The organism is Bradyrhizobium sp. WSM3983 (genome assembly GCF_000473045.1).
Lineage (GTDB): Bacteria > Pseudomonadota > Alphaproteobacteria > Rhizobiales > Xanthobacteraceae > Bradyrhizobium.
In genome coordinates this window covers 57672-115342 of sequence record NZ_AXAY01000017.1, presented here as the reverse complement: position 1 = coordinate 115342, position 57671 = coordinate 57672, and the positions used below count along the sequence as shown (strand labels likewise).

Here is a 57671-nt window from a genome sequence, read left to right as displayed (position 1 = left end):
TGCAGGCGCAGCAGTTCGTCGAGGTCGATCGGCTTGCGCCCGGCTTCGCCAATGGCTCTGCCCCAGCGTTGAATGCGCTCCTGCGGCGGATGCTCGCCTTCGATCTCAAAGCTTGAGCGCGAGTCCTTTAACAGCAGGAAGGCGGCCGTGCGCGCCAGCACGTCGGCGGGCAAGTCGGCAATAACCTCACGTGCGCGCGCCGGCAGGTTGCGTTTGGTGAATTCACGTAAGGTCTCTGTCCGGAAGATCATCGGGCAGAAGGACGGCGTCCCAGGCAAATTATTTTTGACGCGGTGACGCGTGGAGGTAACCGCGGCTGCTGTCCATTGCAGATCGGGATCAACAACCTCCGCGTAAGTGCCTTTCTCCGCAGCCGGCAGATTGAGGGTTTTGCCGAGCAGCCACTCGTACAGAAACCAGCTCCGTCGGGCATAGGTGCCGGTCGGCGTGCCCCTGACCATGGCCTCGATCGGCTCTGGTCCAGTTGCCTGAAACAGCGCTTTGAGGACCAGCAGGTCCAGCCCTTCGTATTTGAGGGCGAAGGTCAGATGTCCTTCAAGGCTGGCTGACGGCGCGTGGCGTGGCGTATAAATGTGCCAACCGTCTTGCTCGTATGCCTTATGGCGAGGGCCGACGGCGGATAGCATGCGCGGTATCGGAACTTTCAAGCCGTGGGCGTCGATCAGCGCCGCGTATCCCACCGGTGTGGCGCGTTCGGGCAGTCTTGAGCCGTGAAAAGTCGTTACAGGTTCTGAAAAACGATATTTACGGATATTTTCCATGAAAATTCGATCTAAGTCGTGACAGCGAACTGTGAGGACAGGCTGACATGAAAACTCGAAATTTTCCATGAAAATCCATAACTTTTGCGCCGTTTGCGTGAAATCCAGAGTCTCCGAGGTGACAAAAGGGGATGGTGCGGAATGGGCATTTCCTTGCTGACCTGATGGATAGAGCATGGTCGTTTTGGCAGGAGATGCGCCGATGCAAACGGCGTGGCATTCATGATGGCCATCAGTCATCCGCACTTCTTCGGGCCAGCAGCGGTGTCAGGATCAGATCATTCAGAGGCGGTGCATTTGCGCTCAGTTGGATCGCCTTGATTTCAAGCTGGGGTTTGAAGGCGAGCGGGCGACCGCGGGCCTTCCTCGCGTTGGGACGGCGGGCGCAAACGACTTTTCCAGGTCGACGGCGTTCTGACTATCTGCACAATTCAGCACCGTCAGAAAGCGTTCGCCCTGTTCGCGGGCGACGCGCCGGCGCTGACGGCGTACGCGCCGACCGTGGTGCGTCAACGCTGCAAGCTGCGACGGGCAAAAGTCTGGAGCACTCAGGTTGAGCTTTTTCGGCCGCCGGCGTTGAATCACTACGACGAGCTTCCATATTCTCCGACACGGCGCGTCCATTTTCGGTTATGCAGCACCCGCGGTTCGTGCGTTAGATGAGGGCTTTTGAAAAAATGTCAGGGTTGGGCATGTGCGAAGCCGGTCGTCTGGTGCGTTCGGCCCAATCCTGGCCGCTGGTCGACAGGACCGTCATGGCACGCGTGAGGCCCGCCATCGCGGCGAACCCGTTCGGATAACTCACCAGCAATCCCAAGCACTGTGACCTCGAGGTCACCGCCTCTGGCGATTATCGCCACGTCGTCGGCGCACGCGAGAGAGCTTCGTGGCCAACCTGCCGCAGACCTGTCGCGTGACGTTTCACCCTTGGTGGCGGCTTCTAGAATTTTGGAGGCCAAATGGGTGCGGGCGCCGGTCTCGTGACGGGACACGCCCTCGCAGACCTCTTCGAGGACCGCGCGCAAGAGCGCGGTGGTAGCTGTATCCAACATTGGGAAGCCCCCAGCGGAAAGTCTCCTCCTAGCAGGTTTCTTCCTCCCGCAGATTCAACAGTGCTAAGCTGATCGAAAACTTTCACGAGCCTCAGCATCTGCACGCGCATGGGTCGAGCTTCCTCTTATGGCTTCTACCGGCGCGCGCTTTTGCTCGCCATCTTCATGCGAGTTCAGCGTGCTCGGCGGTCACGTGCTCTCGTGCTCAAATTCGGCCTTGCTCTTTTCCAATCGGAGGGGAGCTATCCTCAGCCCAAACTCCTTCGAGCCATGACCATTGGTTGCGGACGCAACCTCACGAGAGGACCGTCAGTTTGTGGGCAATGATTGAATCGAACTGAACGCAGTCTCCAGGATAGGTCGCGCCAATCGCGATGGCCACGCTGCCGACAACGGACTGCAGAGCTCGATTGAAGGACGTCAACAGACGAGCGGACATGAACGGTGGAAGAGCAACCACTGACGCGTCCATGCGACGCGTGGGCATTCCCCTCCATCATCACCCGCAGAAGCGATGAAACGATCTTAGCGGCGCACGAGGACGCGCCTCCTTAATTCTCCGCGGAAACGGCAGCTGCGCGCGCAAGACGCCTACATTCACATGATTCTTAACGTGTGCCGCCTAAAGCCGCTCGCGCTCGCATAACTCTCTCGTTCGTCAGCTGGCGGTCAGCTACGCTGACTATGACCCGTCACCGGCTTCATCAGCCTTGGGCGCAACGCATCACTGAGAGGAACCCGACTCACCATGAACCGCCGACCCGGCCGCTACTTCCACTTCAGATGGCGCGCGAGCGATGCAGCCGAGCTTGTTCGTTGGGGATTCCGACGAACGGAACCGGATCGGACCAAGGTAGAGTGTCTAAAACGCCATGCCGAGCTGTGAGAGGTTTCGAAGCAGTCGAAGTGATCCTCCATGGATCTGGCAATGCGCCCGCAGGCTGCCCAGCGAGGAACATCATCTCGGTCGACCGCGGAGTTCAGCCAGGACGAACCCGCTCTGTGATGCTCCAGTCTCTCGACATGAGCCGAGCTGACTTCCAGCCTGGTGCTGCAAAAGCCTGATCGTCTGGCTGCGCGCAACACCGGCCGCTGAGGAGCGGGAACGAGCCGACGAAGACACTTATCGCGGCACTCTCCGGCAACAATCGAGCCCGAAAACCAGGCGCGGCGCCGCATGAGACTTCTCAGTGGACATGTGACGTCTGATGATCGCATCGGAGCTTGTCAACACCCGGATCGTGACCGGTCGCGGCTCGCGCTTGTTCTGGCCGACGAGTTCGGGCCATCAACCGACAATTGAAGCACACAAATAGGAGATGAATGATGCACTGGCGCACACCAAGACTACACCTGAGTGAGGGCGACGGCTATTTATCTCCTGATGCCTCCCAGCCCCTGAGGACCTCGAATCGATGGCCGCTCGCGGCACTTAGCCTCAGCTTGATGCTTTGGGGCGCTCTCTTGCTCTTCGCCACGTTCTCGTGAGCGCCATGCCACCCGCCGGCTCTCGGCCGGCGCTCCCGGCTGGCCTGCACGGGCAAGCATGCTCGATGGATCGAGATATCAGCCACGTTTCGAGTTCAACGACACGCCCCCTTCAGCGCCACAAAGCGCATGTGCGTTTCACAAGCACATCTTTGGATCCAGGACTGGCTCGTGCTTCGCGCAATGCAGTTGCCGACACAATTCGCAGCTAGACGCGATCGTGATCTGTAAGATGGGCGATGGCGTTTTGCGCGAGAACAAGGCGGCCGCGGTTCAGGTGTCGTAGTTTGGATTGGTCCCGGGTGCCACACCCTGAGCTGCGCTATTCTGGTTGCGAGGTCACGCACAGCCTGGCCGTTTTCCTGTTCACCCGGGCCCAGCAGCATGGGGCAGATATGCGCACCATCACTTTCCTCTGCCCGGTCGCAGGAGTTATGGTTCAGCACCGGCTAATTGACGACGAGGCGGCCGAAAACGAGTTTGAAGGCGTGTTTTGCCTCGCCTGTTCCCAGCTGCACTTCGTAGATCGCAAGACCGAAAGACTGCTAGGCAGGAAGACGAGTGACAGCGCGTCCTCACAATGCGGCTGAAGTTCGGCGCCGCCGAAAACAAATCCGCTGGCGATACGCGAGCATATGCCTCCGCATTCTAACAGTCTTGGTTCAAGATCGGGAGAGAGTTCAACGGCGTTTTTTTGCATGGCCACCACGAGACCGGCGTGCTCGGCACATTTCGCCTCCTAAATGCGTTGCAAGAATCGCTTCTGGACCTCTAGGCTCGCAATTTTGAGCTACAAGAAATCAGCCGGATGCCGTAGCGGCAAGTCTCTACAGTGAGATTGGGTGAACGCGGCAGCTACGGTGTGAAGTTGGGTGCGCCGGCGTAGGCTGCGGGGGCGGACGCACCGGCGGCACCAAGCACGTCATTGCGAGTGAAGCTAAGCAATCCAGAGTCTCTCCCGCGGTAACTGTCTGGATTGCTTTGTCGCTTCGCTCCTCGACAAGGCCTATCCCGGGTTCTGGATCAACCTGCGCGAAGCCATGGCGCGAGTGCAGCCGGAGAGCGGCATGCATATCTGCTTGCGAGCAAAAACAACGGACGAGGTCGACGCATTCATGCGGCCGCGCTTGTGGCCGGCGGCGCATCCGATGGCGCGCCGGGCGTCCGACCGCACGATCGCGTGCGCTACTATGCGGCCTTCGTCGTCGATCCCGACGGCAACCGGATCGAGGAGGTGACGTTTCCGCAGGAGTGATTACAGCTTACGCGCGATGTCCGGGGCGAGTTGCTTTTCCGCCTCGGCGATCTGGGCAGCCGCCGATTTCAGCTTCGGCAGAATATCCTCGACGCGATCGGCCTTGAGGATATCGACCGAAAGCCCGGTGCGGATGAACTCGATCTGGCGCATGTGCGACAGCAGCGAGAACAGTGGCTCCCAGAAATTGTCGATGTTGGCGAGCAGGACGGGCTTGGCGTGACGGCCGAGCTGCTTCCAGGTCAATTGCTCGACCAGTTCCTCCAGCGTGCCGACGCCGCCCGGCAGCGCCACGAAGGCGTCGGAGCGTTCGAACATCAGCCGCTTGCGCTCGTGCATGTCGGGGGTGACGATCATCTCCTGCACACGGGTCAGCGCGTTCTCGCGCAGCCGCAGGAAGTCGGGGATGATACCGGTGACGGTGCCGCCGTGATCGAGCACGGAGGTTGCGACCGCGCCCATCAGGCCGAGCGAGCCGCCGCCATAGACCAGGCGGATGTTGTTCTCGGCGAGCCCCTTGCCGAACGCCTTGGCGCCTTCGGTGAAACGGGGATTGGTTCCGGGGCCGGAGCCGCAATAGACGCAGACGGTTTTGATCGTGCTCATTGGTGCCATGGCATTGCAGCGAAGTCTTTCGTTGGACCAAGGTGTTGCGATGAATGACGGGAGCCAACCCGCAAGCTTTGCGGAGACGGGCTCCTGATCGCAAACGGCGCTCTTCGGCAACGCGACCGCAAGAGCAAGTGCAAATGTGTTGCACCTTCGTCCCGCGCAACAGATATCCTGACCAGATTTTCGACCAGAATTCCTTGACATGTCCCCTTGCAGTTTCCATCGCCGGTCGCAGGTCGCGGACAGAGAGAGACAAGCTTGTGTCGTACACTTATTGGTTCATGTCCAGTCAATCAGAGGTGTTGGCCGCCATTGATCGGCACTTCGACGCCGGTGATATAACTGGCGTCATCCGAGCACAGGAAGAAGATGAGTTTAGCTACCTCTTCAGGGGTCCCCACCCGGCGCAGTGGAATGTTCGGTACGACCCGTGCCTCCGTATCCGGTGACAAAATGTCCGTCTTGATCTCGCCCGGGGCGATCGCATTCACACGAATTCCATGCGGCGCATAGTCGTGAGCCATCTCGCGTGTGAGACACGCAAGAGCGGCTTTCGAAGTCGCGTATGCGCTGCCGGCGAAGGGGTGCACCCGCGAGCCTGCAATTGAGGTCACGTTGACGATCGATCCAGACGCAGCTTTCAATTCGGCAAAGAGCCCTTGCGCGAGCAGAATTGGAGCCACCAAATTGAGATGGAATACATCCATCCAGGTGTCGATCGAGGTCGCCAACGATGTCAGTCGCGCGCCGCTCGACGTCTTTGGTGACATCGCTGCATTGTTGATCAGGGCGTGCAACGGCGCGCCCGCGAGGCGCTCTTTGACGTCGGCGACGGCGCGCGGCAGCAAGCGATGGTCGCTGAGGTCAAGCTGGATATGATTATTGGATGCGGCCTCCCAAGGGCATCGCCGGGCCTCGATCGGTTGGCGCGCACAAGAAATGATACGCCAGCCGGCTTCCGAAAACAGCTTTCCGGTGGCGTAACCTATCCCACGCGATGCTCCGGTCAGGAGCAGCGTCTTTCGTTCTCTCCGCCGGGCGCGTGCCTTCTCGGATTTGAATGAACTGGCCTCATTGTCAACCGACATTGGCCTGGCGACCGCATCCTTGTTCGGCAGATCGGCCCTCAAACACGCCTCCTATCAGATTACGCTCAACCTACTTGCTGCACGAATTGGGCCATCTCTATCGACAGAGTGATTCACGCCGGTTTCGAAGCTAAGCCCTGTGGTTTACGACCTGCTTGGCGCGTCCCAGACATCAATTCCGTTGGCTTTCCGACAACGGCAACGCGAGGACCGCGCCACAGGACCTTCGCTCTCTTCGCACACAGCTGCGCAAAGCTTCGTTCAGTAGATCTGGGCTGAAAGCGTGAGGGAAGGTGCTGCCGATATTGAATGCCGCCGCACGCGGTTCGTCCCGACCCTCAAGGAGTCATCAGCAGCAGGAGGGATGATGGCGCCGATCCGACGAATGGTGCATGCCAATTCAAGACGCCCGCACGCTGGCAACTCGAGCGTTCCATACCGCTCTTGCAGCAGCTTCCGAGCGCGGGCGTCGCGGTATAGCAAGCCATTCTCAGGCGTCAGCAGACTCAAAGTACCTTGCGTAAGGCTCCTCTTTGAATTGGCGACGCAAGTCGTCACAATTCTCTACGGCTTAGTACTTCCTGGCGCTGACGTTTGGCGCGACCGGAAACAGGCCTCACATGAAGCCCGAGGAACTCCCAAACCAATTCCAAGCACAGGTGCGGCTCGCGAAGACGCCTCTCATACTTCGGCTCAAGGATGTTGGTCGAAGCGAACGACTGCCTGACGCTTTCGTGGAACTCAGCGGTGGTCTCGAAGTAGGCTTCGCATGTGTTGAGGCTTGGGCTGACGAGCGGCGTTGGCTTGCCGGCGCTATCAGAGCCGTATTTCAGCCATTCACCGGTTTGCCTCGCCTGCATAAGTGAGCGGAGCGATTCCAGCGGATTTCTACGGCACACGACGACCCTAAGGCGCGGCCAATGGGCCAGCTCAGCCATCATCCCCGGGCGGTCATAAAACTGCGGTTCGTTGATCTTGCACCCAACATGAGTTACGCCGTTTTTGTCGCTCCGCGTTGGATAGCGCAAGTAGGCACACTCCAGAAGCTCACGATCGGTACGTAGAAGCCGCGCCTTGTCGGGTCAATTTGGATCATACTCGCTGAGCAATTCCCCGTCGCTCACCACGTTTGGATGTTCACTGAGTAGTTCTTCCAGAAAGTGGGTGCCGCTCCTCAGCATCGCGAGGATGATGAATGGCTCAGGCAATCGTTCCGACTTCAACATTGTGACAGCTCCTGATCGAGTCGGTCGAGACAGTCCGGCCTCTAACCAGTAAGACTAGGTTAGCCCACACGTGAGACTATCGTTCCACCAGGCGGATATATCGGCGAGATACAGCATCCTTGCCGCTGGCTTCCACACCAGCCACTTTCGGCAGAACTGATTCACACTATGTCGGGCATGGTTTGTTCAACGCATCAGCCGGCGGCGAAGCAGCAAAGCCGATACGACGAACGCAACAATAGTGTATATGCAAAGTACGCCAACATGCAGGCCGACGCTGCTGGCATCCCGGTCCAGCATTGCCGGCCGAATGAGGTCAATCGAATGTGCTAGCGGCAACGCCTCTGCTACGCGCTGCAGCGCGATGGGCAGTTGGGTTACGGGAAAGATCGCGCCGCACAGGTACATCATGGGTGTGAGAAAGAGAGTCTGATAAAACACGAAGTAGTCGTAACTGGGCGCGAGCGCTATCACGACCATGGCGAGGCTGGCGAAGGCAACACCAGTGAGTGCGATAGCTGGCAGCGCGTAAGGGATGGACGGCCAAGCCGCATAGCCCAGCGCAGCGGCTACAATCGTAATTCCTGTCCCTGCCAGAACGGCCTTTGTCGCTGCCCACGCCAATTCACCGAGAACGACGTCGCCAAGTGTGAGCTCCGTGCAAAGGATCGCATCCCAGGTGCGCTGGGCGTGCATCCGAGCGAAGGCCCCATACACGGTTTCAAAGGTCGCGGAAATCATCGCGCTTGTCGCGATCATCCCCGCTGCCAGAAAGGCGATGTATGAAATGCCATCGACTTGGCCGATCATCAGTCCCAGGCCGAATCCGAGACCGAACAAGGCGCTCATGGGCTCGGCGAGGTTGCCAAGCAGCGATGCCAGCGCCGCTTTGCGCCAAGCCATATAATTGCGTCGCCATACGGCGCTCCAGTTCCACGCATTGGCGGGCAGAGCCGCCGCATACTGCTCCCACATCGTTCAGTCCCTCATCTCCCGTCCGGTCAGCCGCAAGAAGACATCCTCAAGGTTCGGTGGCCGCTGAAGCACACGAAGACCGGTCCGCCCACGCAGCCGTGCGAGCACCTGCTCTGGATCCGGCGCATAGCAAAAGAGCGTCTCGCCGCTGATTTCGGTGCGTTGAGCGAGCGGCTTGACGAGTGCGCAGAGCTCGTTCGGGTCACCACCGTAGACCTCAATGACTGGGCAACCGATCTGTTCGTCGATCAATGCGTGTGGCGGCCCTTCGGCGATCTTGCGTCCTGCCTCGAGGACGCACAGGCGATCGCACAATCGCTCCGCCTCCTCCATGAAGTGCGTCGTCAAAAGGATGGTCTTGCCGCGCGACAGCAGCGCGCGCAGCCGCTCCCAAATCAAATGCCGCGCATGCGGATCGAGGCCCGTGGTCGGCTCATCCAAGATAAGGATCTCTGGATCGTTGATGAGCGCTCGCGCCAGCGTAAGACGCCGCTTCATGCCACCTGACAGTTCGGTCACCCGCGCGTCTGCCTTGCTCTCAAGGCGAGCAAACTCAAGAAGCGACGGCGTGATCTTCTCGACATCCTTTGCTGTCATCCCGAAATAGCGCCCGAACACCAGCAGGTTTTCGCGTACGGTGAACTCGAGATCAAGATTGTCAGCTTGTGGAACGACGCCGATGCGCTTGCGCGCCAGTCGAGCGCGTGCCGGCACCTTCTCGCCGAGCACGGTTATCTTGCCAGCCGAGGGCGAGGACATCCCGAGAATCATACGCGCAATCGTGCTCTTGCCCGCGCCGTTCGGTCCCAACAGGCCGAAGCACTCTCCCGATGCCACCGTGAACGACAGCTGGTCGACGACCACCTTCTGGCCATAGGACTTTTTCACGGCCGTGAAATCGATCGCCACGTTCGACACGTCCTCGCCCCCCCTGTCAGTCGGCGTGACCGGCGCGGGCTTCATCGCAATTGTTCGCCTTGAGATTGGCGCTGCTTCGACGCCGCCGAGCATTTTTTCTATTCCTTCTGCTACAATCTGTCGGCGGGACCAGCTCGCTGATCTTGCCCTCAACAATCGCAATGCGATCCGTCTGCGATACGACCACTCTGACATAGTGATATGTCAGCCTGCAAAAACGGATTTCTTATGTAGCCGGCCTCCGAAAGCTGGCGATCAAGCAATCTTCGTTATCCGACTCACCTTGGCATTGGACATGTTCGACCTCGACCAGCGCTTCATTCAACATGGCAATGACGGTCTCTGCACCGGCCACGTGACCCCAGCGTCGGCAGATGTGGTCGCGCGCCGATCCGAACACCACAAGCCCGTCTGGCGCGAGCATTCCTACCAGGTTGTCGACTGCTGTGCGCATCTCCAGCGTGTCGCTGAGGTAATAGAGGACTTCTGCTACAACAATAAGGTCGAACCGCTCTGGTGGTGAAAAGTGTTGGAGGTCGGCGACTTTCCAGCCGATGTGTGACCATCTCTCCGTCCGGGAACGTGCGCGGCTGATGGCCTCCGGCACGACGTCGACGACCGTGAGCCGTTTGCAGTGAGGCGCGAGCATCTCGGTGAATGCGCCGGCGGCGCACCCGACTTCCAACGCGCTTGTGATGCTTTGGCGGGAGAGCGACATCCGAAGCATTTGTGTGTATCGCTCCCGCTCGAACGGATTCGCGTCCAGACGCCACGGATCAGCGGCGACCAATTCTCGCTCCAGCAACTGATAGTTCTTGTCTAGGCTCACGAGCTTCTCACCTCTTTGACGCGCACAGTCAGATGTCGCCTACAGGCCTGTCAGGTTCCGTCGACGTCAAACGCATGTGCACGTGTCGCCGTTTCGCCCATCGACGGTGCAATACCCGAATGGCCTGTCTGCCTCAGCGTGCTGGCTTGGCCTTCACCTGAATCCGGCATATTGGCGACCTTGCGCGACAACCAGTCGCTGTTGCTCAATGTACACAACGCATATGCCTTCACAGGAAGTAACAGGAACATGCTGATCGGCTTGTGCAGAGCGAAAGCGAGAAAGCGAAGCTGTCGGGTACGAAATGCTGCCAGGCTGCAGCGAACCATGGTCATCGACGCGATGATCAGGACTGTCGGCCACGGAAACTCGCTCGTCAGTGCGATTTGCGCAAGCGCGGTCAGTATTGAAGCGCCGAGCAGAAGCGGAAGGAGGTTTTGCCCGACAATGTCCAGCGTGATGTAGAAGTCGAGGCTTGCCAGCAGGGGTAGCGCAAGCGCCGTGTCCCGGAAGGTACTCCGTGCCCACCGCAATTGCTGACGCAGATATGGCACCAGCCTATCCGGAACGACGGTTGCTGCGATCGCGTCAGGAACGTATTCCGTTCGAAATCCGGCCGCGAGCATCAGGATCGTGAGATGGCGATCCTCGCCGAAGTCGCTTGGCTTACCTCGAAAATACTGCGTCTCGTACTCATGGAGGACCAAATCGAGCGCCGATCGGCGATACATGGCGCACGGGCCACAGCAACACAAGACGGCTCCGAAGCGAGCTTCCGCCAAACGCTCTTCATTGCAGGCCAGCCAGTACTCCATATCTATCAGCCTGGTCAGCCAAGTGCCGGTTCGATTGCTGGCTGTGAGCTGCCCCATAACAGCGCCAACGGCTGGATTTTGCATCTTCCGTACAAGCCTGGTCAGTACGTCGACGGCGATAATCGTATCAGAATCGACGTTGAGAACCAAATCGCCGGACGAGCGGTGCAGCGCTGCAATTTGCGCTTTGCGCTTGCCAACGTTCTTTCCCAGCCACATGAAATTGAACCGTGGATCATCTGTGTAGGCGTCCTGTACAGGCCACAGGTATTTACGATTTTCGGAGCCGTCATCTACCACGTACACCCGCACTTGCCCTTCGTAGTCTTGGCTTGCGATCGACTCCAGGCACGCCGACAGCGTGCGCGGGTCCTCGTTAAAGCAGGGAACGATCACATCGACGCTCGGCAGCGGGCCGGCCTCTGAAGCGTAGTCAGTCGGGGACGGCACCTCTGTTCGGAGCGCGTTGAGGGTCTGCACGCTCCTGTAGATGGCGGACAGCAGGGCATAGGACGACACGGCGAGAACGCTTGTTGTGGCAAGCAGATTCATGTGGGCGGCTCTTTTTCAATGAGATTGAGGAAGCGAGCAGATGGCGAATCCTTGCTCGCCCAATGCTGGAATAAGCCGCGAAAGCGCCTCGAGGGTCTGATCGCGATCGCAATCGATGGCTTGTTCGCGCTCGACGGGAGGACATCCGTCGTGCAAGAGCACAACAGCACCGGGCCGGACCGACGCCAGCACAGCGTCAACAATCGCCCCAACCCCGGGACGAGACCAGTCTCTCGGGTCTACTGACCAGTGCAAGGGAGTCAATCCGGCTTTGGTTGACATCGCGAGTACCTGGTCAGTCCAGATGCCATACGGAGCACGTATGTGCCGCAGTGACGCCTCGGGACAAACCGTCCTGATGACGTCGCTCGCCGACTGAATCTCATGTTGCACCTCCGCTGGTTCGCATCTGGAGAGATCGGGATGGGTCATCGTGTGGTTTCCGACTTCATGCCCTTCCGCGATGATTCGTTGGATCAGCTTGGGGTGCGCTTCCGCGCACGCCCCGATGGCGAAGAACGTCGCCGGCACGCCGTGCTCCGCGAGAACCTCAAGGATAGAAGCCGTCCAGCGTGGATCCGGACCGTCGTCAAAGGTCAGGTAAACGTTACGATCTCCGGTGGCGATGACGTGCTCGCTTCGCGCTTCCGACAAGCCGCCGAGACAGGTCACAACTCTGGCCCGTTCCGATCGATCATGGTCCCGGCCGGCCATTCGCTTATCGGACGTCCGATTGGGAAGACCAGAACCACTAAGTCGTCGTCGGTACGGGTCGGCGGCAAGTCCAGATAAATATCCGGCCGAGTTGAACGCACGCTCACTCCCGGCAAAATCGTTGCGAGACCCTGACGGCCGACCAGCTTGGTCACATGCTTCTGTAACGCCTGCCGTACTGCACCAAAGCCAAACGGGACCGCGAGCTGCTGCAGCACCGGATACATCACCCGCATTGAGTGCGTGATCCCCAGCCCTTCCAGATCCGGACGTACGCCGTACAATCCGAGCTCAGCCACGAGCAGATCGACGTCTCCGACTTTGATGAAGCGGCGCAGTGCGCCGATATGAGCTGCTATGCCCTGCGCATCGTAGCCAATGACACGAATCTCAGGTCTCGCGCCGGCCCAGCTTCGTCCGCCTTCGAACGGTTTTGCATTGAATTCACCGGTCGGCCCGTACGTCTTGCGAAAGAACTCGGACAGCTCGATGTGTTCAGCAAGTTGCAGCTCGTTTTCCCAGCACACCCTCCACCGCACTTTGGAATGCGTGGAGAACACTCCTGTATCGTTGGATATGGCAATGTTCATGGTGGTCCCCGTTGCGACGTTCGATATCTGATGTGGCGTTTTATGCAGGCGATTCACTCATTCTCGCCGGGCGTATTCATGAGCCGGCGGGACACGTCGGCGCGCGTTGCCTGGATCCAGCGCTCACTGTTTGGAGGAGCCGCGTTCACGATGGAGATGACATGGAGATGACATTGAAGAGCGACGCCATCTGCATGAGATCGGGCAGATATTTCGGCGGCATTTTGGGCAGATCCCCTTCGAGCCGCGATCCATTTGGACGCGTCACCGAGGCGGGTGGCATCTACGTTCGGCACCTTCCGATTGCTCCTACACTTGCGGCACGAGAGCCGTATGGCGGCAGCTGTATGAGGGTCAGTGGCCGATTGAGGAAGGTTTGGAAAAGCTATACGAAGGTTTATCGGCACGAGGCGCCTACGCGAGGCTGGGCGCACTTGCCGCCTTGTGCCGGCGCAATGCGGCTTACGGGGCTCGGGGAACGGCGTCGTCGCGGTCGACATGCGCCGCGGTGGATGCTTAGAGGACGTGAGAAACTCCCTCACGGGGCTGGGGCAACGATCAACAATCATTGTGGTACGCCTCACTCTGATCCGACGTTTCTGGTATCCCGCACCGCACCAAATTGGTAAAATCGATTGTTTCTATGGTAGACATCCACGAATTGGATACTTCCGACCATGCGTTTCAAAGGGCTTGATCTGAACCTTCTCGTGGCGCTCGACGCTCTGATGACGGAGCGCAACCTCACGGCGGCTGCGCGCAGAATCAACTTGAGCCAGCCGGCCATGAGCGCGGCGGTTGGCCGCTTGCGATCCTACTTTCGAGACGATCTATTTGCGATGAGGGGCCGAGAACTCGTCCCGACGCCACGCGCGGAAGGACTCGCCGGCCCAATTCGCGAAGCCCTGCTGCACATCCAGCTCTCAATTATTTCGCGGGATGCGTTCAATCCAGCTCAATCCGATCGCCGGTTCAGGATCGGCGTTTCTGATTTCGTCATGGTCGTGTTTTTTCAGGCCATCGTGGAGAGGGTCGCACGGGAGGCTCCAGGCGTGGCGTTCGAATTTCTGCCGCTCGCGGACGACCCGGATGAGCTTCTCCGGCGCGGTGAGATTGACTTCCTTATCTTGCCGGAAATGTACATGTCGCGCTCGCATCCAAGAGCGACGCTGTTCGAGGAGACACTCGTATGCGTGGGGTGCCGGACCAACAAGCAGCTCTCACGCAACCTGACATTCGAGAAATACATGTCGATGGGACACGTAGCAGCCAAATTCGGGCGTACGCGAAGGCCTTCGATCGAGGAATGGTTCTTGATTGAGCACGGTCTCAAGCGGCGCCTTGAGGTGGTCGTGCAGAGCTTCAGCATGATTCCACCTATGCTCTTGGGCACTGATCGCATAGGCACGATGCCCTCATTGCTGGCCAGACATTTCGGAAAGACGACCCCTCTGCGAATCGTCGCACTTCCGCTGCCAATTCCGTCTTTCAGCGAGGCTGTCCAATGGCCGGCCCTTCACAATACCGATCCGGCAAGCATCTGGATGCGAAAAATATTGTTGGAGCAGGCCTCGCGCATGCCTTCTGCGCGCGCGACCGCGGGAAATCGCAAGGCTTTGGCAGACTATTCGCCCTCCAAGTGAATGGAAGATTATTTCGCAGTTCAGATCTAAGCTGAAAGCGACCTGCTGGTGAACAGCTGCATAAGGAGCCGAACTTTCTTCTATGGCTCCTTCGCGTTCGACAATTTGGATCCGCGATCACGGCTGTGCGTGATGCCGGAAAAAGAGCGAATGGATGAACAAATGCGACGACACTCGGTTGCTGACGGTGCCAAGTGTGCTGCCTCGAAGTCACTCTCCTCGCCCCGAAAGTTTGACGACGCCTCACTTTGATGGTAGCGGCGCACTCCTGCCGGTTTCATCGCCATGCAACGTGTCGTCCGCGAGCGCTTCGAGCAAAGAGCCAAGATGCTGGTCTCTCGCAGTGCTGATCGATGCCGATGATGGCCTGCTAGCGGATCAATTGGCGCGATCGGCAAGGCGCAATGTGCGGCCGATTCAGATGTCGAATACATCGAGGGGGATGCACGGATGTGCGAGTCAAGCTTGTTACAGACCTCTTATGCGAAAACGGTCTCGCGCCTGCGGCAGCCGGAGTCATCCTTTAACTCACCACCGCACGGACGTCAGCAGGCAGCTTGGCCCAAGTATCCGCATGGGCACTGGATAATCGCTCGGAGCCATTGGCCCCTCGCGCAAAAGAGCGCCGGGTCTCCCTCAGTGACGTACCGCAAGCGAGCTGCTCTCAAGCGTCGTTCCCGCTTGCCATGGCCGGGCCATCTATAATCCTGTCGTATCTCCAGCGGTTTCGCGGTCATCGTTCACGCGCCGTGGTGCTCTGACCCGAACAGCTCGTCGTCAGCTTCGCGCGCCAGGTCAGCCGTCGATTCCGCAGAGCAATCGATTGCCCAGATTCGCTTGGCATCGGCTGCCTCGATTTCGGGCAAGGTAAAGTCGATCGCTGTTGCACAACCGCGTCACTTGAGTGCGTATCGCGCCTTCCTCGCTGAGCTCCGCCGGTCTGTCGTCTTTTCGCCCAACGGCGCAGTCAAGCGCCTCGGCCACCTAACCCGATCACAAACACGGAGCCGAATGTTGCTGCAGTATAGTGGTGTCTACGATCCGGAAGATCTCACGGTCCTCGGCGCGATCTTTGATAAAACCATCGCGTCGCTGCCGGCATCTATGCGAACGCCTGAAAACCGGATCACAATCGCCAAACTTGTTCTGGAGCGTACAGCAGCAAGCCAATCCGGTTTGGCGTCCCTTATGCTCTTGCTCGACGCCCTGCCATCTGCCGACTCGGTTGATCGGCGATTTGAGGAGAGCCAACCTGCTTGCGCCAGAATAGACGACTGTTCAACCAGCTGATTCAAGTAGCTTGATTCGTACGTGACGTCAGGTTGTAGGCTTGCCAATTGAACATCATGATCAAAGCTACACCACGAAGGCGTCGATGGCGCATTGGAGAACTCGCGGAGGCGACCGGGGTAACGGTACGCACGCTGCATCACTACGAGCATACGGGTCTGCTCAGTGCGTCTGAACGCACGGACGGCGGTCACCGAATGTACGAACGCGAAAGCATTCAACGAGTGTCGCAAATTCGCGCGCTGCGCGAGCTTGGCTTCTCGCTGAATGATATTCGCACAGCAATGGGGGGCAAGACGTCCCTTACTGACCTCCTGCGCAAGCATTTGGAGCAAATTGAGCTTCAGGTCACGCGCACGACCCAGTTGCGGGATCGTCTGCGGAACATGACGACGGGCTCTGACACGCAAGTCAGCGTGCATGAGCTGCCTGCTGCTCTGAATGAGGCTTCGCGCGCCGAAGCACGCCCCCAGACTCCGCGATGCACGTGCGCGCTCGGCGTTGAGCGAGAGGAGCGCTGGCGAAAGATCCGGGATGAGTTACGCGATTGTGTCGATCGGGGCGAGCACCCTTGCAGCGAACGGGCCACTGCCGTGGCGCTCAAGGCGCGCTCGCTCATCACAGAAATTGCGGGGACTGACCCGGCGGCCTCAACCATGCTGAAAGTTCTTGCGCGACTGAGCACGCCACGCAACCTGGCCGGCTGGAACCACAGCTTGATGCAATATCTCGACCTCGCCATGGCCGCATTGCAGGATCGGCACTAACGCAGCCGCCGATTTAGGCGCGCCCTTCATTCAAATGATTGGCGGCCGTAGGTCGCGAATGCTGCGTTTCCGGCTTTGGCTCTTTCGTCCCTTCCCATCAAGCTTGCCTGTCGCTCCTTCCACGAGAGCCACTCACGACCATTGAGAAGCGTATCTCGAACGGGCTTGAATCGCACGTAACGTCAGATTGTAGGATTGAATCTGGCTGAACGCCGCGACGCGGGGACGCTCTCACGAGCGAGGGGTCGCCTTGCCCGCACGCGTGGTTTTCCAAGGTGCGGGTTCTCGTCGTTCGGCATGCAATGAAGGATCGTTATGGCGCTACCAGAGTCTGATCAGCGCGAACTCGTTTGCGCCGACCGCAAGTGCGGTCGGAGCCGGCTTTCCTCTGACACTGCCCGAGTGCTTGTCGGAAGAGAGGATCCTTGGGGCAATACTTCGCCCATCTTCCGCTCACCACGGCACGCGCGCGAGACCAGGGCGGAGAACGGCTCACAGCAAGGGCCTCCGCTTTCATGGTGCGACGCGTCAGCAAAAATAAACAAATCCAGGCAAAGCCCGCTGCACACTCAAGCCCACATGGGAAGCTCATAATGTCAATCCATGGCGCCATTTCTCTGGCAGCTATTCCACTCCTTGCTTTGATGTCCGCTGCATCTGCGGCCGACATCAATATTGCTGTGGCAGGACCGATGACTGGAAGCAATGCTGCGCTTGGAGCGCAGATGCGAGACGGTGCCGCTGCCGCCGTCGATGATTTGAATGCGTCAGGCCTCCTTCCAGGAACGAGGGTCGTGTTGAGCATCGCCGACGACGCGTGCGATCCCAAGCAGGCGGTCGTAGTCGCCAATCGGCTTGCAACGGATCAGGTCAAGTTGGTCGTTGGCCATTTTTGTTCATCCTCGTCGATACCAGCTTCCAACGTTTACGACGAGGCGCAAGTTATTCAGATATCGCCCGGATCCACCAATCCGGCGCTCACAGAGCGTGGCATCCAATCCGTGTTTCGAATCTGTGGGCGCGACGACCAGCAAGGTGTCGTGGCAGCCGAATATATCCGCCGGCACTTCCCCAACACCAAGATTGCCGTACTTGACGACAGGAGCACGGCTGGCAAAGGCATTGCCGATGTCGTCGCGACTCATCTTCGGGAAGTTGGGATGTCGGATGTGAAGCGACAAAGTTATGTGGCCGGGGAGAAGGATTACATGGCCCTGGTTTCGAGGCTGAAAGCAGACGGAATCAAGCTTGCTTACATCGGCGGCTACTACAATGAGATCGGGCTGATCGTGCGCCAGGCCCGAGATGCAGGTGCAGGTATGACCGTGATGGCCAACGATCCGCTGATGACCCACGATTTTTCGATGATCGCGGGCAAAGCCGGAAACGGAACACTGTTCACCTTTATGCCGGATCCCACCAAGAATGCTGACGCGGCGAGTGTCGTGGCACGACTGAAGGCCTCCGACCGGTCTGCGGAAGGTTACTCGCTTTACGCCTATGCCGCTGTGCAGACATGGGCGAAAGCCGCAAAACGCGCTGGTACTTTCGATCCACTGAAAGTGGCAGCTACGCTTCGTTCGCAGCCTATCGACACGGTGATCGGGGTCGTCCGGTTCGACGCCAAGGGAGACAACTCGGCTCCCGGATTCATTGTCTATCGTTGGCAAGACAATAGCGTCGAACAGGCCGAGTGACATGATCGCAACTAATCACCGCTCGATGTGTTCGTTCAGCCGCTCGATGCAGTGATGCATCTGTCAAGGGGACGAGCGCACTGCTCGTGATTTTCGTACCCCCTAACAGGACTTCCTCGGCACCCTCGAAACTCGATCCAGCTGGTCAACTGGTGCGGCTTTCCGCGCTTGTTGACCTGGGCTGCACCACACCAAAACGGAGGCTCTTCAATGCGGAGTATACTTGTAGCTTGCAGCATGCTCGTTCTCGCTCAAGCTCAAGCCAGTGCGAACGATTTCCACCTGCTTGCCGCTGTGGAGGAACATGCCGCGCCAGGTGAGGCTGATGATCGATCGTTCCCAGCGAAGTCTGCAAGGAAGCCATCTGGAACGCCAGAGGCTCCAAACCCAGTTCCGGCTGATACTGCGGAATTGGGGTCCGTTGACGCGACCGTCATGTTTCTCGCGGACGTATATGGACCCGCGCCACAAACAACGCAGCGTCGCACTCTTCGTTATGAACAAGCCAAGAGATACATTGACGCGCATCCGGGTACGCCTGGCGTGCTGTTCATTGAGGACGTCATCGATCATCGTGGCTCGAACGACTTAGCACCGCATCACGAACTCGAGTATCGGGAGACACCGGCTCACTATTACGTGGGCGGCGGGACCCTAAATGACACCGTGTTCGGGTTCGTTGACGGACCGTATCCTCCCGTGTGGACGATTGAAGCGGCACCGGTCTATTCCAGCCTCATCTATATCGATGCACAAGGCGGCGAGACGTATGTTAGCGAGAGCAAAGTCCAGCAGATGAACGATCTCGCCCCCAAGGTGCTGGACGAGATGATGCGACGCCAGGATGCGGATCGACGTTATCATGCCAATCAGGGCTTTCTGGCGGATGAGATCAAGCGAGCCGCGGATAACGGCGACAACTTCCGCGTGGCCGAACTCACCGAGCAGCAACGGCAAGCACAGGCAGCGCATTGTGCGGCGATGCAGATGCGTCAGCAGCGCGACGTGGAGATCGATCGGATGTATGACCTCAACGTGAAGGCCGACCTCGGTACGATCAGCGCTTCCGAGCGAGGGGAACTCGACAACTACTCCAAGCGATCTGGGTTCATCGAATCGACTGCACCGATTTCTGACCGCGACGTCGCTGGTCCTCCGCCAATCAGCTGCCCATTGTGTCGGAGCACAAACATCGCAGTGTTGCGAACTCGACATTTTACCGGGAGTTTCCAGTTTACCTCCAGCGATGACCGGTCTGTGGTCATGGCTTATCGCCACGGCTACGCTGGTCCCATTGGCGTGCTGGTCGGCCTGCCGAAGGATCTGTCAGGACCGATATTCGGTAGCTGGAGCAACGCGGGAATGACCTTGCCGGCCCCGCAGAAGTGACAGCAGTTTGCGCCCCCGCTCAGCATTGTCTGCGCAGGGCACGATCAGGACCGGTCCGTCACTGCCCGTGCGAACCGAAGCCCATTCTTACTGAAACACTCGGCGTCTGCTCAACTCTTGCTTGGCGGTAGGGAAGCTGCGAAAGCGGGCGTCCACGAGCACCGCGCGCCACGGCTACGTACGGCTCGAGGCGGCGTCCACGTTTGTGGGTGCACATCCACGACGGTCGTCTCTCACGGACTGATCCGGTCGGTTCAGGGGCGGGGCCGGGCATTCAAATGAGGTTTTGGCGAATGGCCTTTGCAATCCCGTGGGTCCGGTTTGAAGTACCGAGCTTTCGTATCGCGTTCTTGAGATGGAAGTTGACCGTATTCTCGCTCACCTCGAGTATCTTGCCTATTTCCCAGGAGGACTTGCCCTCGCCGACCCATCGCAAGCAATCTTTTTCGCGCTCAGACAGCGCAACTTCGCAATTTGAGCCGCGAGCGGAGGGGCGCGAGATCTCGGCAAGGGCAATGTGGAAGTGCCAGGCTAGTACGTTGAGATGACTCATCTCGCACTGCGGATCAGCATCGTCGAACGGGGATGCAAAGGATGCCAGAGCCACTTGGCCCAATGGTCCGTACAACGGCACGCTCATACCGTGCTTCAGACCTGCCTCTTTGGCTTCTGAGAGTACGCGCTGCTCGCTGGGTTGCAATTGACATTTCTTGGCAAGTTGATCCCACAGGAACGGCCGCGAAAGCGTTGGTGCCCGTCGAACCACCGGATCGATGACACGGTACTTGCGCTCAACGTACCGGCCGCACCAATCGGGCGGAAAGGTCACCGTCACCCCAGAGGGCAGATATTCCGGTAGACCACCTGCCTCCGCGAAAGTGAGGGCTCCATAAGCGACTTCACTGAAGCCTTTCTCGCTCGCGCAGCTTACGAGAAGGTCGAACAAGACCTTGATGGAGTGCGTTGCTTTGGCGCATTCGATGAAATTGAAGAGATCCATTTAGCGCCTCACGAGGCCGCGCGCCCCAAATGCCGTACTGCGTCGTTGCGCGGAGCTTGTTGAGGGCGGAGCGTCGTTCAATCGCCTTCACCGTTGGGCTTCGCGTCTTTGCAATGCGAGCGATCGAGCGTTGCGGCATGCAGTTCCCGAGTTGGTTAAGCTCTCCCGAAACGTGCTCGGAAGGGATAGACGCCTCGAAGCAGCGATCGGTCGAGAAGGCCGCGAACGCGTATCGACGGCTTAAGCGCGCGGGCACATCGCAACTGCCGTGTGGACAGCTCCGTGATGTGGCTGCAATGGCCGCGCTGCCGAGGAGGACGGTGCGGCGTCCGATTCGGCACCAGGTGGTCTCGTTGCGGTTGGGCTCGTCGCGGCCCGCGGAGCCGGCTATCGCGAACAGGGACGGCCGCCGCTATCGCGCTGTCGGCGAGCACCTCGCTCTCTTGCGCACGACCGACCTCTAAGACATTGCGGCTGCGTAATGGCAGGCGCCGCAGCGGCGGCGGAGCCTCGATGTTTATATTTGAGTCTCGGCAGCCCGGATCCGCGGTAGAGCGAAGCGCTTGCGCTCTTCTTGTTCGATGCTGGCGAAGACGCGCTCGGTGAGCCAGACGACATGGCCGCTGCCGAAGATGAGCGCTTCGCGCAAGAACCGCACGGCAACTCAAGCACCAATGGTCGAGAGTCTCAGCTCGTCGCGACCCATGTCCCCTCAACTCCGCCGCTGATCGCACTGCGATCGAAATGTGCGGTCTAGCGTGTTCGGAAAGACGCCGGCGCGCCGGAGCTGGATCTCGGACGCGGACCCGCGTGCGGTCGCAATTTTGCTTCATCGAGACGAAACGGGGCATGCGGGACTCCGGAACTTCCGAGCTGGCCTGAGAACAGCAATTGTCGTACCAATTCCCCGCAGTCATTAATTCACTTTTAAAACAGTCTGTTGAGCCACTCCTCGGCCGTTCGCCGGGTCAAGGACCGAAGCAAACCTGACATTGGTCCGAACGCGACACTGCGCTTTGCTACAGCCGCGACACTTGGCGATGCAGGTCAGTAAAACTGCTGCCAACAACGAGAGACGTACCGGTCTGCGGCACAAGGCAGGCGCGCAAGGGGTGCCCCTGTAATCCCATGCGCGGCGAAGCCTATGGACGAGAGCTGCTGAAGGCGGCCGACCGCCAGAGGGGGTGCCATTTCAGTTCCAGCCAACATCGAACATGCCGGTCCGACACCAATGCTCTGCGTTGCGATCAGCGATCGCGCTCCCCCTCGATGGCACAGCACACTCGGCCGCTGGCTGGTCGACTTGCGGATCGTCGGCCAGCTCGCCCTAACGGGATGCTGGACGACACACGCGGCTGAATGGCCGTCGCCTTCAAGATCTGTGCGACAGACCGATGCTCATCGCTCGGGGAACGCGCTGCCGCCGATCTGCACGGTTGCGGATAATCTGGCGCCACGCGCTGGCTATCGACGATTGGAATAAGCGAGAGGGCAACACGTCATTTCCAATTGCCGGAGACGGCACTACTCCTCGATTGGGCTTTCGAGGGCGCGATCGTGTCAGACGGTGGACCGAATGTGTCACATGGTTGTTGCCAACGGCCTCAGTCGCGTCGCACCAGACACAGAGCGTGTGACGACGGGATTGTGACGCGCAGCATCCACTCGTTCTGGAGCGCTACGTCGCGCCAAAGGCAATGCGCCACAACTCGAATGCGCGACCCGCGAACAACACCCTCGGCGCCGTTTACATCCGACGTACGCCGAGGGCTTTTGCGTGCACGGACAATGACTCCGCTCGCAAACTCACATCAACTCTTTTAGCCCATTCATTGCAACTCACCGGTACGAGGACCGATGAATTCCAGAATCGATTCTGCCTCCCGAACCTCGTGTGCGAGGCGCTTGAAGATTCGAATGGCAGACGCCGGCGTAATGAGGAGTCCTACTCTCTCGCAGGCGAGTTCGAAATGATGCGCAACCTGGTGGTTAGTAGGGGCAACCCGGCTCTGCAGGGCGCATCTGGTTAGTGAGGCGAGCATGTGCTCGACGACATCCATTTCCGCCTGGATCAACCCTCTTCCCTCTTTCAGCTGTTGGCCCCGCCCACAAACGTCATCTCGCGAATTGACGGCCAAGTTGTGACCGACACACCAGCGAACCGTCCGCGGCGAGGCCCGCCTCGCGACGGCCCTAGCATGATGTGCGATCATGGTACAATCCGCGATGACTTACGTCGACGCTCATGCTGCACACTTGGCTGCGCGATGCAGCTCAACTGCCAAGCTATCGAAACTTCCAATATCTCTGCCTCGACCGTGGCACAGCGCACATCCCCTCTTTCGGGTAAGCTGGTCCTGCCGCTGATCCACTTTTTTCTGGCACTCGCGACACCGGCTCTCGTTCGCGTCCGATATCTTGCATCCGCTCCGTTGCAAACAAGCGGGAGACGCCGAACGTGCTTGGCGTTCGGAGTTCAAACCTGACGCAACGTCAAGATCGACGACGAGGGTCGTAGTCCGGATTCTCTGAGCTGTTAGATGACCGTGAACCTGACGTAGAGCGTCGCCACGTCAGACATCGTTCGCAAACCTTTGCAAAACTTCGACTGCCTCTTCTTTCTGCCATGTTCACGTCCAAAGCAAAGATCGTCGATCGCGCCTCGCGGTTGGCGTAGCGCATGTCTTAAAGGGAATTCGATGGCGAAGCCGGTTGTGATTGTGGTTGGCGCGGACAAGGGTGGGGTCGGCAAGACGACCGTATGTCGGACGCTTCTGGACTATTTCAGCGTGAACAAGGTGCAGACCCGCGCTTTTGACACGGAGTCACCGCGAGGTACGCTGAAGCGCTTTCATTCCGACATCACTGAGATCGTCGATATGACGACAACGGCGGACCAGATGAGGATCTTCGACACCTTGAACGCAGGGCTGTCGGTCACCGTGATCGACGTCCGCGCAGGCTTGCTATCGGTTGCTCTGAACTCATTGCGTGACATCGGGTTCCTGGACTCAGTAAAGTCCGGGCAGATCACCTTTGCCGTCTTCCATATCCTTGGCCCTTCGATCGCTTCTCTGGATGAGATCGCCGAAACAGCCAATTTCATGAACGGCGCGAAGTATTTCCTGGTCAAGAATTTCATCAACGATACCCAGTTCTTTCAGTGGGATCAGTCGACTTACGATTCGTATTTTCACCGCATCAAGGGCGCCACCGAACTGACGATCCCGAAACTCAACGAGATGGCCTATGAGCAGGTCGAGGTCGCTTCCGTTTCGTTCGCCAATTTCGTCGCAAACAAAGGGCCGCTCGATGAGATCGCGAATTACTCCTTTGTGCTGCGGGGCTATGTCCGGCACTGGCTGGCCAATGTCTGGTCCGAGTATGACCGCATCGACTTGACCGATCTGACTGGCACCACAGTAGTACCTCGCAGCAGTGAAACGTAGTCCTTTTGGTATGCACCTTGGGGAATATACGAACCCGTGTGATGTCGCTGGAGATGCCACCTACGCCGGTCTACATCATCTGCTCTCCCAGCCTGCAAGTCGGTAAGACTCTGGTCGCTCGGCTCTTGAGCGAGTTCTTGCTGCTCAAGAACGGATCCGTGCTCTCCTTCGATATCAATTTGAGGGAGCCGTCGCTGGTCGATTACCTGCCCAAAATTACCGAGACGGCGGATGTGACCGACACCTGGGGCAAGATGCAGTTGATGGACCGGCTCATCCTAGACGACGGGATCGCGAAGGTGATTGATCTCGGTTTCCACGCATTCGACGAGTTCTTCAAAATGTGCATCGAGATTGAGTTCGTGAGGGAGGCGGTACGCAACCAGGTCGCACCAATCATCCTATTTGTCGGGAGCGCCGATCGCGTCTCCTCACGCAGCTATGAGGTGTTACGGCACCAGATCCGGGCACCTGCGCTGATCACGGTCCATAATCAGTTCGTGTTGCGCGGCGAATTGCCCGAAGCAATGGACCGCGATCCTGTGCTACGCATCTTCGCTCTGCCCCAATTTTTGAAAACCTATATCGATCGCCTGACGTTTTCCTTTACGGGGTATTTGCGCCACGAAAAGGATTCGACCACGGAGCTGCACCAATGGATTCGGCGGAATTACACCCTGTTCCGGGACCTCGAATTGAGCCTCATGCCCGAGAGCTCATTTTAAGGCAAAGCGATGAGTCACTGACCGGTACAGTCGACGGGCTGTCTCCATCTTGAAACACCGCAGGAGACCTGGACCGATGGGGTCCAGCGTCCGCGTGGATTGGCCCGGTTGCCAACCGCACATTGCCGATCACGATCGTGCTCTCATTCGTGCCAACAGCGACGCCGCCTCGGACGGCCCGAGGCCGACGACGCCTATGAAGGATGCCGGTGGTCTTGGAATGTTCTCACGAATGGGCTTCCAGAGGTGCAGGCAGTACCTGCTGTTGTTCACGTATTGCGAGTACGGAGGATGCAGCTGCATAACGCATTCCTCTTCGTCCCAAAACAGGTCCTTGACGAAGCACATCTCTTCCCAGTTCGGACAACGCCGCGGCGTCGAGACGGAGACGTGCTCCCATCCCGGGCGCACCAATGCCGCGATTTGCAGTTTACAGCCGCAAGGTCCTTGAACAAAGAAGAGACCACAAGGACCTGACCCTGGCGCGCTGGCGAACTGCCCATGCTGTACGCGGCCCGCCTCCAGTCTATCTATGATCTGCGCTCTCACGCATCCTCCTTGGCGTTGCTAACTGCTTCGAAGTCGGCCCACACGAAGGTGTCCGCCTGTGCTTCATCGGCTCTACCCAATGCTACCGCACATAAGTCAGCCTGAAACAATCTCAATACGTCATCTATGTGGCCGCAGCCGTTGAGTTTGCCAGGTCAGTCAAACTGGCGCTCGCATTCGTCGCCGCATAACTCTCACTCGAATGACTAGTCTGCTGGAAAGTGGCCTTCGGCGACGCGCTTCGAAAGAGCTTTGACAGCTGCGGATTTGATTATTTCCGCCGGGTCGCGTGGAGCAACAGCCGACTCATTGGCTGCGAACGCGTTAATCCAAATGTCGCTGTCTCCAAACAGCAGGATTCGAACAACCTTCGCGTCAAACGTGTTTGGTTGACGCGAACTGCGGGAAGAGACAGCCCGCGCACTTGGTGAGCATCACGTCCGGTTCGCGACGAAGATGTCGGAAACCGGACGATACGCGCGACACCATTTTGCCGTCGGCGAAGCCAAGACCCTGGCTTTCTCGCATCAACGAACGCCTACAGCACCGCTTCCTGCGGCACGCCGATTGCTGAGTGGAACATGCGGCAGCGAAAGCTTGCGCACAGGCCACCAACGCGGGACAGCTCGATGACAATTGCTCGACTGACGCCGATCAACACGCGGACGACTCGCGGCCTGGCAATTGTCCGAGATGCACTTGACGGTCGTCGCAATCACGATCGAGCTGATACCTGCATCGTCCAGAGACCATCCATCGCTCGGGTTGGCTCAGCGTTTCGATCGGCTGTCGATGAAGTCGGCCGCGCGTTTGCCGATTCGATCATCAATTTTGCGAGCAACCAGCCGTTTCGCCTTGTCATCGTGACATTCGATTCCGCACGGATCCGACGCTCGCCTCGACCATCATGGCATGGATGAGTACTGATGATGCACTGGCGCGAACCAAGACAACGTCCGATCAACGCGCGGAAGGCCATGGGAGCAGCGCGTTGTGATCTTCCCCTGAGGTCGGTCACGCCACAACTTTTGCCGCTTGCGGCCATCTTTCTGGCGGCGGTTCTCTGGGTGAGCATCTGCTGGCTTGCCGGAGCTCTTTGATGGGCGACTTCAACCGGCTGCAGGCACATGCTGCGCTCCATGCGCGGACGACGCGGCGCGCCGCGCTCGCCCGCGCCAAGGTTAGATATAAATGATTTGGGCCATCGCGTTTTCGGTGAGCTTGTGGGCCATGCTCATCGCCTACTGCGCTGACGCTCCGGAGGCGTTCATCGCTGCGAGTCTTGCCGCAGCGGTAAGCCTGTGCCGGCTCTTGGATTAGACAAGTACCCGGAGAAACGACGCAAATCCGTCGACGAGAGTTGCGCACGTATCTGCTTTGCGGCACCCCGATCGTCGATGGGCGCCTCACCCGCGTCGGGTCGTTGGCTTCGTCTTCGCTCCGTGATCACAACTCCCACCTTGAGACACTCGGCCGCGCTCTTGGAAGGAAGATCGGGAGCTGCTGCGTTGCTCGGCTCGAGCTGCGCCATGGTCCCAAGAGTGATGTCGGCGGTCGATGGAAGGCTGAAAACGATCGCAGTGCCTCAACATAAAAAAGCCCGACGCCCTCGGGGCAGGGGGGAGGTGCGTCGGGCCCAACCTGGCGAGGTTGGGGCATCGACGCGGCGCTGAGGGAGCCCATGTCCATGCCCACGATGATGGTTGCAAATGATGTGCCGCGGAGATTGGCCGAGAGGTTTTCGCGAGAATCATTGAATGTGTTGCCGCGAGCCGTCGCCGGCACTCCTGCGTGAGGGTCTATCCGCTATTTCTTGCGTGCCGATAATGTCCCAACTCCTACGAACCCAACGCGACGTGTGTTGATGTTCGATGTTCGACACGGGCCAAGGATGACATATGCTGGTCGATACGGCTCATTGTGCGTCGCTCGGCTGCGCAGCACAAAAAGCCCGACGCGCCTTGCCGGGTCAGAAGGCGCGTCGGGCCGGCGGGGCATAGGCACTGGAGAACCTATCCCCTCAGAAGGCTTCAGCAAAACACATGCCAGCACGTGAGGGCTGCCGCGATAGTCCGTCGCGTGCATGGATGGGCAGGAGGACGCGGGTGCTCACTTCCAGCCTCGCGAGCCTACCTGACCGTCTAGTTCGATGCCGCTCAGTCCTGGGCGATAGCCCCCATTATCGTCGCCTCGCTAGATCCGCTTAAAGGATCCATCGAGTCGGCGAAGTATGCTTGGCATTTCCGAGGTCGAGGGCAACGTGCGGAGCACGGGCGTGAGGGGTGAGCGGTGCGCGCGCATGGGTCGAGGTCACTTCAAAGCCGCGCGCCAGAGCCGAGGGAGATCTTCTCGGAACACCGCCGGATTGAAGGTGCTCATCGCTCTTCATCGGCATCTCTTAATCTTTCCCTCTCGTCGTCCTCACCGTTCCAGCTTTTGATATTCCTCGGCGATTTTAAGCCACTTAGCTTTTGATTTTGGACAATCGAACGACTCCGCCCTGGCAAGCGTCGCTTGAGCTGGCTGCCGCCAGTGTCTTGGACCTGACGATGGGTCTTGTTTCATGGAAATCGATATGCAACCGCTAGACTAGACCAGGTGAAGCGGCGTCCAACATCCGTGTTGATGCGGAGGCCCTTCTCGCGCGTAGGTCACAACATCTTCAATAGTGCTGCCCGATCTTCGGTCAGGACGGGCATTATTGATGTCAAAGATCGTTGGCGGAAATGCCTGAGAGGCGAAACTCGCTTAGGTCCCGGTTGTCTGAACGGACTCTCCACACTGGTAAGTGAAGAGGTGCCCGCGTTGGGCCGCCCTGCGGATCTGACAGCCGATGGAACTCAGTTTGATCCGGGGTCGCGGAAGGCTCGAGTGACGGCGCCGGTCGTTGCAAAAGATCGAGATATCGGCCAATTGAGGTGCCGCGTAGGAGACACTTTGGCAGGCGTGCAGATAACCTCATGTTTCCTGACAAGCACGTGGTCGAGCAAGACGCGCGTGCTGTTCATGCTGACCGCGATGTTGTTGTTAACGGAGCGCGTCCGCAAACGCCGCCCCGCGAACTGCGAGCCATGCTCAGTGTTGAATTTGTCCGGCATGCCGAGGCGAGCGCGGAGGCCTTCCAGTATCTCGACGGAGAATGCTGCTTCCATCTGCTTGACGGCGGCAGGCACCACCTTCTTAAAACCGTGTTTGGCTTCGGCGGGCTCGCTTGCCCATCGTCTCATGTTCACGGGCCTGCCTGCCCGCCATCGCGCAGACGCTCAAATTCATCGCCCTGCCAGATAAGCGGAGTCGGCTCTGATTTCGGGCCGACAGTTGAGGTCCCGCACTCGCCAACCGAAACCGAATTGTCAGTCGCTGTCTGGTCTGACGTATTCGATAGTTGCTGGCTGATTGCCGTAGCGGGTCTCTAAACGCATCGCGGCGTGTGTCCTGCACCTCATCGGCAATGAACCGAACCACCCATTTAACGAAGGCCTCAGCGCAGCGAATTGTCCGCGGAACGGCGTCAGCGCGAACACACTCGCACGTCCTTCATTGGGGCTTGAATCGCACGTGGCGTCAGATTGTACGGTTTTCGGACCAAGGGATCGATCTGGCTTTGCTCGCCCCGATCTCTTCCCACGCAGTCACAGGGGGTTGTACATGTCTTGCAGTTTCGGGGTCACGGCGCACGGGCTGCCGGTATGGAGTGGAACTGCGCATGACCGGCGGACCGCCGCGTCACGGACGTTCTGGGGACGACAGAACCTTTGGATCGTGGCGTTCCGTGGGTCACTGGGTCTCTTAGCTGCGCCGCAGTCGATCTGTCGTTTCATGCTCATGACCTCGGGTCTGATCGGTCGTCCGTCAGCTTCAGCATGCGCAGGACGTTAATGCTGGCTGCAGTCGCAGCCGCCACAATCGCCTCTCAAACGATGACGACTGCTCGATCGGCCGATAGGAGATGGTCGGGTATGCCGACGATCCCGGTGTCGGCGTCTCCGCACCTCAAGCTTGACCGTCCGGCGCTCGCTCCCATGGCATACACCATGTTCTGCCTGCGCTATCAGGATGAATGCCGCGTCCGTCTCATGTTTCGCGGCGGTCCGGTCCACCTGACCGAGACACGGTTGGCCGATCTGAAAGAAGCCAACCAGACCGTGAACAGCGCCATTATCCCGGAAGCCAGTGAACCCGGTCCGCCGGTGGAAGCCTGGCTCATCGATCCGGAGCGCGGCGACTGCAACGACTACGCCGTCAGCAAGCGCCACAAGCTTCTACGGCGCGGTTGGCCGCCGCGAATCCTACTGCTCGGCGAGGTCGTGACCGCTTCGGGCCAACATCATCTGGTTCTGGTGGTAAGGACTAAGAGCGGCGACCTTGTGCTGGACAATTTAACTCCGCAGATCCGATCGTGGGCGCGCGCTCCTTATCGCTGGGTTCGAGTTCAGTCGCCAGACAATCCGCGATATTGGCGTACTGTCGCGCAGCCCGGCGAGTAAGCGCTTTACAAATTGTGGTAGGAGGAGATTGGAATGTCCCGGCTCGCAGCGCCACCGGCGCATTGAAGACGACCGAACCTTGGGTCACTTCATTCAGCGCGCCACTCGCCGATCTTGGCCGCTCCGGGCAAATATGGATGATCACAATGAATGAACATCAGGGCCGATCGGACGCTCGCATGGGCCGCTATTTGCAGTGCCCTCGGTATTGCCTCCCCCAAACTGAAGGAACGGATTCGCTATCCCTGTGCCCCGCATCGTATCCCCGAAGGATTTCGAGGAGATCGGCTTCTCGGCACCGACGGGCTGTTGTGAGCAGCTGACGAGATTCGTGGTTTGGCGCGAAAAGCAGTTTGTTTAGGCGGATCGATCACGCTGAACCGTACCAGGAGAGTTCAACCTATGCGCTGTCCGAAATGTGAGGCCGACAAATGGTACGAAGTTGCAACGCACGATCCCTGGAGCGGTCGGCCGGTGATCGCTTGCAAGATCTGCGGCGAATATGCCGAGCCCGAGGCGCTCAAACGCGAAGACGCGCACGATGTCATTGCCCGCGTGCTGGCGGCTGACTTGATCGGTGAGGGCCAGGCTGACGCGCGGACCCTTGCGAGCAAGATTCTCCGAGCGCTAGAGAATGCCGGTCTGACAATCAGCCGCTCCTGACGAGATTCCCACGACCCTAGCTGATTCCGTTCCCGCGGGATCAGAAACGTTCGGGGTCTCGTAAGGTTCTAAACGGTTGGGACACGGAATGTCCGATTTTGGGCACGCTGGCATCCGCGAGGGGTTGACGTCTGTCAAGGCTCGATGATCCGTTGCAAAACTTGAAGCCCGCCCCCGTCGGACCTTGGGGCGTGTAGAAGTGCTCGCACACGTGGTCTCGACCGCAGCGATGACTATAGAGCCCCTTGTCTCCTTAATGCCGGTGATTGCGAGGGGGCGCATTTGGCTGTTTCCAGAACGAAATAAGCTCCACTCGGCCATCGAAAGGGCTTGAATCTTACGCTGCGTAAGATTGTAGGCTTGCGGGTGCGGCGAAAGCTGGTTTGGCCTGCCACCGCCGAGATCATTGAGCCGCCAAAACATCTGGCTATTCGCTTGACGTCTGCGGCTGTTGCTAAGGAAGAACAGATGATACCGGGGCGAATGACGACTACGCTCAACTCAATCGACCGCATGTTTCTGAAGATTCGGGAACTGATCGACACAGACGACTCGATCCCGCTTGAGCTTCGTGCGTCGCTGCACACGACACTGGACAGACATCTTCGCCTGGCAAAAGAAGGATTTTTCAAGTCCCCTGTGAGAAGCCAATAAGCGGCTTGCGTCGCCTGGCTCGTGCTCGGTTTGCCCACGGAGCCCGCGTCTCGGTGAAGTGGTCAGAATTCACAACCATTTCCGCGGTAGCAAACATGGACTTTATGACAGTTGCTTTAGCTAGCGTCACCGCACGCCGATAAACTTGTGCGTCTGGATGCTGACGCGCCAGTTGCGTGCAGTTGCCTCTCGGATGCACAGCTCCGTCGCTTCGCGGCCTTGGCTCAACGGTTGTAGCCATATCACTGGGTTCAGCGCGTGATCGATAGGGAGGCTCAGCAGGTTTTGGATGTCGGCAGGCTTGCCCACCGGGTGTTTGATCTCATTGGCACACCGCAAAGCCTCACCCAGAACAGATCGCCCACCCGGCATGCCGACCTTCGGGCTGACCGTCACCCATGTGTAGGGATTCGCCTGAATGGCTTGGGTGCCCGATGTCTCTAATTGCACGGAGAAGCCGGAGCCGACGAGCAACGCGGTCAGTGGCCGCAGGTCGTACAGCGCTGGTTCGCCACCCGTAATCACAACATGCCGGGCGCTGAATGCCTGCACCGCGAGCAGAACGTCCTCCGGCAACATCATGGCCCAGGTGTTGGTGTCCTCGGTCTTGATCATCATCTCGGCGATCGACACCCGCCGCTCTGGATCGGCGAACCAAGTGTGCTTGGCGTCGCACCACGGACACCTGACCGGGCATGTCTGGAACCGCACGAACACGGACGGTGTGCCCGCCTTGCAGGCTTCCCCTTGGATGGTTTCAAAAATTTCGTTAATCGGCAGCACGGCCTGCCTCCCGATAGACGGCACTGTTCGCGCCGTGCTCCTTCACCTCGACTGACACCAGCCGGCAACGCGGAGCAAGTCCTTTTTCCAGCAGCCAGTTGCTGCCGACGCGGTAGACGTGTTCGGCAAATTTTTCACAGCCAACTGCCGGTAGGACAACGATGTCCGCCAAGCCACGCCGTGCGGCTTCGCGGAACCACTCAAGCTCGGGATCGTCCGCGGCAACGACTGTCTTGTGGTCAAAGGTGCCTTCGAGGATCACCCTCAGCTCCTTGAGGCTGCCAAAATCGACGACCCAATTCTTGTCGTCCAAAGTGTTGGCTTCGAACTCAAAACGAAACGACAGCGAGTAGCCGTGCAGCAGGCGACAGTGCGACTTCGCGCGCCACTGGCGGAACGTGGCAGATAGGCCGACGTCATGTCCGTATGTCTTCGTTGATAGGTATGCCACGCTTAGTCCTTGATCTGCGCCATAAATTCGCTACGCATGACCTTGCTGTCGCGGAAGGCTCCGCGCATGATGCTGGTCGTCATGATGGTTCCGGTTTCGCGGACACCGCGCCAGACCACGCACTGATGCTGTGCCTTGAGGACAACGGCCAGTCCCTTCGGCTTGAGACGGCCCTCGAGCTCGTCCGCCAGCATGACGGTGGCGTCCTCTTGCAGGTGGGGTCGCGACAAGATCCAGTTGGCGAGGCGTACAAACTTGCTGATACCGATCAGCTTGTCACCAGGCAGAATGCCGACCCACATGCGGCCGGTGACGGGTACAAGGTGGTGGGCGCACGCCGAACGCACTGCGATCGGGCCAAGCGAATAGACCTCGTCCAGGCCGCTGTCGTTCTGAAACTCCGCGACCTCGGGGGCGGCCTCAAAGCGGCCGGCAAACACCTCGCGCACGTACATTTTTGCAATTCGCTTTGCGGTCCCCTGATTGTTGTGGTCGCGATTGGTATCGATGACCAGAGCATCCAGCACAGCCTGCATGTGCCGCTCGACCTCGGCCTGTATCACCTCAATGTCACCAGGCCGCAGGTGTTCTGCGATGTTGGCGTTTGGCGCAAACGACACGCCGGCTTCGAGGAGGCGTTTACGAATTGCCTGCGTTGAACTCATCAAGACTCCCTGCCAGATGCTTTGCCCTGTTTCCGCCAAGCACTGATTGCAATCCGATCGCGTGATCCGCCGACCCCCATCTGATCCGTCGGCCGAAAGGGCCGAGGAATGGCCGCCTGGAGAAACGGCATTTGGGGCATAACCTGCGATTGAGAGCACTTCAAAGACGGGACGCCAATCAGCGGTGCAGGCGCACGCTATTCAATTTGCACAAATCGAGACATTTGAAATGAACTCCTGGGTTGGCAACTGCGAGGACCGCAATTGTTGACATTGGTCTTCTGATCTCTAGCAATCAACATGCCGGATACGGCGCTGCGCGAGGTTGCCCGAGGAGACCACTGGGCTTTGCGGCGCTCGTGGGGACGGCATACGTCGTCGCATTTGCACCCCAGACATGGACGTCTTTGACGCGACGCGACTGATACGACGATACGACCACTCATTCTGCGACCCAATCGGCTGCCAGAGAGATGACGCTTCCCCTTGCTCGGCTGGAGTCCACGGCCAAGCGGCTCGATCTGGAAACCGAGAGGCAACGGCAGAAAAGAAACGCCTCGCCGCAAATGTGCGAAACGTCTTCTCATCGACCTGGTGGGGGCCGATCACGCCATGTCTTGACGCTCCGGTTCGGTGCAGCGCATTGGCTCTGAGCTTCACGTTTTCAGATGTTTCAGCATCGAGTTGCAGGCTTGCTCGGCATCGGCGAACGTTGTGAAGGGCGAGCCAGCAACCTTGATTGCACCACGACTTCGATGAAGCGGGCGCCATGACGCCACATAGCCGGGACGTCCGTGAAAGCCTTGGCCTGTGCGGCTCGCATAAGCGATCACAAAGGAGAAGCCGTTTCCGCTTGCACTCCACACGTCCAAATGCTCAACGGCGCAGTGGAATCGCAGGATCATCGCCAGTCGTAGCCTGCAACTTTCGGCTTAACGCTCTATCCACCCACCTACTCTGCCCGGCGTAAGCTCGTCGACGCCCGCTGCTCGCCATTGCTGATCGCCCGAACCTCTCCCCGGGTCATAAGCCTCGGGCCAGCGCGGCAAGCTCGGTTTCAAGCTTGGGCTTCTGCTTGAAAATGGTGTCGATCAACGCTTGCGCCGGCTGCTCCGCAACATCTACGATGGCTGCCTTCTCAGCGCGCGCTGAGGGCGCGAAAACGCGTTTTACAACGGTCGGCGAGCCTTTGAGACCGCATTTGGAGATATCCTCGACGCCAGCCTCCTGGGCGTTCCACTTTACAATCGGCGCTCTTGCGGCGCGCAAAGCATCTGCCATTGCGCCACGCCGAATCTGGTTGGTCGCCTCCATCATGGTGATGAGCGACGGCAGGCTTGCGCGCAGCACCTGGGTGCCGCCCTCGGAGCGCCGCTCCGCTTCGATTGTGCGGGCGGCGAGATCGATAGTCATGATCTTGGCAACATAGGTGAGCTGTTGCACAGCAAGCCGTCTTGCGATACCTGGCCCGACCTGCGCGGTGTCGCCATCGATCGTCTGCTTACCCGTGAATATGAGGTCAGGCTGACCGTAATCTTTGCCGATCTTGCGGATGGCGGTTGCGAGTGCGTAGGTGGTTGCCAGGGTGTCCGCACCCGCGAAGCAACGGTCGGTCAGCAGTACCGCGCGATCGGCGCCAAAGGTCAGGGCTTTCCGTAGAGTGTCCTCGGCCGAGGGTGGGCCCATTGTAAGGACGGTGATCTCACCACCAAACTTGTCGCGCAGATCGAGCGCGGCTTCGAGCGCGAACAGGTCGTAAGGATTGATAATGGTTGGTACGCCCTGGCGCATGATCGTGTTGGTCACAGGGTGCACCCGGATCTGTGCCGAATCAGGGACCTGCTTGATGCAGACGACGTTGTGCATGTGCCTCTCCAAAGACTCTCGAAATCTGGAGAGAGCACAGCAAATGTCGTACCATTTGCAGTTCAAGGCATCCGTCGATGACAACAATGAGTTCTAAGGGCCAGACGTGCTTCAACTCGTGAAGACGCACCTCGGACATTCGTCGTCATTGCGACAGCGCGATGTGCGCACCGACACCACACCGCTCAGAAGCGCTTGATCTCGATGCCGTATTTCCTCAGCGCGTAGCCGATCTGGCGGGGAGTAACACCAAGCAGGCGCGCCGCCTTTGCCTGAACCCAACCCGATCGCTCCATGGCCGCAATGACGCGCTCGGGATCGGTCATCTGTCCGGTACTTACGAGTGCCGCGCCGGCTGGCCCCAGCCCAGCCTGCTCGTCCCGGACCTGCGGAACTGTGCCCGCGGCTGACCGAGGAGCTTCAGCGCCGGCGCTGTTCGCCTTTGGGGCCCCTGCGCCGGTCGGCCGCGCTTGCAGCGGCACGTCTTCCGATCCACCCTTCCAGAGCATCGCCGAAAGACACTGGCCGTGCCAGCAGGCAAAGTCCTCTCTGCAGATCGACGGTCCTGAGGCGAGGGTTGCTGTCCGCTGCACGCAATTTTCGAGTTCGCGGACGTTACCCGGAAACCCACAATTCATCAGGATGTCCGTCGCACTTTGATCGAACGTCAACGTGCGGCCGTTCTCACTGTTGAACTTCCCGAGAAACTCCCCAGCGAGCAGCGGAATGTCGCTGCGCCTTTCGCGCAATGGCGGCAGCAGCAAGGGAACCACGCTAATCCGGTAGTAGAGGTCAGCGCGGAACCCGTTATTTGCTACCGCCTCCTCCAGGTTTCTGTTCGTCGCTGCAATTACGCGAACATCGACTTTCATGGTCTGATTGCTGCCGACACGCTCGAATTCTTGCTCCTGCAGGACGCGCAGCAGCTTTGCCTGAAACGAGGGCGAGATCTCGCCGATCTCGTCCAGAAACAGCGTACCCTTGTCGGCCAGCTCAAAGCGCCCCTTGCGTGAACTGAAGGCGCCGGTAAAAGCACCCTTCTCATGGCCGAACAATTCAGATTCCAGAACGGTCTCGGGGAGCGCCGCACAGTTGAGCTTGATGAACGGCCGCTTGGAGCGCGCCGAGAGGGCGTGAATAGCCTTGGCCACCAGCTCCTTCCCGGTACCGGATTCGCCGCGCAGCAGAACCGTGCTATTCGATTTGGCAACCACCGCGATCTTGTCGAGCAGCGCGCGCAACGCCGGACTATCGCCAATGATGCCTTCCACATTGACCTTCTTGCGCTCGCGCGCGGGTTGCTGGATTTCGGCCAATTGCTTTTGCAATCGATCCTTTTCCGCCATCAGCCGCTCGCGGTCTGTCGCAAAGAGCCGATGCAGCTTCACGGTCTGCCCGACCAGATTGGCGATCATGGTGAGAAGTCTCACGTCGTATTCGAGCCGTACGCTTGAGCTGTCGTCCAGAACACGGTCGATGGTCAGCGCGCCAACTGCTTTCGCGTCGATCCGAATGGGAACGCCGATGAACGACACCCGTGTGCTATCGGTGGCACCGAGCACCTCGAGGTCAGCCGTAGTGAAGGCCGAATGGACCGCGATGTCCTCGGCCACAAGCGGAATGTCCGTCGCCACGATCTGATCGATTGCTCTCGGTGGCAGGCGCATCCGGTACCGCTCGTCGCTGCCTTCGGTCCAGCCCACACCGACCGTAATGTCTGGCTGGCCATCATTGTCGAAAAGCGAGACGATGCCGTGCCGCATCTGAACAAACGAATGCAGAATATCCACGACGTTGGCCAACGTGACTTCGAGCCGGCAGGGGGCGGTGAGTATCTTCGAGATTTCGAAGATCCCGACAACCGCGCTTTCGTGCAGTGTCACAATGGGAACAGTTTGGTTCGTCTCCGACACTGAGTCAGGCCTTTCGTGTGCGGAAGCGATGTTCAACATGACGACGTCTCCGTTATTCTCAGCATCCTCCCTACCAACTTGTTTGGATTTTGCGAGATTTGATGCTGCGTCTGATGCTCGTGCGCAATTCATGGACGCCTTCAGAGATAACGCTCTTTCATGGCACCACTATAAACGCATCGTGGTCTTAACGTCCTTGTGACGAGGTTGTCCTGCGTTCGCAGTTCACTGCACGAGTTCCAACAATCTTGCGTGGATCCTCTACAATTTTCCGACGCCATCTGTAACCGACCGCGAGCCGTCGGCAACCGTTGAATAGCAACTTTGATGCACGCGTCATCTTTTTCCCGATCAGAACGGGATTTTTTCCCAGCCAAACATTGGAATACGGCGCTAGCGGTCTCTTCTGGTGCAGCCCACGCGAGGAGCGCCGATGTTTTTGCGGCGACGCTCACTCCCTATATGCGACAAAACTTCTGGTCGCGCATGCAATCGGATTGCCGGGAATCTGACGCGATGTGTTGGCGCGTGCGATTTCGCGCGTGCGACTCTGGACGTTCTCTCTCTAAAAAGGCTGACCAGTGCTTGCAAGGCAGGTGAACGCGCAAGCGCCGGCGATCACAATATTGATGTCGGCATTGCTTTTAGCTAACGAACAGGAAGACGCGGTTCACATCGCCTTTCCGATTCAATTGGAATCGGTCGGGGCAAGTCTTGACTGAATTTGTCAACAAAGAGATGGGTGACGTGCCGGCGCCGTCGCAGGAATGCCCCAGCGTCGATCGAGACATGCAATTGCGCTCGCAAGCCGGTCATCGACGCCGATGGCGGCGGCTCTTTGCCGCCGAAAGCTGCCGCGATTGGCCTCGATCTTGACGGTCATCGCAGGGTCGCACCTGTATCGCTCACGTCGGAGCGGCGGATGTGTGCAGAGGGCTATCGCCCGGCTGGCTCCCCGCGACGGCGCTCCGGCGCGGAGCTCGGAATTGCGTGAGGACGCGACCGGAACCAACGTCTTGTGTCTTCGCTCGCGATGTTGCCTTTGAAACGCGTGAGGCCGACGGGCGCCAGCCGTCGGCTCCGGCCGACTGAATATCCCACGTTCTTCACCAAGATCGAGACACAAGCACCCACCTTCCCTAACGCCAACCCGTGGGCGCGCTGCGGGATCTGGGCCAGTGCGATCAACACCGCAACAGTTCGCAGCCAAAGGTCGTCTCGCAAACGGGCGGGACTCAGGAGATCGGCTGTGTTTGCTTTCCGACAGAGGGGCAGGACTTCCGACAGTCGATTGCCCGAGAGCCGCCCGAGGCGCTCGCCCCCGCGCCCGATCCCGTGCCCGGATGCCGCCCGAACCGCCGTTGATTTGCTGCACAGCTCTCATGCGCCCGAGCCAGGCACAACGCGCAGTCAGCCACGAGCTTGCACGAATTTTGGGACGAGCACCTCGACAGGACTTGATTCGCACGTAGCGTCAAATTGTAGGTTCGGCAAACAGGTCGCCACGGCCTGTAGAAAAGCCGGCGTAGGCCAGTGCCTCGCCCGGGAGCATCGCATGACGCCGCCACGCATGTACCGACCTTTAAGCCAAGGCTTGCGGCTCGAGCGCCCTGGGCCAGTGCTCGCAGCATCGCGCACCAACAACCAGGTCGTTCTTGCGAGGCGCAGCGCTTCAAGCGCCGACATTTGGCTCGTGCACCGCCAACGCCACAGGCGGCCGCCACGCCAGGTGTGCGAAACGGGCTTCTCGCTAGACCGCCTCAGGACACTGCCAATGGCGACTGCCGTCTGCGCATCAAGAGGGAACACAATATGGTCGATGTAAAACTGCAAGGCGTGCTCTCTTCTCTTGCGCAGCCGGCTAAAGACCTGGAAGCCCAGGCGCCCGGCCAGCGGGCGCCAGATGCGCGTTACGTGAAGCTAAACACCAATGAGAATCCATTTCCACTACCAACAATGGTATGGCGAAGTGCGATCTCGGCGCTCGAGCGTCAGTATCTGTATCCGGAAGACGACAACATCGGTTTGAGGGAGGCTGCCGCCGATGCCTACGGCCTCTCAAAGGACCATGTGATCGCCGGCAACGGATCGTCTGAGCTTCTCGGCCTGATCTACAGGGCCTTTCTTGGACCGGGCGACAGCGTCGCAATGATGTCTCCCGGGTTTTCGTTCAATCGTAAGCTAGCTGTGTTGCAGAGCGCCAAATTTCTCGAAGTTTCGTGGAGCGACTCGCATTCGATCCCGCTTGATCAGTTGCTGTTCGGTCCGGCAAAGGACGCCAAGTTCATCTTGTTGGCTAATCCCAACAATCCGACTGGGACGTTCGTCCCTATCGCCGATATCGAACGCCTCGTTGCACAGTCTGAGCGCTTGGTCGTGCTGGATGAAGCCTATGTCGACTTCGCACCTGATGATGGTCTAAGGCTCGTCCGCCGCTACCCCAATCTCCTGCTCTTGAGAACTTTGTCGAAGAGCTATGCGGCCGCAGGCATTCGCGTCGGCTTCGGCCTTGGCCATCCAGAGGTTATTGGACGACTGAGGAACATCCAGAACGTCTTCAACATGAATGTCATAGCGCATGCGGTCGGCGTCAGCATCCTTTCACATCGCGCGGCCTACGAAGAGAACCATAAGCATATCAAGCACGAGAGAGAACGAGTTGCGGCCGCACTGCGTCAATTCGGGTTCTGTGTAGCGCCTTCCCATACCAATTTCTTGCTGGCGCGTGTGCCGAACGGACAGGATGGCAAGTGGTGGCATGCCGCGCTGGAGAGAGACGGGATACTCGTTGCTGTTTTTACAGATGACGGCCTCGATAACTGCATCCGCATCAGCATCGGCACTACGGAGCAAATGGACGCGTTTTTGGCAGCAGTTGCCGCGATCTTAGAAAGCCTGAAACGAGATGAATAGCCAACCGCGCGCCGATGTCCGCTCATTTAACTATACCGCTGATGGAACGAGAAGTCGACGACAGCGGCTTGAGCCAAGCAGAGATCTCTTGCAGCTGACGGCAAAGAGGCCGCGCATTGAGCGCCTCCCCCTGCGCATGTTGCAGAGCCGAAGCGAGACGACGATGCCGTACGCTCGATGGCATGGCCGATCGATATCGCGACCCGACGGTCGCGAGATGCGACGATAAATAGGTACGGCCCCCCGGAAACGAGCAGGCAGTCGCCCCTGGAGGATTTCTTCTGATGACACACCGGCCTTCGTCAAAACTGACCTGCGGCATTTTCGATCACCTGGACGACGACGGCCGCGATATTGGTCGTCAATACGAAGATCGCCTTATCTTGACGGAGGCATACGATCGCCTCGGCTTCTATGCGTATCACGTGGCAGAGCATTGCACGCCCCACGGAAGAGGTCCTTCGCCGGGTCTTTTCCTGTCAAGTGTCGCCCAGCGTACGCGGCACCTCCGTCTCGGCCCATTTGTAATGCTGCTCAACTTCTGTCATCCGCTCCGCGCTTTTGAGGAGATCTGCATGCTTGATCAATTAAGCGGCGGCAGGCTCGAGCTGGGTCTCGGACGGGGGGGCCTCCCAGTCGAGTTAAGCTGTTTCGGGGTTTGCGAGGACGCGGCGCCAAGCCGGTACGAGGAAGCCAATGGCATTCTCCTGAAGACCATGATGGGCGGAGCCTTGTCGTACCAAGGCCGACATTTCCAGTTGAACGAGGTTCCTCTAACATTGACGACTCACCAGCGTCCATCTCCCCCGATATGGGTGACCACCAATCGGCTCGACACGGCAATTTGGGCCGCGGGCAATGGCGCGAACCTCGCCTGCGTAGGTCCATCCGTCGGTGTTCGCAAAATTTCCGATGCTTACCGCACACATCGAGAGCGCAGTCCCTGCGCCCCTGATCGCGGGGCATTTGTTGGATTGCTGCGCATGGTCGTGATTGGGAGATCCGAGACGGACGCTTATTCGCTGGCTAGATCCGCCTACGAGCAATGGCTGCGGAGCTTCAAATTCCTTTACGAGCTCAATGATATCCCGACGCCACCGGCCCTTCCGCTGACATTCGATGCGGCAATTGAGAGCGAATTGTGCGTCGTCGGAACACCAACGCCCGTCCGACGCCTTCTGCTCAATCAGCTGGAGGAGGCAGGCGCAAATTACCTCCTTTGCCAGCTCGCATTTGGGAATTTACCACTAGATGCATCCCTGTACGCCGCAAGAACCATCCAATCCGAGCTGCTAGGCCATCCCTAAGCCGCCATTTGGTACACCAAGCCACCGTTACTCGTTGCCGTTTTTCCAGATAACGGCCTTGACCACTGCATCCGCATCAACATTGGCATTAGCTGCAGTTGCCGCGATCTCAGAATGCCTGAAGCGAGGTGGATAGCCAACCGCGCGTCGATCCCCACTCATTTCGTTATCCCACTGATGGAACGAGAAAACGATGATAGCGGCTCAAGCCAAGCATTGACCTATTACAGCTGACGACCAAGTGGCCGCGCATCGAGCGCTTACCCCAGCGTCACGGAGGCGGAACGGAACAACGATCTCGTCGCTGGACCCCACGACACCTATCAAAGCTCAGACCCGACGCTCGCGAGATGCGGCCAAAACAAATACGGCCCTTAAGTCCCGCCCTGAAAACGAGCAGGCCTTCCCCCTCAGCAAGGATATATTCTAATGACACACCGGCCTTCGTCAAAACTCACCTGCGGCATTTTCGATCACCTGGACGACGACGGCGGCGATATGGGTCGTCAATACGAAGATCGCCTGGTCTTGGCAGAGGCATACGATCGTCTCGGCTTCTATGCGTATCACGTGGCCGAGCACCACTGCACGCCCCATGGAAGAGGTCCTTCGCCTGGTCTTTTCCTGTCGAGCGTCGCGCAGCGTACGCGGCACCTTCGTCTCGGCCCATTGGTCATGCTGCTTAACCTCTATCATCCGCTACGCGCATTTGAGGAGATCTGCATGCTCGATCAGTTGAGCGGCGGCAGGCTCGAGCTGGGTCTGGGACGGGGCGCTCTTCCAGTCGAGCTAGGCTACTTTGGAATTTCCGAGGACGCGGCGCCAAGCCGGTACGAGGAAGCCAACGACATTCTCCTGAAGGCCATGAAGGGTGGAGCCCTGTCCTACCAGGGCCGGCATTTCCAGTTGAACGAGGTTCCCCTGACATTAGCCACGCATCAGCGTCCATGTCCCCCGATGTGGGTGACCACCAATCGGCCTGAGACGGCCATCTGGGCCGCGGGCAATGGCGCAAACCTCGCCTGCGTTGGGCCCGCCGCCGGCGCCCGCAAAATTACCGATGCCTACCACACAAATCGAGAGCGCAGTCCCGGCGCTCCTGATCGTGGGCCATTTGTTGGACTGCTGCGCATGATCGTGATTGGGCGATCCGAGGCGGACGCTTATTCCCTGGCCAGATCCGCTTACGAGCAATGGCTAACGAGCTTCAAATTCCTTTACGAGCTCAATGACATCCCGACGCCACAACCCCTTCCGCTGACATTCGATGCGGCAATCGAGAGCGAATTGTGCGTCGCCGGAACCCCGACCTCCGTTCGAAACGTTCTGCTCAATCAGCTGGAGGAAGCAGGCGCAAATTACCTGCTTTGTCAGCTCGCATTTGGTAATTTGCCGCTCGATGCTTCCCTTTACGCCGCGAGGACAATCCAATCCGAGCTGCTCGGCCAATCCTGAGTCATGATTCCGCCGTTTCAACCAGCAGCTCGCCATGCGGCGCTCGTTCGCGTTCCTCCAATTCGCGGGGCCATCCACGACCCCGACCTTCGCCTACCCCAGCAGGCGTTGGTCGCGGTAAAACAGTATCACGACGAATGCGTTCGTCCGCGTTTGCAACGCGCGCGTTCAGTCCAGCTTGCTCCTCTTGCGCACGCAATCTCTGAATTGCGCGTGTCTTCCGGGGCAGGAGCGGCGTCAGCAGTCGCGATCTCCGTTTCCGGCGGATCGATCCGCCCGCCAAGGCGTGCATGCAGCGTGGTCCGGTCGAGCTCGCCTTCCCACCAGGACACGAACACGACGGCAACGCCATTGCCTATGATATTGGTGAGTGCGCGCACCTCGCTCATGAACTTGTCGATCGAGAACACGATCGCCATGCCTGGCACCAGAGCCGGGTTGACCGCGGACAGTGTCGCTGCGAGCGTGATGAAGCCAGCGCCGGTGACGCCGCTCGCCCCTTTCGAGGTCAGCATCGCCACGATCAAGATCGTGAGTTGCTGGTCGAAAGCGAGGTCGAGCCCGAGGGCGCGCGCGATGAACAACGTCGCGAGCGTCATATAGATGTTGGTGCCGTCGAGATTAAAGGAATAGCCGGTCGGCACCACGAGGCCGACCACGGGCTTCGAGCAGCCCAGCCGCTCGAGCTTCTCCATCAACTGCGGCAGCGCACTCTCTGAGGACGATGTGCCGAGCACAATCAGGAGTTCGTCTTTGATATAGGCGCTGAACTTGAAGATGGAGAAGCCGACGAACCGAGCGATCAGGCCCAGAACCACGATCACGAACAGCGCGGCGGTCCCGTAGAACAGCGCGATCAATCCGAGCAGATTGGCCAGCGCCGAGGGCCCGAACTTGCCGACTGTAAATGCCATGGCGGCGAACGCTCCGATCGGCGCGGCCTTCATAATGATGGCGATCACGCCGAACACGGCTTGCGCGGCGTCGTCGATCGTGCTGCGCAGCCTCGCGCCGCGCTCTCCGAGCGCCATCAGTGAAAAGCCGAGCAGAATCGCAAACAGCAGCACCTGCAGGATGTCGCCGCGCGCGAGCGCGCCGACCACGCTGTCGGGAATGATGTTAAGAGCGAAATCGACGAACTTGGTCGCTTTCGCCTGCTCGACATAATTGGCGACCGCCGCCGCATCGGGCTTGGCGGCAAGGCCGCGGCCGATCTGGAACAGATTGCCCATGACGAGGCCAATCACGAGCGCGAGGGTGGAGACGATCTCGAAATAGACCAACGCCTTGATCCCCACCCGGCCGACCTTCTTCGCATCCTGGATATGCGCGATGCCAGAGGCCACGGTGCAGAAGACGATGGGCGCGATCACCATCTTGATGAGCTTGATGAAGCCGTCGCCGAGCGCCTTAATCCAGTCGGAGGTGGCAAGCGATGGCCAGCTCCACCCGACGATGATGCCGAGCAGGATTGCGAACAACACCTGGACGTAGAGGACCTTGTACCATGATCGAGACGCCCGCGCGGGTGGCGCAGCTGCAATGGTTGTCATAATCGCTCCTCCCAGGTTTGGCGGCGGTCCCGCTCGATGGGGTATCGGAGTTGCTCCGACACCATCCCGCGAGCGAACTTCTGACCCCAAGAATCGTGGGCCAGAACATCTCGATGACGAGCGGGGCTCTCGCTCTTCGTCAAAACGCGCCTATGGCATTCCCTTCATTACTCGTTCACGGCCGACTTCTTTCTTGGGCAAGCCAAGGTTCGGCTTCGAGTTGACTGCGCTTAGGCTCGTTTGGCGAGCTCAGCGATGAGCGCATCGTTGTCCGGATCAACACGCCTGCTTCTTGTCTCCCAAGCCGCATCAAGCGCCTGATACATATCCGCGATCAGGTCGTTCGCGTCCTCCAAGCCCGCGTGAACCCGAATCAGCGGTCCAGCGAGAGCGAGCGATGGTTCCGCGCGCTTTAATGGGTCGACATGCATCACCAGGCTTTCAAATCCGCCCCAGGACCAGCCGATGCCAAACAGCCGCAGCCGATTGAAGAAAGTCGAAAGCTGCGGCTGCGACATCGGTTTCAGCGCAAGACCAAAGAGGCCGCTCGCCCCCGAAAAGTCTCGCTTCCAAAGCGCATGGCCAGGGTCGTCCGGACACGCCGGGTGCAAGATGTTATCGACGGCTGGATGCGACTGAAGGCTCTGGGCCAGCTTGAGGCCATTGTCCCAATGACGCTTCATGCGGACGGCCAGGGTGCGTAGTCCCCGAAGGGCCAAATAGACGTCATCCGGCCCAGCAATCTCCCCGAAATCGTGGGCGCTCGACCGCAGCGCCGGCCACGCCGATTCGTTGGCAGTGGCGATACCAAGCAGCGCGTCTGAATGGCCGACGATATATTTGGTCGCCGCCTGGATCGAGATGTCGACCCCGTGCGCAAACGGCTTGAAATACAGAGGCGTTGCCCATGTATTGTCCATGACCACTAGCGCATCGGAGCGATGGGCTATGGCAGCAAGCGCAGGGACATTTTGCACCTCAAACGTGAGGGACGAAGGCGATTCCAGATAGATGGCCCGGGTATTCTGGGTGATTTTCGCTGCAAGCTCTGCAGGCTGCGTTGGAGAGAAGTATTGCACCGTGATCTGAAGTCTTGAGAGAACCTCGTCCGCGAATGTCCTGAGAGGTGTATAGACGCCGTCGCTGATCAGAACATGGTCGCCTGCGCGCAGAAGGCCGAGAAGCGAATGCGTGCAGGCAGAGAGCCCCGACGGAAACAGGAGCGAGCGATAGCCGCCCTCCAGTTCGCAAACGGCAAGCTCGAGTGCGCGGGACAGAGGCGAGCCAAAGCGGCCGTAGTTGGCTGCCGGATCGCTATTCTTTCGCGATTCGTATTCCTCCAGGGTTTCCGAAACAATTGTGGAGCCCCGGTAGACGGGCATGTTGACCATCCCGGAATCTTCGGCGGGCGCTCGGCCGAAACGAGAAAGCCGGGTCTCGATGTCCAGGTCCTTGCTGTCCTCCAGGTACTTCATTGCTTCTTTCTGTTGAGATTGTATTCGGCCTGGCCGGGAAGAACGGCACCAGGTGCCGTTCGGATGGGCCTAATAGACGAGAATCGTTTTCGCAGGCCCCCTCCTCGTTCTGCATGAAATCGGCTCCCTCCTTCGCACCAGAACCATCTGCGTTGCGTTCGCCTCATCCAGATTGGTCGCACATCAGGACGGAGCAGTATCACAGCGCATCCCCTTGTAAGATCCACCGACAGGCCGGCATTGACCGCCTCCTATCAAGTCGAGCCAAATCCCCTAACCGCAATCAGAGCAAGAGGCGGGCCAAATATGCTGCGCCTTCGATCGCAACGGCTCATCGTGAATGCGCAGCGGCATGGGCGTCGCGCGCGCACTTTGTCTCAAACGAAACACATCATGTTGAGAACCCGCCATTATCGGGCGACTAAGTTCGAACTGGCTTTTCCCGATGATGTTGTGAACGAGATAGACCAGCAGCGCGTGCTTGCCGCGTTTTGATACCAGTGCGGACTTGATCGTTTGAGCCTTCGGTCCACTCACGGACCGTGACGTGATCCGTCATGAGGGAGTAGATGGTGAGTGTTTCCGGTTTCCGGTCGTGGCGCCCCGAGGAAATGGGACGACATGATAGCACTCGCTCGATTCTCTACGATCCTCGCTGCTTCGGTGCAGGCGCGTGTCATGATCGCTCTGGTTCGAGTTCAACGACAACTTCACTTCCTTTGGAATTGACGCGCACGCCCATGGGTTCGATACACGATGGACCGCTGCCTGCTGTGCCGGTTGATCATGATTTACAAGCGCGCAAGCTGACGCGGCGTTAGGTTCAAGCGCTTCTGGAAGCGAGAATGTTGCGCGACAGCTACAGCAATTCGAGACAGCACTGCTATTACGCGTGCGGCGCAGGGGAAATGTGAAGGAGCGTATTCGAAATGAAGAAGTTGTTGCTTGTGACTGCCAGCATCGTCGCGTTGATCGGGGCAGCGCCCGTATTCGCCGCCGATCTCGCTCAGCAGCCCATCTACACCAAGGCACCGCCGATGCCAGCACCGGTCGCGGCCGCAATCTATGACTGGAGCGGCTTCTATCTTGGTGCCAATGGCGGCTGGGGTTCGACCCATAGCTCCTGGGATTTTGGAGGCGTCACGCCCGAAGGCTCTCATGACGCGAGCGGCGGAACCGTTGGTGGCCAGTTTGGCTATCGCTGGCAGACGGGCCAGGTCGTTTTCGGTGTCGAAGGCCAAGGCAACTGGGCCGATTTCAAAGGCTCCAATGTCAGCACCGCCTTCCCGGGCGACATCAATCAGACCAAGACCGGGTCGTTCGGCCTGCTTACAGGCCAGGTCGGCTATGCCATCAACAACGTATTGCTCTACGCCAAGGGCGGTGCCGCGGTGACCGGCAATACCTATCAGGTCAACTCCCTCGCCGGCGCGCCGCTGGCGAGCACTGACCAGACCCGTTGGGGCGGCGTGGTCGGGGCGGGCATCGAACTCGGCTTCGCGCCGAATTGGTCGGTCGGGGTCGAGTACGACCATATATTCCGGCAAGACGCTAACGTGAACTTCAACACCCCCGCGGGTGCGGTCGCTAGCGATCGCATCGGGCAGGATTTCGACCTGCTGACCGCGCGGCTCAATTACAAGTTCTGGGGCCCCGTAGCTCTCAAATACTGATTCCATCGCGTTAGAGCGGCGGATCGAGAGCCCCGGCCCCAGGCCGGGGCTCATTTTTTAGCAACCCTGGTGACCCGCGAGGTGATCTCGAAGTTTGCCTCACCACCACCGCCTGGCGCACCGGCAGACGAAATCGTCCGCAGTGGGAGCCTGCAGGTGCTGCCTCAGCGCTCCAGCCGCCCGATCCCAGTGCGACCTCGCTACGTCCAGCATCGCCTGGCGCAACACCACCTGGGCCAGGCGCGACAGCTCTCCCAGACAAACGAAATTTTGCTCGCCACGACGCCAAGCCCCTTGAGCGGAGGAACAGCCGTTGCGAAAAGGCCGCTTAGCGCACCTTCAGGCCCACAACGTAGCCGTCGTCGCGCTTGGCTTTGGTCGAAACACTGAATGGCAACGCCGGGACATCGAGAATTGATCCTGAGGAAAACGGCGCTTCGAACAATTCCCCGTAGTTGAAATTCGTCGTCGTTTTGGCCGGCACGATGCTCACCGGGCTATGGCCAGTCGAGATCCTGGCATCAACGCTGTAGATAAGAACACCATCGCCGGTCGTTGTGCCATCGTGGCCTCGAATCGGCTGTGCAAGTTCGAGCACGTACACTTTCGATGGATTCAAGACATCGTCGGCTGGCACCACAATCATCGAGGTTCCTGTGCTGCCTGGCAGCGGTGTGAGGACAGTCCCAAACTCCCCGTGCGCCAAATAAGCCTTGCGCTCGTCTGCAAGCCAGCCAAGTTTGTGGCGATGCCAGCCGATCAGCGACCTGCTCCGAAAGATATCGCCCATGACGTCCCAGGAGCCGGTCGTAAGTCGCAATGGCTCGAAGTTATAGAGATCAGGTAATCCAAGGGTGTGGCACACCTCATGACACAGGTTCATGTGGTTGTTGGTATAGCTGTCCTTGCCGAAGGTCACGCCCCAACGAACCGGCCCCGTTGGAGTCATGGGTGCCCTGGCCAGCGTGGCGATAAATGTTGGTGAAATAGCAATTGCGTCGGTCTTCGCGCCAACGACAAGCAGCAGGGGGTGGGTGCGGACATCGAGTTCCGGGAAAAGTGCTGCGGCATCTGACATATAGTCTCTGTGCTGCTCGAAGGTGAAACGTTTGTTGGTGCCGGTGTAGCTGGTCGAGGGCTTAGGCATGCGTCGCCAGCCAGGAATTCTGGCAATCTCGAACGTGAGGCGCCCGTACGATTGGTCGCTAAACCATTTCTCGGCCTTACCGTATCCGGTGAGATGATCGGCTATCCCTTCCGTGCCGCTGCCATCGCCGGGTGCGTCAGCGAAATCCACAAAGACCATCATCGCTCTCAGCGAGCCAACAGCTGGCAGGCATCGAGGGTCCGTCGGACCTTCGCTCAAATAGATATTCCATTTTTGGTCAAGAACCGGGATTCGGTCTGCCGCGGCGACTCGCGCCGGGCGTCCGGTTCTCACCGGAAGCAACGCTGAAACTCCAAGCGCTAACACATTGCGACGCGTGATCTCTGACATGCTTGTCTCGAAGTCTCTCCAGTCCGGGCCTGACATCGCCCTGAACCCGTCGAAGGACAGAGCGTCATCTTGAGCGCGCACCTTTAGGGCAGCGCTGTCGCAAGATTCGCCCAACAACGCGCGATGAAGCCGCAATCAGTTGAGCGGTTGTGCGAGGAGGGATTATAGAAGTGACCAAGCGCACGCTCCTCCCAATTATGAAAGGAAGCTGCGATCCGGCTTCGGTATTCTTCCATTCGAACCGATAAATCGCTCGTAACCGAAATCGCCACAGCGGGTGGAGAATGACGGATCCGAAAGGAAGATTGCGGCCACTCCTTTAGATATCCTCCCTATGGTCCGCATTGGTCTATGACATTGTCATGAGCTCGAGCTGTTCGTGCATCCGGTTCCTCGACATTCAGACACCTAGGCGCAGCCAGCTGAGTGGAAGGACGACTGCATTTGGCGTTATGTCGAGAAGATGCTCGCTGTCGGCCTCAAGGCGGATCCCCCTACATCGTGGAATGTGTAGCCGATTTGGCCGTCGCTCTACGTCTTCGCCCCGCTTCAATGTCCAGCTTCAGCATCAGTGCGACAAGCTGCAGGCCTCACGGAGGGAGAATGACTGGCGCATCTTTCAAGAATTGGGGTGAGACAGAGCGCAAAAGCACCGTGGGGTTCATACATCGGCCAACATCTGCGATGAGAGGAGTACTGGTCGAGGCAAGAGCCTTAGGCGTGCGTGCAAATTGAAATGTGGAGACGTTGGGTTGCGAGCAGATTTTTCGCGTATCAATCAGGATAAAGCTATCTTCGATGACATTTACGCTTTGGATGATCCAAGAGCGTATTTCTCCGTCCTGGGAGGCTTGGATTATATGATCCCGGATGTGGCAGAGCCGGTCGTGCGTCAGATTCTGGCAGCCAAAGCTTCGGCAACCAGCGTTAAGCCGATCGTGCTTGATGTCGGCTGTTCATACGGCATCAACGCGGCGGTGCATCGGTTTCCACTGACCTTCGGCGGCTTGCGTCACCGCTACGCCCGGCGCGAGATGAGGGCGATCAGTTCCGAGACACTGGTGGATCTCGATCGCAAGTTTTATTCGGCTTGGCCTGATGTTGGTCTAGCGCGGTTTATCGGTCTCGATGTCTCGGCACCGGCAATCCGCTATGCAACGGCCGTTGGCCTGCTTGAGCAGGGTATTGTCGCCGATCTTGAAAAGGAATCCCTTTCGACGGAAGGGGCGCGTATTCTCCGTTCCGCTGATGTCATCATGTCGACGGGCTGCATCGGCTACGTGACCGAGAAGACGTTCAGCAAACTTCTCGATGTGACAGAGACGCGTCCATGGATCATCTCTTTCGTGCTGCGGATGTTCCCGTATGATTCCTTGGCTGCGACGTTCGAAAAGCGTGGTCTTGTGACGGAACGCCTTACTGGTGCGACATTTATTCAGCGTCGATTTCGCGATGCCGAGGAATTTGAAAGGAGCTTGGCCACGTTGGCAACTCTTGGCATCGATGCGAGCGGACTTGAATCGGAAGGTTTATTCCACGCCGATCTGATCTTGTCCCGCCCTGCATCGGATGCACGCGCCGCTCCCCTGGAAGACATTGTCACCGTCGCCAGCGGTCGAGGTCGGCCAATCGGGCCGCGTTATGTTCACGTTGGAGGTCACGAGGGTTTGCAGGTCGCCCTGGAGCCGTGAGAGGTTCGCGTTTTCAAAGATAGCCGCGCGTGCGCCCCGGAACGGCGCACGGAATTAGGTCATGCTCCGATCCTTTCGAGGTTGGAGCATGATCAGGCTAGACTGCGCGGCTGCGATACGCGTATCCACCGAGCGCGGCGGTACCGGGTCCGGGCGGCAGGCGCGCATCGAGCAACGCGCGGCTCGATATCTCTCTTGCTCGACTTGATAGCAGAGTGAGCGAATTGGCTTTGCCCGTTTCCGCGAGTGAAACGGGGCGGCATCCCGAGGCCGATCGGCACAGTGAGGCGTCTGGAACAGCCCGCTCAACATCATGGTGTGATTGGCCACTGTCGAAACGGCTCTCAGCGCCGCCGACTCGCAAGATGCCAGGGACTTCAGAGTGGATGCCGCGCGGCCAAAAGGCGTGTAACGCGACCCAACACGCCTTAATTCGCCTGTCGCCTGCAATCGCGCTCTCGCTCTGCATATCGCATGATTTCACGATAACGGCGAATGCGGGCCACCTCGAGCATTGGGCTCGCACCTCCGTTCGGCACAGCCCGCTCTGGCAGAGTGACGGTCTCAATCTATTCTCACAAGTGGCTCTCAAGAGGCTTGAATCGGACGTAACGTCAGTTTGTATCATCATGCAAGTAAGGCGGCGGACCGCGCGTCCGACCGTCGGTCACTGCCTGACGCGTGATGAGATTTGTGAACCTCTCAGACCTTCGAACCTGCATCGGGACACCCTGTTCTGATGCCCGGGAACTCCCCACACGGCGAATCGGTCACCATGCGCGGTCCGGCGGCCGCTCGGGTGAATCGGGCCTTTGAGATCGGAGCGGGACATTCTCGCATCCCGGCGGGGCTTGAACGCAAGCTCGCCCGGTGCACGACCATCACGCCATGCAGCATGAAAATATCGTAGATCACACCGACAGAGGATAGCCGTGAACCACATGCAGCAAACCAACCGCTCGTCGCGCCACAGAGCGCATCGCTATACAATTGCGCTTTTTTGCGTTGCGATGACGACAGAGTTCTGCGGAAGCGTAGATGCGCGAGATCGGCCGGTCTCAGCGGAGGCGCGTCAGGCTTGCACACCGGATGCGCTTCGCCTCTGCGGCGCCCATATACCTGATGAGGACGCCGTCGCGGCCTGTCTCAAAGGCAATATCCAACGCTTGAGCGTGCAGTGTCGCCAAGTCATCTCAGTTCGGGATGCCGCCACAGGAAATGGGGGCCCAAGATGAGGTATGCGCGACAGCTGGTTTCGCTTGATGATATTCGTGCCGCGGCACGTGTGCGTGGCACCAACTTAGACCGATCCGATCGATGGTGTGGGACGTGACGCGGGGCTCACAGGACGATCGTCGGGCTCAAGCTAAACGTCTGTAGTCGGGCATACCAAGCAGCTGAAGATATCTCAATGCACGAACTGCCTTTTGATACCGTTCTGATCGCCAATAGGGGAGAGATCGCCGTTCGTATCATCAAGACCCTTCGCAAGCTGGGGCTTCGTTCTGCGATCGTCTACCACGACGTTGATGCCGGCACGCTTGCCGTCTCTATGGCCGATATAGCCATCGCGATCGACGGACGCACGCCGATTGCTGCCTATCTCGACATCCCGCAGATTATCGCCGCCGCCCGACAAGCGAACGCCGGTGCGCTGCATCCAGGTTATGGATTTCTGTCGGAGAACGCGGAGTTCGCAAGGGCCGTTACGAGCGCCGGCATCACATTCGTCGGACCTGCCCCCGAAAGCATAGAACTGATGGGCGACAAAATTCGCGCTCGCAACTTCGTTCAGCGACACGGGTTTCCAGTCGCTCCTTGCGCCATCGAGGAAGATGATGCAACGACCTTCGTGCGCAGAGCCCGGGCCATGGGACCCCCGTTGCTCGTAAAACCTTCCGCGGCCGGCGGCGGCAAGGGCATGCAGATTGTGCGCGACATCGGGCTCCTGGAGGACGCAATTGCGCAGGCGCGCAGCGAGGCGCAGCGCTATTTCGGAGATGGCCGGCTCTACGTCGAACGATATATCGAAAGCCCGCGCCATATCGAAGTCCAGGTGCTCGGGGACGCCTTCGGAAACGTGACTCATCTGTTCGAGCGGGAGTGCTCGATCCAGCGTCGGTTCCAAAAGGTCATCGAAGAGGCGCCCGCGCCGGGGCTGTCGTCGGAGTTGCGTCAAGGCATCTGCGATGCCGCCGTCGGCATCGCCCGTGCAGCCAACTATCACAATGCAGGCACTGTCGAATTCCTCCTTGGCGGAGGAGAGTTCCACTTTCTGGAAATGAATACACGTTTGCAAGTTGAGCATCCCGTGACCGAGATGATCACCGGCGTTGACCTTGTTGCCGAGCAGATCCACATCGCTGCGGGTCGCCCACTTCGATTGGCACAATCCGAAATTGTGCCGAGCGGACATGCGATCGAAGCCAGGTTGTGTGCCGAAGCGCCGGAGCGCGGATATGCTCCAACAACAGGCAAGGTCCTCGTGCTCGACTACCCCGGCGGCGACGGTATACGCATCGACAGCGGTCTTTCGCGAGGTCAGAAGATCACGACAGCATTCGACCCCTTGCTCGCCAAGATCGTCGTGCATTCGCCCTCGCGTATCGAGACTGCGCAAAAGGCGCATCGCGCGATGCGGGATTTGGTGCTTCTCGGTTGCGCAACCAACGCAAGCTTCCTTGCCCGAATCCTCGCGGACGACGGATTTCTGCTTGGGCACATTCACACGGGCTATCTTGAGGAACATCCGCACATCGCCGCAGGCGACCCCCGGGCCGACTTATCGGACTTCCTGGCAGCAGGTGCCCTCCTGACCGGACCGGTCCGCGAATCGGCAGATGCCGTGCCCGACCTCCATGCGGCGCTGGGCAGTTGGAGAAACTAGCGTGAATCACTCTTTTGAGGTTGATGGCGTCGAATACCAGCTATGGCTGTCACGGTGCCGAGAGGACTACCGTCTCTGCTTGCATGACCGGGTGATTGCCCCGGTCGCGTTCTCCCATCGCGGTGACGGCTGCGGTGTTGTTATTATTGCGGGCGAAAGCCAGCCCGTCAGGTTCGCCATTGATGGCGAAACCATTCACGTGCACATGAGTGGCGAAACGCGCAGTTTGCGTTACCGCGACCCATTGCGAACCCTTGCTACGTCGAAGCAGGAGATAAGCCAAGCCGTCGCTCGCGCGCCCATGCCCGGTGTCGTCATCGTCGCCCGGGTTTCTCCTGGTCAAGCCGTTTCTGTCGGGACGGCCCTGATGACGATCGAGAGCATGAAGCTGGAGACCGTCATACGTTCTCCACAAGACGGCATTGTCGAGTGTATTCACTTCAAGGAGGGCGAGAGCTTTGAGCAGGATGCTGTGCTGGTTACGCTCCATGAGGAGCGGACCTGAAATGCAGCAGCTCTCGTCTCAGGTGGATGTCAGGTCGGAAGACTTTCGGCTCAACGAACTTCATAACAAGCGACTTGCAACCGAATTGGAGGAGCGCCAGCATGCCGCCCGCTTCGAGCGCCCGGTACGGGATCTTGAGCGTCTCAAGCGGCAAAACAAGCTGTTTGTGCGTGATCGGATCGAGGCTTTGCTTGATCCAGACACTCCGTTCCTCGAGCTTTCGACACTGGCCGCTAACAAAGCCTATGACGGTGAGGTGCCCGGAGCCGCTCAGGTCGTTGGGATCGGCATTGTCGCGGGTCGAGAGGTCGTCATTCACGCAGATGACGCTAGCGTCAAGGGCGGGGCATGGTATCCGCTATCGGTCAAGAAGATCGTGAGGGCCTTGGACATCGCGATCGAGAATCGTCTGCCGGTCGTTCACTTGTGTGACTGTGCCGGCGGCTTCTTGCCCCTGCAGGCGGAGTTCTTCGCGGATCGCTATCATGCGGGTCGAATCCTTCGCAACCAATCCATTCTCTCAAAGATGGGAGTACCGCAGGTCGGTATAGCCATGGGCCATTGCAGCGCCGGCGGCGCATTCGTCCCGGCGCTTAGCGACTACAACATCATCGTTGAGGGCACGGGAGCGATTTTTCTGGGCGGTCCCCCGGTCGTCAAAGCTGCCACCGGCGCAGAGATTTCCGCCGAAGAACTTGGCGGCGCTCAAATGCATACCAGCGTATCGGGGACGAGCGACTACGTTGCAAGTTCGGAGCTGCATGCGATTGCAATTGCGCGAGACATCGTCGCTCGCTTCAACGATCCTGTAAAAGCCTCGATCAACCAAGCCGCTCCGGAGCCTCCCGCCTATAGTGCGTCCGAATTGTACGGCATTATTCCGAGGGATCCCCGGACGCAATTCGATATGCGGGAGATCATCGCGCGCCTGGTTGATGGCAGCCGGTTCCACGAACATAAGCCACGTTATGGCGAGACCCTTGTGTGCGGCTTCGCGCGTCTGCATGGCTATCAGATTGGTATTCTCGCAAACAACGGTGTGCTGTTGAGCGAAAGCGCACTGAAAGGCGCTCACTTCATCCAATTGTGCGACAAGTCTCGAACGCCTCTCCTCTTCTTGCAGAATACGACCGGCTTTATGGTCGGCCGCGACTACGAACGGCGTGGCATAACCAAGGACGGCGCAAAGCTGATCATGGCCGTTTCCGGGGCATCTGTGCCAAAATTCACGATCGTCTGTAACGCCTCCCATGGAGCGGGAACCTACGCTATGGCGGGACGGGCTTTCGATCCGCGTTTTGTGTTTACTTGGCCGCAGTCTCAGATTTCGGCGATGGGCGCCGAGCAGGCAGCGGGCGTCCTCACACACGTCAAGGCAAGACAGCTGGCCCGGCACGATGGGCACCTCTCCACGGAGGAGCTGGCAGCCATTCGGCAGCCGATTCTGGACGAATATCGACAGCGGTCGAGCGCGTACTATGCGACATCCGAATTGTGGGATGACGGCATCCTTGATCCCGTCGATACCAGAAACGCGCTTGCAATCGTTCTGAGTGCCTCGCTCAACAGCCCAATCACCTCGCCGCATTACGGCGTATTCCGAATGTGACGGAGGCAGCGGAGCCTTCGAAACTGCCTTGAATTTTCAACCCGGCGCGGCGGCATGCGTACGCGCGGCTGTTCCGGTCATGCTGAGGGTACCAAGGACCTCTTCGCTCGCGCGCATTTTGGCGTCGAGCCTTCGGCTGGGAGACGCACAAGTGTGCCCTTCTAACCACGTACGTAGATCCAACATCGGAGTTCGTTACAGTCCAACTAATCTTGTCGGATATCATTCAGTGCCGATTGTCGGTTTTGAGACAGTTCGCGCAATGTGACGCGACGCACGATTCAACGCTCCTGATGATACTTGTTCAGGGGCTTGCAGAAGCGCCAGTTTTCAGTTCGGCACGTCATTTGCGTGTTGGAAGGGCATCACCAAGCAATCGGTGATGTCGGGCGGATCCAGCGCCTGACAATACCCTACGTTGGGCCACCCCGTTTGTAATCGGAACGAGGCGGTATGCAACGGTACGTCCGGACGATTGCGGCGCGGTCTCGGTCACTCACAGCCTTCGTCGTGATGCCCTCGGGCTGTACGAACACGAAGCGCCCCGTGCGTACGACAGGACTGGTACCTCTACGCAGAAACATAATGAATAGGTGGAAATCCCAATGCAGCCTATTGAACGAGCCGCGTTTGCATATCCGGACCACTGGCGCTCCATGTTCGACGATTTGCCTTTGCTGATAGAGGGCGAATCGAAGGTGATCCGCGTTATCGATGATCAAAACGTCATCGTGCGTTTAAAGCCCACGTTGTTTTCATACTCCGCAAATCGCGCTGCCACAGTTGAGGGTACCGACCGGTTACGTCTACGCATCAGCGAGCGGCTTTGGCGGATGCTAGAGATTGAGGGTGTGCCTTCCACGATCGTTCACGTTGGTGAAGACTATTACATCAGTCGGCGAGTTGCGGCTCCGCCTATCGAGGTCATCGTGAAAGCCGCCTATGTCGGGACACCAAAACATATTTACCGCGGGTTGGAGACTTTCCCAACGCGTCATGGCGGATATCTCCGACCCGATCAGCGACACGAACCCTATGTGCGCTTCGACTGGCGCAACCCACTACCACATCGGGACGAATGCATGCCGAATTGGCTCGCGGACCGCTTCATCGATACGGATGCTGCCAGGCATTTGGCTTTGCTCGCCTTCGAGGCGCTGGCGAGGGTCTTGGCATCGTGCCAAATTGAACTCCTCGATATTTGCTTTTTTATCACCGCCGAAGGCGATGCGATATTTGGCGAGGTCTCACCAGACTGCATGCGAGCCAAGCACGCGTCAAATGATTTAGATAAGGACCTTTGGCGTAAGGGCAAAGATCCAGAGACTATTCTCCGCCAGTGGCGAACGTTTCTAGATCGGCTTAACGCGCTTCCGTGAAGATGAGAAAGCCTGTAGCCATCATCTTTGACTGGGGTAACACCCTTTGCGACTATCCATTACGGACCGAGGCCGAACAGGTTGAGTTTTTGCATGATTTCCTCACCGATCCGTCCAGCTTTACAGATTTGGCTACTGTTACAGCGCCGAGATCCATCGCTAGCGCAACATTGCAGGCGCTGAACAGAGAACGCGAGGATTGTCGTGTGGTTTCTTTCGCCGACCGGTTCAGATGCGTACTGGCCCCCGACATTGATGACGCGGATGCAACCCTACTCGAGCTGCGCCTCTGCAAAAGAATCTTTGCTAGTGGCCAGCTCATGCCACAAGCGGAGAAAGTCATTGCTACAGTTCGCCGTATGGGCTACCGGACGGCGATCTTGTCTAATACGCCTTGGGGAACGAGCCATAGGTTGTGGCGAGCCGAGGTAGCTCGGCATACAAATGTCAGCCGCAACTGCGATCTTGTCATGTTCTGCGGCGATTGCGGTTATCGCAAGCCCAGCCAAGCCGCCTTTGAAGCCTGTCTAAACTTTTTGCGTGAGGCGCCAGACAGGGTCATAATGGTAGGTGATAGCTTTCGCTCGGATGTTCTGGGCGCACGCGGCGCGGGATGCCGAGCAGTCTGGTTTTGCCGTGACGCCTCGTTGCCAAGAGAAGAATCGGTGGCTGTCATGACGACGCTCGATGACATCATTTCGCTCGTCGGCAAGGGCGCGTATCGGTAGTTTCATTTCTAACAAGCATTTGACTCCGGATGCCTCTGCGCCTCAGTCAGATCTAGCACTCCAATTGGTGCGCCGGGAAACCGGCAAGGAGCAGGTGGTGGAAGTCCACTG

General features: G+C 58.8%; 42 protein-coding genes and 3 pseudogenes (1 of these 45 only partly in view). 22 read left to right on the top strand and 23 right to left on the bottom strand.

Going from position 1 to position 57671, the window contains the following annotated elements; genetic code table 11:
- A protein-coding gene (locus YUA_RS0124080) for a Fic family protein (protein WP_027532988.1) crosses the window boundary here: on the bottom strand, nt 1-782 show its 5' portion. The gene continues 760 nt to the left of window position 1, outside the view; the window shows 782 of its 1542 coding nt (coding positions 1-782); the start codon lies at nt 780-782; its stop codon lies beyond the left edge, outside the window.
- Nucleotides 783-1632: 850 nt separating this feature from the next.
- Nucleotides 1633-1834 (bottom strand): annotated as a pseudogene (locus YUA_RS51860) (hypothetical protein).
- 2489 nt (nt 1835-4323) lie between these two features.
- On the opposite strand from YUA_RS51860, the pseudogene YUA_RS44900 reads away from it, so the two are divergent.
- A pseudogene (locus tag YUA_RS44900) lies at nt 4324-4577 on the top strand (VOC family protein); the annotation flags it as partial.
- Here the strand turns inward: YUA_RS44900 and YUA_RS0124055 are convergent.
- The 9 genes and pseudogenes from YUA_RS0124055 to YUA_RS0124015 form a co-directional block, all read right to left on the bottom strand.
- Nucleotides 4578-5183 (bottom strand): TIGR00730 family Rossman fold protein, encoded by a 606-nt coding sequence (locus tag YUA_RS0124055; RefSeq protein WP_027532986.1) that lies wholly within the window; start codon nt 5181-5183, stop codon nt 4578-4580.
- Nucleotides 5184-5482: 299 nt separating this feature from the next.
- Nucleotides 5483-6319, bottom strand: a complete 837-nt coding sequence (locus tag YUA_RS0124050; RefSeq protein ID WP_027532985.1) for an SDR family oxidoreductase — start codon at nt 6317-6319, stop codon at nt 5483-5485.
- A gap of 448 nt (nt 6320-6767) precedes the next feature.
- Nucleotides 6768-7503 (bottom strand): annotated as a pseudogene (locus tag YUA_RS44895) (sulfotransferase domain-containing protein).
- A gap of 186 nt (nt 7504-7689) precedes the next feature.
- Nucleotides 7690-8478, bottom strand: a complete 789-nt coding sequence (locus YUA_RS0124040) for an ABC transporter permease (protein WP_027532984.1) — start codon at nt 8476-8478, stop codon at nt 7690-7692.
- 3 nt (nt 8479-8481) lie between these two features.
- Nucleotides 8482-9441, bottom strand: a complete 960-nt coding sequence (gene nodI, locus YUA_RS0124035; RefSeq protein ID WP_084292835.1) for a nodulation factor ABC transporter ATP-binding protein NodI — start codon at nt 9439-9441, stop codon at nt 8482-8484.
- Nucleotides 9442-9622: 181 nt separating this feature from the next.
- Nucleotides 9623-10225, bottom strand: coding sequence for a nodulation methyltransferase NodS (gene nodS / locus YUA_RS0124030; RefSeq protein ID WP_027532982.1), 603 nt, complete (start codon nt 10223-10225; stop codon nt 9623-9625).
- Between the two features lie 50 nt (nt 10226-10275).
- The gene (gene nodC, locus YUA_RS44890; RefSeq protein WP_051383360.1) at nt 10276-11592 is read right to left on the bottom strand and encodes a chitooligosaccharide synthase NodC; all 1317 of its coding nucleotides are present in this window, start codon (nt 11590-11592) and stop codon (nt 10276-10278) included.
- Between the two features lie 15 nt (nt 11593-11607).
- Nucleotides 11608-12306 carry a chitooligosaccharide deacetylase NodB gene (nodB, locus tag YUA_RS0124020; protein WP_084292823.1) on the bottom strand — a complete coding sequence of 233 codons (699 nt, stop codon included), beginning with the start codon at nt 12304-12306 and terminating at the stop codon, nt 11608-11610.
- The gene (locus YUA_RS0124015) at nt 12261-12896 is read right to left on the bottom strand and encodes a NodA family N-acyltransferase (protein ID WP_051383358.1); all 636 of its coding nucleotides are present in this window, start codon (nt 12894-12896) and stop codon (nt 12261-12263) included. Before YUA_RS0124015 ends, nodB begins: the two co-directional genes overlap by 46 nt.
- 677 nt (nt 12897-13573) lie before the next feature.
- Here YUA_RS0124015 and YUA_RS0124005 point away from each other — a divergent pair.
- From YUA_RS0124005 to YUA_RS0123975, 5 genes are all read left to right on the top strand, one after another.
- A complete protein-coding gene (locus tag YUA_RS0124005; protein ID WP_027532979.1) occupies nt 13574-14539 on the top strand; it encodes a LysR family transcriptional regulator in 966 nt (321 codons plus the stop codon).
- Between the two features lie 1011 nt (nt 14540-15550).
- Nucleotides 15551-15829 carry a hypothetical protein gene (locus YUA_RS44885; protein ID WP_063627815.1) on the top strand — a complete coding sequence of 93 codons (279 nt, stop codon included), beginning with the start codon at nt 15551-15553 and terminating at the stop codon, nt 15827-15829.
- 56 nt (nt 15830-15885) lie between these two features.
- Nucleotides 15886-16596 (top strand): MerR family transcriptional regulator, encoded by a 711-nt coding sequence (locus YUA_RS0123990; protein ID WP_027532978.1) that lies wholly within the window; start codon nt 15886-15888, stop codon nt 16594-16596.
- 593 nt (nt 16597-17189) lie between these two features.
- A complete protein-coding gene (locus YUA_RS0123985) occupies nt 17190-18293 on the top strand; it encodes a branched-chain amino acid ABC transporter substrate-binding protein (RefSeq protein WP_027532977.1) in 1104 nt (367 codons plus the stop codon).
- Between the two features lie 435 nt (nt 18294-18728).
- Complete coding sequence (locus tag YUA_RS0123975; protein ID WP_027532976.1) at nt 18729-19682, top strand: hypothetical protein; 954 nt, start codon at nt 18729-18731, stop codon at nt 19680-19682.
- Between the two features lie 274 nt (nt 19683-19956).
- On the opposite strand, the gene YUA_RS0123970 is transcribed toward YUA_RS0123975, so the two are convergent.
- Nucleotides 19957-20682, bottom strand: a complete 726-nt coding sequence (locus YUA_RS0123970) for a LuxR family transcriptional regulator (RefSeq protein ID WP_027532975.1) — start codon at nt 20680-20682, stop codon at nt 19957-19959.
- A gap of 517 nt (nt 20683-21199) precedes the next feature.
- The gene (locus tag YUA_RS52360) at nt 21200-21331 is read right to left on the bottom strand and encodes a hypothetical protein (protein WP_256375382.1); all 132 of its coding nucleotides are present in this window, start codon (nt 21329-21331) and stop codon (nt 21200-21202) included.
- 2050 nt (nt 21332-23381) lie between these two features.
- Between YUA_RS52360 and YUA_RS0123950 the strand changes: the two genes are divergently transcribed.
- On the top strand, nt 23382-24131 hold the full coding sequence (locus tag YUA_RS0123950; protein WP_027532972.1) for a hypothetical protein: 750 nt from the start codon (nt 23382-23384) through the stop codon (nt 24129-24131).
- Nucleotides 24132-24184: 53 nt separating this feature from the next.
- The gene (locus YUA_RS0123945; RefSeq protein ID WP_027532971.1) at nt 24185-24856 is read left to right on the top strand and encodes a hypothetical protein; all 672 of its coding nucleotides are present in this window, start codon (nt 24185-24187) and stop codon (nt 24854-24856) included.
- A 3389-nt stretch (nt 24857-28245) separates the two neighbouring features.
- Here YUA_RS0123945 and YUA_RS0123925 read toward each other — a convergent pair.
- Nucleotides 28246-28638, bottom strand: a complete 393-nt coding sequence (locus YUA_RS0123925) for a hypothetical protein (protein WP_027532970.1) — start codon at nt 28636-28638, stop codon at nt 28246-28248.
- Nucleotides 28639-29364: 726 nt separating this feature from the next.
- On the opposite strand from YUA_RS0123925, the gene YUA_RS0123920 reads away from it, so the two are divergent.
- From YUA_RS0123920 to YUA_RS51855, 3 genes are all read left to right on the top strand, one after another.
- Entirely contained in the window at nt 29365-29892 is a 528-nt protein-coding gene (locus YUA_RS0123920; RefSeq protein ID WP_245285245.1) for a transglutaminase-like cysteine peptidase, read from the top strand.
- A gap of 402 nt (nt 29893-30294) precedes the next feature.
- Complete coding sequence (locus tag YUA_RS0123915; RefSeq protein ID WP_027532968.1) at nt 30295-30555, top strand: hypothetical protein; 261 nt, start codon at nt 30295-30297, stop codon at nt 30553-30555.
- Nucleotides 30556-30885: 330 nt separating this feature from the next.
- Nucleotides 30886-31209 carry a hypothetical protein gene (locus YUA_RS51855; protein WP_245285244.1) on the top strand — a complete coding sequence of 108 codons (324 nt, stop codon included), beginning with the start codon at nt 30886-30888 and terminating at the stop codon, nt 31207-31209.
- Between the two features lie 126 nt (nt 31210-31335).
- Here the strand turns inward: YUA_RS51855 and queE are convergent, their stop codons facing one another.
- The 6 genes from queE to nifA all read right to left on the bottom strand — a co-directional run bounded on the left by queE (nt 31336) and on the right by nifA (nt 36926).
- Entirely contained in the window at nt 31336-31992 is a 657-nt protein-coding gene (queE, locus tag YUA_RS0123905) for a 7-carboxy-7-deazaguanine synthase QueE (RefSeq protein WP_035971738.1), read from the bottom strand.
- Nucleotides 31979-32443 carry a 6-carboxytetrahydropterin synthase gene (locus YUA_RS0123900; protein ID WP_027532965.1) on the bottom strand — a complete coding sequence of 155 codons (465 nt, stop codon included), beginning with the start codon at nt 32441-32443 and terminating at the stop codon, nt 31979-31981. The genes queE and YUA_RS0123900 overlap by 14 nt, the downstream gene beginning before the upstream one ends.
- Before the next feature lie 2 nt (nt 32444-32445).
- Entirely contained in the window at nt 32446-33108 is a 663-nt protein-coding gene (gene folE / locus YUA_RS0123895) for a GTP cyclohydrolase I (protein WP_051383357.1), read from the bottom strand.
- 656 nt (nt 33109-33764) lie between these two features.
- Nucleotides 33765-34013 carry a hypothetical protein gene (locus tag YUA_RS0123890; RefSeq protein ID WP_027532963.1) on the bottom strand — a complete coding sequence of 83 codons (249 nt, stop codon included), beginning with the start codon at nt 34011-34013 and terminating at the stop codon, nt 33765-33767.
- Between the two features lie 118 nt (nt 34014-34131).
- Nucleotides 34132-34974 (bottom strand): electron transfer flavoprotein subunit beta/FixA family protein, encoded by an 843-nt coding sequence (locus YUA_RS0123885; RefSeq protein WP_027532962.1) that lies wholly within the window; start codon nt 34972-34974, stop codon nt 34132-34134.
- Between the two features lie 185 nt (nt 34975-35159).
- Nucleotides 35160-36926 carry a nif-specific transcriptional activator NifA gene (nifA, locus tag YUA_RS0123880; protein ID WP_027532961.1) on the bottom strand — a complete coding sequence of 589 codons (1767 nt, stop codon included), beginning with the start codon at nt 36924-36926 and terminating at the stop codon, nt 35160-35162.
- 1773 nt (nt 36927-38699) lie between these two features.
- Between nifA and hisC the strand changes: the two genes are divergently transcribed.
- From hisC to YUA_RS0123865, 3 genes are all read left to right on the top strand, one after another.
- Nucleotides 38700-39800, top strand: coding sequence for a histidinol-phosphate transaminase (gene hisC / locus YUA_RS0123875; RefSeq protein WP_027532960.1), 1101 nt, complete (start codon nt 38700-38702; stop codon nt 39798-39800).
- Between the two features lie 284 nt (nt 39801-40084).
- Complete coding sequence (locus YUA_RS0123870; protein WP_027532959.1) at nt 40085-41107, top strand: LLM class flavin-dependent oxidoreductase; 1023 nt, start codon at nt 40085-40087, stop codon at nt 41105-41107.
- Nucleotides 41108-41536: 429 nt separating this feature from the next.
- The gene (locus tag YUA_RS0123865) at nt 41537-42562 is read left to right on the top strand and encodes an LLM class flavin-dependent oxidoreductase (RefSeq protein ID WP_027532958.1); all 1026 of its coding nucleotides are present in this window, start codon (nt 41537-41539) and stop codon (nt 42560-42562) included.
- Between the two features lie 128 nt (nt 42563-42690).
- On the opposite strand, the gene dctA is transcribed toward YUA_RS0123865, so the two are convergent.
- Together dctA and metC are read right to left on the bottom strand one after the other, a co-directional pair.
- Nucleotides 42691-44115: a C4-dicarboxylate transporter DctA gene (gene dctA / locus YUA_RS44875; protein WP_084292821.1), complete on the bottom strand. Its 1425-nt coding sequence runs from the start codon at nt 44113-44115 to the stop codon at nt 42691-42693.
- Between the two features lie 230 nt (nt 44116-44345).
- Complete coding sequence (gene metC / locus YUA_RS44870; RefSeq protein ID WP_051383355.1) at nt 44346-45590, bottom strand: cystathionine beta-lyase; 1245 nt, start codon at nt 45588-45590, stop codon at nt 44346-44348.
- Nucleotides 45591-45896: 306 nt separating this feature from the next.
- On the opposite strand from metC, the gene YUA_RS0123850 reads away from it, so the two are divergent.
- Nucleotides 45897-46085, top strand: a complete 189-nt coding sequence (locus YUA_RS0123850) for a hypothetical protein (protein ID WP_027532957.1) — start codon at nt 45897-45899, stop codon at nt 46083-46085.
- Between the two features lie 434 nt (nt 46086-46519).
- Nucleotides 46520-47263: an outer membrane protein gene (locus tag YUA_RS0123845; protein WP_027532956.1), complete on the top strand. Its 744-nt coding sequence runs from the start codon at nt 46520-46522 to the stop codon at nt 47261-47263.
- Between the two features lie 328 nt (nt 47264-47591).
- Here the strand turns inward: YUA_RS0123845 and YUA_RS0123840 are convergent, their stop codons facing one another.
- Nucleotides 47592-48761, bottom strand: a complete 1170-nt coding sequence (locus YUA_RS0123840; protein ID WP_156947210.1) for a hypothetical protein — start codon at nt 48759-48761, stop codon at nt 47592-47594.
- A gap of 860 nt (nt 48762-49621) precedes the next feature.
- Here YUA_RS0123840 and YUA_RS0123835 point away from each other — a divergent pair.
- From YUA_RS0123835 to YUA_RS0123805, 6 genes are all read left to right on the top strand, one after another.
- Nucleotides 49622-50452: a class I SAM-dependent methyltransferase gene (locus tag YUA_RS0123835; RefSeq protein WP_371259909.1), complete on the top strand. Its 831-nt coding sequence runs from the start codon at nt 49622-49624 to the stop codon at nt 50450-50452.
- A gap of 1411 nt (nt 50453-51863) precedes the next feature.
- A complete protein-coding gene (locus YUA_RS0123825; RefSeq protein WP_027532953.1) occupies nt 51864-53339 on the top strand; it encodes an acetyl/propionyl/methylcrotonyl-CoA carboxylase subunit alpha in 1476 nt (491 codons plus the stop codon).
- 1 nt (nt 53340) lies between these two features.
- Nucleotides 53341-53844, top strand: a complete 504-nt coding sequence (locus tag YUA_RS44865) for an acetyl-CoA carboxylase biotin carboxyl carrier protein subunit (RefSeq protein ID WP_051383354.1) — start codon at nt 53341-53343, stop codon at nt 53842-53844.
- A gap of 1 nt (nt 53845) precedes the next feature.
- Nucleotides 53846-55453, top strand: a complete 1608-nt coding sequence (locus YUA_RS0123815) for an acyl-CoA carboxylase subunit beta (RefSeq protein WP_027532952.1) — start codon at nt 53846-53848, stop codon at nt 55451-55453.
- Between the two features lie 605 nt (nt 55454-56058).
- A complete protein-coding gene (locus tag YUA_RS0123810; protein WP_027532951.1) occupies nt 56059-56832 on the top strand; it encodes a phosphoribosylaminoimidazolesuccinocarboxamide synthase in 774 nt (257 codons plus the stop codon).
- A gap of 2 nt (nt 56833-56834) precedes the next feature.
- Entirely contained in the window at nt 56835-57560 is a 726-nt protein-coding gene (locus YUA_RS0123805) for an HAD family hydrolase (protein ID WP_035971735.1), read from the top strand.
- The last annotated feature ends 111 nt before the right edge of the window (nt 57561-57671 follow it).

What these genes read in the sequence shown, in the direction of transcription:
- YUA_RS0124055 (WP_027532986.1), bottom strand. Translation starts at nt 5,183, where the DNA reads ATGAGCACGATCAAAACCGTCTGCGTCTATTGCGGCTCCGGCCCCGGA.
- YUA_RS0124040 (WP_027532984.1), bottom strand. Translation starts at nt 8,478, where the DNA reads ATGTGGGAGCAGTATGCGGCGGCTCTGCCCGCCAATGCGTGGAACTGG.
- nodI (WP_084292835.1), bottom strand. Translation starts at nt 9,441, where the DNA reads ATGAAGCCCGCGCCGGTCACGCCGACTGACAGGGGGGGCGAGGACGTG.
- nodC (WP_051383360.1), bottom strand. Translation starts at nt 11,592, where the DNA reads ATGAATCTGCTTGCCACAACAAGCGTTCTCGCCGTGTCGTCCTATGCC.
- nodB (WP_084292823.1), bottom strand. Translation starts at nt 12,306, where the DNA reads ATGGCCGGCCGGGACCATGATCGATCGGAACGGGCCAGAGTTGTGACC.
- YUA_RS0124015 (WP_051383358.1), bottom strand. Translation starts at nt 12,896, where the DNA reads ATGAACATTGCCATATCCAACGATACAGGAGTGTTCTCCACGCATTCC.
- YUA_RS0124005 (WP_027532979.1), top strand. Translation starts at nt 13,574, where the DNA reads ATGCGTTTCAAAGGGCTTGATCTGAACCTTCTCGTGGCGCTCGACGCT.
- YUA_RS44885 (WP_063627815.1), top strand. Translation starts at nt 15,551, where the DNA reads ATGTTGCTGCAGTATAGTGGTGTCTACGATCCGGAAGATCTCACGGTC.
- YUA_RS0123990 (WP_027532978.1), top strand. Translation starts at nt 15,886, where the DNA reads ATGATCAAAGCTACACCACGAAGGCGTCGATGGCGCATTGGAGAACTC.
- YUA_RS0123985 (WP_027532977.1), top strand. Translation starts at nt 17,190, where the DNA reads ATGTCAATCCATGGCGCCATTTCTCTGGCAGCTATTCCACTCCTTGCT.
- YUA_RS0123975 (WP_027532976.1), top strand. Translation starts at nt 18,729, where the DNA reads ATGTTTCTCGCGGACGTATATGGACCCGCGCCACAAACAACGCAGCGT.
- YUA_RS0123970 (WP_027532975.1), bottom strand. Translation starts at nt 20,682, where the DNA reads ATGGATCTCTTCAATTTCATCGAATGCGCCAAAGCAACGCACTCCATC.
- YUA_RS0123950 (WP_027532972.1), top strand. Translation starts at nt 23,382, where the DNA reads ATGGCGAAGCCGGTTGTGATTGTGGTTGGCGCGGACAAGGGTGGGGTC.
- YUA_RS0123945 (WP_027532971.1), top strand. Translation starts at nt 24,185, where the DNA reads ATGCCACCTACGCCGGTCTACATCATCTGCTCTCCCAGCCTGCAAGTC.
- YUA_RS0123920 (WP_245285245.1), top strand. Translation starts at nt 29,365, where the DNA reads ATGCCGACGATCCCGGTGTCGGCGTCTCCGCACCTCAAGCTTGACCGT.
- YUA_RS0123915 (WP_027532968.1), top strand. Translation starts at nt 30,295, where the DNA reads ATGCGCTGTCCGAAATGTGAGGCCGACAAATGGTACGAAGTTGCAACG.
- folE (WP_051383357.1), bottom strand. Translation starts at nt 33,108, where the DNA reads ATGAGTTCAACGCAGGCAATTCGTAAACGCCTCCTCGAAGCCGGCGTG.
- YUA_RS0123890 (WP_027532963.1), bottom strand. Translation starts at nt 34,013, where the DNA reads ATGATCCTGCGATTCCACTGCGCCGTTGAGCATTTGGACGTGTGGAGT.
- YUA_RS0123885 (WP_027532962.1), bottom strand. Translation starts at nt 34,974, where the DNA reads ATGCACAACGTCGTCTGCATCAAGCAGGTCCCTGATTCGGCACAGATC.
- nifA (WP_027532961.1), bottom strand. Translation starts at nt 36,926, where the DNA reads ATGTTGAACATCGCTTCCGCACACGAAAGGCCTGACTCAGTGTCGGAG.
- hisC (WP_027532960.1), top strand. Translation starts at nt 38,700, where the DNA reads ATGGTCGATGTAAAACTGCAAGGCGTGCTCTCTTCTCTTGCGCAGCCG.
- YUA_RS0123870 (WP_027532959.1), top strand. Translation starts at nt 40,085, where the DNA reads ATGACACACCGGCCTTCGTCAAAACTGACCTGCGGCATTTTCGATCAC.
- YUA_RS0123865 (WP_027532958.1), top strand. Translation starts at nt 41,537, where the DNA reads ATGACACACCGGCCTTCGTCAAAACTCACCTGCGGCATTTTCGATCAC.
- dctA (WP_084292821.1), bottom strand. Translation starts at nt 44,115, where the DNA reads ATGACAACCATTGCAGCTGCGCCACCCGCGCGGGCGTCTCGATCATGG.
- metC (WP_051383355.1), bottom strand. Translation starts at nt 45,590, where the DNA reads ATGAAGTACCTGGAGGACAGCAAGGACCTGGACATCGAGACCCGGCTT.
- YUA_RS0123850 (WP_027532957.1), top strand. Translation starts at nt 45,897, where the DNA reads ATGCTGCGCCTTCGATCGCAACGGCTCATCGTGAATGCGCAGCGGCAT.
- YUA_RS0123845 (WP_027532956.1), top strand. Translation starts at nt 46,520, where the DNA reads ATGAAGAAGTTGTTGCTTGTGACTGCCAGCATCGTCGCGTTGATCGGG.
- YUA_RS0123840 (WP_156947210.1), bottom strand. Translation starts at nt 48,761, where the DNA reads ATGTCAGAGATCACGCGTCGCAATGTGTTAGCGCTTGGAGTTTCAGCG.
- YUA_RS0123835 (WP_371259909.1), top strand. Translation starts at nt 49,622, where the DNA reads ATGATCCCGGATGTGGCAGAGCCGGTCGTGCGTCAGATTCTGGCAGCC.
- YUA_RS0123825 (WP_027532953.1), top strand. Translation starts at nt 51,864, where the DNA reads ATGCACGAACTGCCTTTTGATACCGTTCTGATCGCCAATAGGGGAGAG.
- YUA_RS0123815 (WP_027532952.1), top strand. Translation starts at nt 53,846, where the DNA reads ATGCAGCAGCTCTCGTCTCAGGTGGATGTCAGGTCGGAAGACTTTCGG.
- YUA_RS0123810 (WP_027532951.1), top strand. Translation starts at nt 56,059, where the DNA reads ATGCAGCCTATTGAACGAGCCGCGTTTGCATATCCGGACCACTGGCGC.
- YUA_RS0123805 (WP_035971735.1), top strand. Translation starts at nt 56,835, where the DNA reads ATGAGAAAGCCTGTAGCCATCATCTTTGACTGGGGTAACACCCTTTGC.